Genomic DNA, 57,228 nt, shown 5'->3' with positions numbered 1-57,228 from the left:
GCAGCAGGACCGCTACCACGAGGCGCGCCTGAACCAGACCGCCTGCGCCCTGCATCCGCATTGCTGGGGCGTGCGCAAGCTGGCGGTCGATCTCGACGCGCTGCGCAACGACATCCTGCGCATCGACGAGCTGTCGCTGCTGTTCCCCGACGGCGAAGTGGTGCGCGCGCCGGGCGACGACGTGCTGCCGCCGCAGGTGCGCCTGGGCGAGCTGCCGCCGGCGCAGCAGACGGTCACCTACCACGCCGCCCTGCCGGCGCTGCGCACGCACGGCGACAACTGCGCGAGCGGCCTGGACGCGCTGGAGACCGTCGAGGTGCGCTTCGGGCGCATCGATCGCGAGACCCAGGACCTGTACACCCAGGCCGCCGACGCGCCCGTGACCTACCTGCGCAAGGCGTTGCGCCTGGTGGCCGACAGCGAGCCGCTGGAAGCCTACGAGAGCTTTGCGCTGCTGCGCCTGCGGCGCGTGGCCACCGGCGGCTTCGAGATCGATCCCGGCTTCGTTCCGCCCAGCCTGTCGATCGACGCGGTGACGATGCCCGGCGCCGGTCTCTATGGCGGCCTGGCGCGGCTGATGGAAAAGCTGCTGGCCAAGGTCAATGCGCTGTATGGCGACCTGCGCGAGCCGAGCCGCAACGTGGTCGAGATCCGCGGCGGCGACGTGTCCTCGTTCTGGCTGCTGCACACGGCCAGCGCCGGTTATGCCGCGCTGGCCCACTACCTGCACCACCGCGAGCTGCATCCCGAGCGCCTGTACGGCGCCATGCTGGAACTGGCCGGCGGCCTGATGACCTATTCGCGCAGCTACCGGCTCGAGGACCTGCCCTCCTACGTCCACGCCGATCCTGGCCCCCAGTTCGCGCGCCTGGACGGCATCATCCGCGACCTGCTCGACACCGTGATCTCGTCGCGCTACTTCACCATCGCCCTGCACAAGGACCGCCCGTCGTACTACCTCGGCGCGCTCGACTCGGGCCGCATCAACGCCCAGACCACCCTGTACCTGGCGGTGGCGGCCGACATGCCGGCGCTGCGCCTGGTCGAGGCGGTGCCGCTGCAGTTCAAGGTCGGCTCGCCCGAAGACGTCGACAAGTTCGTGCTGTCGGCGCTGCCCGGCGTGAAGCTGGTGCACGCGCCCCAGGTGCCGAGCGCGATTCCGGTGCGGCCCGACACCTATTACTTCGTGCTCGAAGGCCGCGGCGTGCTGTACGAGGCGATGCTCAAGGCCCAGGCGATCTCGGTGTACGTGCCGAACGGCGTGCGCGAGCTGCGCCTCGAACTGATCGCGGTGTCGGCATGAACGCCTTCGTCGAGCGCCGCGCGGCGCGCCAGGGTGACGCCGGCAACCGCCGCCAGCGGCTGGTGGACATCATGTACGAGGGCTTTCACGCGCTGTTCCTGCTCAAGAACGGCTGCGGACCGCAGGACAAGGGCGCCTTCGCCGACAATATGACCGCCTTCCTGGCCGACGTCGACCGCAGCGCCAAGGCGCTCGGCATCGCGGCCGAGGACGTGACGGCGGCCAAGTACGCCTACTGCTCGGCGGTGGACGAGATCATCCTGCGCTCGACCTACGAGGTGCGCGAGGCCTGGGAGACCCGTCCGCTGCAGCTGCGGGTGTTCGGCGACCAGCTGGCCGGCGAGCACTTCTTCCATCGGCTGGAAGACTTGCGCGCCAGGGGCGCGCAGCAGGTCGAGGCCCTGGAGGTGTTCCATATGTGCCTGCTGCTGGGCTTCCAGGGCCGCTATGCGCTGGACGGCAAGGACAAGCTGGACTACCTGGTGGCGCGCCTGGGCGACGAAATCGCCCGCATGCGCGGCCGCACCCGCGGATTCGCGCCGCACGCCGAGCGCCCGGACCAGGTGGTCAACCGGCTGCGCAGCGACCTGTCGCTATGGGTGCTGGCGGCGGTGTTCACGCTGGCCGGGATGGGGGCCTACCTGGGGTTCCGGACGGCGCTCGGCAACGAGTCCGAGCTGGCGCTGGCGCATTACAACGACCTGGTCAAGCTGCCGCCCAAGGCGGCGCACGTGACCATCACCCTGCCGTGAAAGCAGGACGGCCCCGGGATCCTGGATCCCGGGGCCGTCTGTTCCCTGTCTGTTCCCTGTCTGTTCCCTGTCTGTTCCCCGTCTGTTCCCCGTCTGTTCCCCGCTGTTCCCCGCTGTTCCCCGTCTGTTCCCCGTCTGTACCACCAGCGTTCTACTGGATGACCTTGAACTCGATGCGCCGGTTGCGCGCCTTGCCTTCCGGCGTGCGGTTGTCGGCCACCGGCCGGTCCGGACCTTCGCCCGACACCGCGATCGACTCTGCCGCGATCCCCTGGCTCACCACATAGGCCTTGACCGCCTCGGCGCGCGCCTGGCTCAGCGACAGGTTGCCGGCGCGCGAGCCGGCGTTGTCGGTGTGACCGATGATCTCGACCTTCACGCCGTTCAGCTTCTTCAGGGCCGCCGTCATCCCGTCCAGCACCTCGGTGCCGGCCGGGGTCAGGGTGGCCTTGCCCGACTCGAATTCGATGATGCGGTCGGCCAGCGCCGCATCCAGCACGCTCTGCTGCGACGCGGCCACCCGCAGGCCGTTATTGACCGTATAGGTCGGATTGAGGCGGGCCGCGATCTCGGCGGCGATCTGCTGGCGCTGCGCTTCGCTGGCCACGTCACCGCGCAGGCTGACGCTGTTGCCCTCGACTTTCAGCTGGCCGCCCTTCACCAGGCGCAGGTTCGGCCCGATCAGGCTGCCCACGTAATTGTTCCAGTTGGCCGGCGTCGAGACCGCGCCGACCGCCAGCTGGTCGACCACGCGCTGCGCGCCGTACACGCCGCGCAGCCGCTCGAGCAGCGCGGCCTTGGCGGCTTCGTCGGCGACCATGCCGCTGACCACGACCGGGGCCTCGGCCGCGCCGGATGGCGTCTGCGCGGCCAGCGGCATGGCGCCGGCCAATCCAAGCAACAGGGTCAGGGTGCGAAGTGTCACGTCAGGCTCCGATGAAGGTCTTCATGAACAGGTCGCGCGCCAGCGCCAGCGGCAGGTCGGGCTGGGCCAGCTGGCTCGAGAGCTGGCGCACGTCGGCGTCGAACTGCAGCTGCTCGTCGATCCAGTCCGTCTCCAGCAGCCGCACCTGCAGCTCGGCGCCGACCAGGGGATCGATCACGGCGCGCAGGGTTTCGGCCAGCGCCGCGCAAAAGCCCACCACCAGCACCGGCCGCTCTTCCTGGCGCGTGATGAACAGCGCCAGGTCGAACTGCGCGCGGCGCAGGAAAGGCGCGATCAGCTCGAGCCAGAAGGCCGCCACCGGATAGCGCGCCGACGCATCGTGCGGCAGCGGCAGCACCAGGCTTTTATGCAGCTCGGCCGGCTGGCTGTGCATGACCGGCTGCAGCAGCAATCCCAGCGCCAGCACCAGCCGCGCCGCGCTGGCGCTGGCGCTGGAAGGCGCGCGCTGCAGCAAGCCGTCGAGCGAGGCGATCGTGGCGTGCTCCATCCAGCGCGCCAGCGCCGCTTCGTCGCCGAGCCCGATCGCGCTGTCGGCGATCGCCTGCAGGTAGGCGGCGGGGTCGCCCTCGCCCAGCACCTTGGGGCAGATCTCTTCCAGGAACACCCACAGCGGCGCGAACGCCAGCGGACAACGGGCGACGAAGGCGGCCGGATCGCTCACCGCCAGCGTGCGGGTGGCGAGGAAGGGAAAGCGCCGTCCCGACCGGTCGTGGCTGGCCAGCAGGTGGCCGGCCACCGCGTGGTGACGCGCCGGGCCGACCAGGGCGAAGCTCACCGGCGCCATCGCGTCGTAGTGAAAGCGCCAGCGCGCGTCCGACGGCAGCAAGGTCATCACCTGCGCCAGCCAGGCGTCGAGCATGCCGATCGCGGCCGGATCGTGGGCCAGCTTGACGAAGTCGGCGCGCGCCGGGACCTTGCCGAAGTAACCGATGCGGTCGGTGCGCATCATTGGACTCCCGCGCTGGCCAGCGCCGGCGCCGCTTGTTGGACGTCATGGCGGCCGACGATCGCCGGCGGCAGGTGCAGGCCGCGGAAGCCCTGGGCCTGGCCCTGGCCGCCCCCGTTGGACTGCGGGCTGCTGACGATCTTCAGGTCGACCGCCACCGAGATGTTCTGCGCCGTCCAGCGCAACTCGAACACGCCGCCGTCCTTGCGCTTGCGCTGGGCCGCCTCGAACAGGCGCTGCAGCCCGAACTGGCCCGGCTGGTTGAACAGCTCCACCGTGCGGCCATCGAACGTCACGGCCGAGACCCGGGCGCCGGAGACGCCCTGCGGGCCCGGGTGGACCATATTGTTCCAGCTGGGCGGCGTGTTCCGGTAGCGCAGTTGCTGGCCGTCGATCTCGAGCGTGTATTCGAGCGTGCCGGGCGCGCTCAGGGGCAGCACCTGGAACACGGTCTGCGCCGCCCCGCCGGCCGCCACGCCGTTGTTCGACAGCGGCGCCACCCAGCCCGGGAAGGCGGCCACCGCCTGCGGCGCCAGCGAGATGCCGATGTCGGCCCAGGTGCGCGCCGCCAGCATGTCGCCGCGCCGCACCACCAGCGGCCCCATCGCCGTGCCCACGAACCTGGCCACCGCGCCTTCGGGGCCGAACACCTGGCCGATCTCGCCGGGAGTCGCCTCGAGGCTGGAATCCTGGGCGAACGGGTACTTGCCCGCGAGCGTGCGGGTGAAGGGTTCGACCACCTGCGCCTGCCAGGTCTTGTTGATCTCGGCCTCGGACGGCAGCACGATCATCGCGAAAGTCTGGGTCAACGGGCGCACCAGCAGCGGGCGCAGCGCCTGTTTCTGGCTGTCGCTCATCCCGGTCAGCATCTGTTCGTCGACGTAGCGCAGCGCGTCGGCCAGCTCCGAGCCGTTGCCCTCCAGCGTCTGCTGCATGAACTGCTTGGCGCCGGGGCCCGGATCGCCCTGGTTCTTCAATGTGTTCAGCCGCGAGCGCAGGCGCGACAGCGCATCGAGGTAGCCGCTCATCAGGGACGCTTCCTTCTCCTTGGCGCCGACCAGGCGCGCCACGCCCGCGAACTCGCGGCCGATCGGCCCTGCTCCCTGCTGTTGCTGGGCCAGCAGCTGGGCCGGATCGATGCTGTCGGCCAGGGTGCGCGCGTCGGACGGCGCGCGCCGCAAGACCACCTGCTTGAACCACTCGATCACCCCGCGCTCGGTCTTGCCGACCGGCGCGCGCAGGCCGCCCGGGTTGTCCCAGGCCGTCTCTTCATAGATGGTGCGCAGCAGCTTGGCCAGCGGCGAGGATTGCGGGTCGCCCAGGCGGTTCATGGCCTGCACGCTGGCGTCGAAGCCGCGCAGGTCGGCGATCGCCACGCCCTGCACGAACTTGAGCCATTCGCGCGCATAGTCGGCCTTGTACAGGTCGATCAGGGCCTTCTGGATCTGTTCGGGACTGCCTTCCAGGGTCAGGTCGTCGCGCGCGGTGGTCTTGAGCACCCAGTCGACCGTGTTCAGTTCCTTGTTGGAGGCATCGCGGATGGCGTCCAGCACGAACTTGTCCCACGCCGCGCGGGTAAAGGCGCCGCTGACCGCGTGGCTGCCGGCCACCAGCGCCGCATCCTGCTCGCCCACGATGCGCGCCACCGTCACCGCCGGGAAGCGGGTCGCGGCGCGGGTCTTGATGTCGGCATACACGCGCTCGCGCGCCGGCGTGCCGCGCACCACGCGGCGCAGGTGCTCGCGCGTGGTGTCGAGCAGGCCCAGTTTGGTCGAAATCTGCGGCCAGGCCGGGTCGTCGATGTGGGCCAGGTGGAAGGTCATCAGGCGTTCGGCGCTGCGGATCATCTGCTCGCGCGGCATGCTGCCGCGGTTCGATTCCAGCCAACCGCGCCAGTAGCGGGTGAGCTGGTCGTTCAGGTGGCCCGGCTCGGCGCACGATTTATCGCCCAGCATGAGATAGGTCTTGAGCGCGTTGTAGGCGTCGCCGACATCGGTGGGCGACGCGTCCTGGTAAGGCTGCCCGAGCCTGGGCGCGGGGGCCGAGGCGGCCGGGGTCGCGGGCGCGGCCACCTGGCGCGCCGGATCGAGGCTGGCGGCGTTGTTATTCACCTCCGTCAGCATCGTCTCGAGGGCGCCGGCGACCGGTTCGACCATCACCGCGCGCACCCCGGCGAAGTATTCGTCGCGCAGCTTGCGCGCCAGGACGTCGCCCTGGTACAGGCCGAAGCCCAGCGCCCACGGCTTGTCGTCGGCGTAGCGCTCGAGCTGTTCGATGCGGTCCTGCAGGATGTCGAGCGCTTCGAGCCGCGACTGCAGGTCGATGCGCCCCACCTGCAGCTTCTTCACCTTGTCGAGATCCGACTGGACGTTGGCGACCAGCTGGCGGTTGCCCATGTAGGACCACGACCAGCCGCCCATCGCGCACCCCAGCAGGACCGTGGCGGCGAAGAAGGCGCCCAGCTTCCAGCGCGCCGCGGCCGGATTCGTGTAGCGCTTGACCAGGTCGCGGTCGGCGAAGACCACCTTGCGGAACAGCTCGAGCAGGAAATAGCCCGACTGCGAGCCCGACTGCGAGCCCGACTGCGCACCCGACTGCTCGGCAGCGGCTTCGCCGCCTTTCCTTTCCTGCAGCGCCAGGTCGAAACGGCTGGCCACGCGCCGGCTCGACAGGTCTTGCACGCTGCCTTCCTGCAGCGCGCTGGTGAAGTAAAAGCCGCGGAACACCGGCTTGAACTGATAGGTGTTCTCTTCGAACAGCGTGGCCAGGAAGGCGCGCAGCGGCGTGCGCAGCGCGGCGAATTCCAGCGGAAAGGTGAACACGCCGGAACGCAGCGTCGCGCTGCGGTTGGCGCCCATGCCGGCCAGGCTCATTTCCTTCAGGCCGTCGACCAGTTCGTCGAAGTGTTCGTCGAAGAAGGCCAGCACGTCCTGCGGCGCGGCGCGCCGGTTGTAGCGCAGGGTCGCGCCCCAGATGCGCTCGCGCTCGGCCTGCTCGCTGTCATGGAAGAAGTCGAGGAAGCCGGCGATCAGGTCGGCCTTGGTGAAGACCACGTACACCGGCGCGTGCACGCCGAGGCGCTCGGTCAGCTCCTGCACCCGGGTGCGCAGGTTCTTGGCCAGCTCGTGCGAGGCGGTGGCCGGGCCGGCCATCAGCTCGGCCACGCTGACCGCGATCAGGATGCCGTTGATCGGCGCACGCTGGCGGTGACGCTTGAGCAGGTCCAGGAAGCCGAACCATTCGGCGCGGTCGGCGTCCTGCACCGAGTAGCGCCCTGCGGTGTCGAGCAGGATGCCGTCGGTGGTAAAGAACCAGTCGCAGTTGCGGGTGCCGCCCACGCCCTGCAGCGCCTTGTTGCCGGGGATCGGGAAGCTCAGCCCCGAGTGCACGATGGCGCTGCTCTTGCCGGCCGCCGGGTTCCCGATGATCATGTACCACGGCAGCTCGTACAGCGCCGCGGCGCCGCGGGTCAGGCCCAGCTTGGAGGTCTTGATGGTGCCGACCGCCTCCAGCAGGTTCTTGCGCAGCACCGCGACTTCGTCCTTGCCGCCGGCGTCGGCGGCGCCGGCGATGGCGCCGGCCAGTTTGCGCGCCTGGCGTGCACGCCAGGCGCGGCGCAGCATCCACCCGATGCCCCAGCAGGCCAGCAGCGCCAGGGCGACAATGGCGGCCCACACGATGCCGACGCCGAGCAGGCCGGCGCCGAGTACCAGGATGGCCGCCAGTGCGGCGACGCCGATCGCGACCAGCACGCGGCTGTCGGTCATGAACTTCCAGAGTCGTGGCATGGCGCTGTCTCTTGTTAAAAAGTCTCACAGGAAATGGTCGCATGGGCCAAGACGGGGCTGCTTGACTCTGCGCAATGGGCCCAAAATTCGAAAAATCACGCAACAGCCCAGGCGACGCTCAGCGCCCCATCACGCCGCGCATGCGCAGCTCGATGTGGCCGAGATCCATCATCTTCCAGCGCCCGCCCCAGGTCAGCCCCAGCGACTCGGCCACCTCGCCATACAGCTGGTAGCCGCGCATGGCCCATGGGTCTTTCTCCGAGATCACCAGCTTGCCGTCGCGCAGGAAGGCGCAATCGGCCGCCAGGCCGTACTGGTGCCAGCTCTGGAAGGCGCGCGCATTGGTGACGTGGCCGCCGCTTGCGGCCAGCTCATCCTGGCGCGCGGGACTGCGGTAGCCTTCGAGCAGCGCGATCTCGTAGCCGTGCTGTTCCTTCATGATCTTGAACGCCAGCAGCAGGCGCTGGCTGAAGTCGGGATGCAGCAAGCCCCAGTTACGGCTGGCGCCGACCAGCATCGGCCGCACCAGTTCGACCTCGGCCGTGGTGAACACGCTGGGCGGCAGCGCCACCGGCGGCACCAGCTGCTCGCCGGCCAGCAACGCCGCCACCTGTTCGTCGGGCAAGGCGGCGCTGCTCTCGTACATGGGCAGCATGGCCGGATTGCTCAGGGCCAGCGCCAGCAGCGAAGGGATCAGGATTGCCGGCGCGCCGATGGCCAGCACTACCTGGTGGCGGCGCAATCCCTGCACCACCCGCTCGCGCAGCGACAGGGCGACGCTGTCGCGCATGGCGCCGGCGGCGCGCGTGCCGGCATGGCCCCAGGCCCCGGCGCGACCGGCCAGGCCGCGCACGACATGCATGCCGCGCGACATCCATGCGCGTCCACCTGGAAAAAGAACAAGCCAAGCCAGGCCTGAAGCCAGACAAACGTACAGAAGGGCGATCAAGATCAGCATCGGACTCCCCAGGATTGTTTCTAATCAGAACAGGAGAATCCAATCTTAGGAGTAATGTCGTGCGTTCATCAGACGAAAATCAAGACAACCGCATACATGCCCAGATGCGTCCGAACCTGATGTCGGCGTCGCGCCGCGGCGGCCGTGAAGACAGCATACTTGCCAAGCTCGAGCGCGAGCCGGCGCGGCGCCCGGGTTCCAGCCATCGCGCGCGGCTGGGCTGGTATGGCGCCGCGGCGGCGGTCGCGCTCGGCCTGACGGCGACGCTGGCCTGGCTGGCGGCCGGGACGGGCCCGGCGCCGCACGAGGCGACGCGGCCCGATGCGGCGCCTCGCCCGATGTCGGTCGCGGCCCCGGTGCCGGCCGAGGCGGCCGCGGCGGCCGTGATCGTCGACGCGGCGCCGGACCCGGTGCTGGCGGCGGCGCCCGCGCCGGCCCCCATCCCCCCGCTGCGCCTGCTCGAGCCGGCCGCCGTGCCTCCGGCCACGGTCAAGGCCGCGCCGGCGCCCGCCAGGACGGCCCCGCCGCGCCGTCCGGAAGCGCGCGCCGCCGCTCCCCGTCCCCGCGCCCCGACCTTGCGCCAATCCACGCGCCCGGCCCGCACGGTCAATCCGGCGCGCCCCGGCGAATCCCATGACGACAGCGACGTCGCCCTGATTTCGGCCGTGATCTACCATGCCAACGGCCACGCCGCGCCTGCGGAAGATGACGCCGCGCCCCCACCGGGACGCTAGGGAAGTTCAGGGCCTCCCTGGCGCCCTGCCGGCGTGGTGAACAAGGCGCAAGCAAATCAGCCGCATGCAAACCGGCCGCACCCGCCAGCTGCGGCCACACTGCCGGGCAGTCTGCGCCAGAAAGCGCTATACTGTATATAAGTACAGGTGAGCGTTCGGTCATGATCAGGGTGTTGGAAAACGAGTTTTATTATCTGGATAACTTCCAGCGGGTTCTCGATTGGATCGGTGAACGCTATGGCGACCTGCTCGACGACGGCGAGCAGGCGTTCCTGGCGCTGTTCCCTACCCTGCCGCACAATGCGCGCGCCCTGTTCGTGCGCATGGTCATGCGCAAGGGAAATCTGTTCCGTGCCAGCAAACTGAGCTATGCCGAGATCGGCTGCCCGGTCGAGGCCGCCGGACACCTGCTCGGCACCGGCTGGATCGAGCGCGATCCCGAACTCACGCTCGACGAACTGTTCGACCTGCTGTCCAAGCCCGAGATCCTTGACGCCTTCGGCGCGCAGTTGCCGCGCAAGACGGCCCGCAAGGATGCGCAGCTGGACGCCCTGCGCCTCGTCTTCCCCGAAGCGCGCTGTTTCTCCGGCTGGCATCCGGCTTGTTCCGACGTCGCCTGGCGCATCCTGGTCAAGCCGCTGTGCGACCGCCTGCGCCTGGTCTTTTTCGGCAACCTGCACCAGGGCTGGACCGACTTCGTGCTGTCCGACCTTGGCCTGTTCCGCTACGAGCGCGTGGACATCTCGCCCGCCTCGCGCGGTTTTCGCCAGCGCGCCGACGTCGACCACTACCTGCAACTGCATGCCTGCCGCGAGCGCTTCGCCGCCGGCGAAGACGTGGACGCCGTGGTGCGCGACCTGCCCGTGCACGCCTTCGACAATGACTGGCTCGAGAGCCGGCGCGAAAAACTCACGTTCCAGATCGGCCAGCACTACGAAAAGCTGAAGGACTGGGACAGCGCCTACGCCGCCTATGCGCGCTGCCGCTTTCCCGGCGCGCGGGGGCGCGCGATCCGCGTGCTCGAAAAACACGAACGCTTCGAGCAGGCCCATGCCCTGCTGCTCGAAGCCCAGGCCAGGCCCGAGAACGACGCCGAGCGCCAGCACCTGGCCCGCATCGCGCCGCGCCTGGCGCGCCGCCTCGGCCACGCGCGATTGGCGCCGCGCGCCAGGACCCATGTCGAGCGCATCGAGCTGTGCCTGGCGCCGCCGAACGGCGAGCGCTGGGTCGAGGGCGCCGTGCGCGGCCACCTGCATAGCGCCGACGCGCCCGTGTTCTACGTCGAGAACGCGCTGGCCAACACCCTGTTCGGCCTGCTGTGCTGGCGCGCCGTGTTCGCCGCCATCCCCGGCGCCTTCTTCCACCCATTCCACCGCGGTCCGGCCGACCTGCACAGCGCCGACTTCCACCAGCGCCGGCAGGCGCAATTCGCCGCCTGCCTGGCGCAGCTCGAAGACGGCAGCTACCGCGACACGATCCGGCTCGCGTATCAGGAAAAGGCCGGGCTGCAGTCACCCTTCGTGCACTGGGACGGCGTCACGCCCGACCTCATCGAGCTGGCCCTGGCCTGCATTCCACCGGCCCACCTGCGCAAGTGGTGCGAACGGATCCTGGCCGACGTCAAGGAAAACCGCACGGGCTTCCCAGACCTGATCCAGTTCTGGCCCCAGGAGGGCCGCTACCTGATGATCGAAGTGAAGGGCCCGGGCGACCGCCTGCAGGACAACCAGCTGCGCTGGATCGACTACTGCGCGGCGCACGACATGCCGGTGGCGGTGTGCTACCTGCAGTGGCTCGAATCGGCCGGGATGGCGGCCTAGGATCACGTGAGCTACACCATCGCCGTGCGCGCCCTGTGCGAGTTCACCGCCAAGCAGGGTGACCTCGACCTGCGCTTCACCCCCTCGCCCAGCGCCCAGGAAGGCATTGCCGGCCACGCCGTCGTCGCCGGCCGCCGCGGCGACGGCTACCGCAGCGAGGTCGCGCTGTCCGGCCGCTGGAACGAACTGCTCGTGCGCGGCCGCGCCGACGGCTACGACGCCAATGAAAACCTGATCGAAGAAGTCAAGACCCACCGCGGCCGGGTGGACGCCATTCCCGAGAACCACCGCCACCTGCACTGGGCCCAGCTGCGCGTCTATGGCCACCTGCTGTGCCAGGAACAGGGCATGGAATCGGTCAACCTGGCGCTGGTCTACTACGACATCGGCAGCGGCGTCGAGACCGTGCTGCGCGAAACGCGCGACAGCGCCTGGCTGCGCGCGCACTTCGAGGCGCTGTGCGAGCGCTTCTCGGGTTGGGCCGCCAGCGAAGCGGCGCACCGCGCGGCGCGCGACGCCGCGCTGGGCGCCCTGTCGTTCCCGCACGCCGACTTCCGTCCCGGCCAGCGCCAGCTGGCCGAGAGCATCTACCGCGCCAATGCCGGCGGCCGCTGCCTGCTGGCGCAAGCCCCGACCGGCATCGGCAAGACCGTGGGCAGCCTGTTCCCGGTGCTCAAGGCCATGCCGCGCGAGAAGCTGGACAAGGTATTCTTCCTGGCCGCGAAGACGCCCGGCCGGCGCCTGGCGCTGGACGGCGCCGCGACCCTGTGCGGCGGTGAGCGCCAGGCCCCTCTGCGGGTGCTCGAACTCACCGCGCGCGACAAGGCCTGCGAGCATCCCGACAAGGAGTGCCATGGCCAATCCTGCCCGCTGGCGCGCGGCTTCTACGACCGCCTGCCGGCGGCGCGCGCGGCCGCGGCCGAGGTGAGCGTGCTGGACCGCGAGGCGCTGCGCGAGGTCGCACTGGCGCACGAGGTCTGTCCCTATTACCTCGGCAGCGAGATGGCGCGCTGGTCCGACCTGATCGTCGGCGACTACAACTATTATTTCGACGGCAGCGCCATGCTGTACGCGCTGGCGCTGAACAACGGCTGGAAAACCAGCCTGCTGGTCGACGAAGCGCACAACCTGGTCGGCCGTGCGCGCTCGATGTACAGCACCGAGCTCGATCGCGCGCAGCTGCGCCTGGCCCGCGCCGGCGCGCCGCCGACCGTCAGGAAAGCGCTCGAGCGCGTGGGCCGCGCCTGGACCGCGGTCGACAAGGCGGCGCCGGCGCCCTACCAGCTGCTCGAAAAAATTCCGCCGAAGCTGGTCGACGCCCTGCAGGAAGCGGGGAGCGCCGTCAACGAACACCTGGCGGCCTTCCCCGGCCCGCTCGACCCGGACCTGCAGCGTTTCCATTTCGACGCCATGGGGTTCGTGCGCCTTGCCGAATCGTTCGGGCCGCACTCGCTGTGCGACCTGAGCCGGGACGCCGAGCGTCCCACGCTGCGCGACTCGACGATCTGCATCCGCAACGTGGTGCCGGCGCCCTTCCTCGGCCCGCGCTTTTCCGCCACGCATTCGAGCACCCTGTTCTCGGCCACGCTCGGGCCCTGGCACTACTGCCTCGATACGCTCGGCATGCCGGAAGACACGGCCTGGGTCGAGGTCGACTCGCCGTTCAAGGCGAGCCAGCTCGAGGTCCACGTCGCGCGCGGCATCTCGACCCGCTACCAGGTGCGCGCCGCCTCGGTCCAGCCCATCGCCGAACTGATCGCACGCCAGTACCGCGAACGTCCCGGCAACTACCTGGCCTTCTTCAGCAGCTTCGACTATCTCGACAAGGTGGCGCACGCGCTGGAGCGGCTGGATCCGTCGATCCCGGCCTGGCGCCAGGAGCGCCGCATGAGCGAGCAAGAACGCCAGCGGTTCATCGACCGCTTCGACGTCAACGGCTCGGGGATCGGCTTTGCGGTGCTGGGCGGCGCCTTCGGCGAAGGGGTCGACCTGCCGGGCGAGCGCCTGATCGGCGCTTTCGTCGCCACCCTCGGCCTGCCCCAGGTCAATCCCGTCAACGAGCAGCTGCGCGAACGGATGCAGGAATTGTTCGGCGCCGGCTACGATTACACCTATCTGTATCCCGGCATCCAGAAGGTGGTGCAGGCGGCCGGCCGCGTGATCCGCACCGAGCAGGACCGCGGCGTGGTGTGGCTGATCGACGACCGCTTTTCCCGGCCGGGCATCCGGGCGTTGATGCCGGCATGGTGGGAGCTCGATTCACGCTAGCAGCGTGCGCATCTTCTGGTAGCCGCTGCGGCTGATCGGCAGCTTGACGCCGCCCTTGAGCACCGCGCAATGGTTGTCCTTGCTGACCGGCTCGATGCGTTCGACCGCGCCGACATTGACGATGAACGAGCGGTGGATGCGCACGAACATGGCGCCATCGAGCTGCGCTTCGAGTTCGGACAGGCGCTGGTGCTTCAGGTACGCCTTGCCGCCGGCGCAGATCCGCACATAGTCGTCCTGCGCCTCGATGTAGTCGATGCCGTTGGCGGCGACCACGTGCACGCGGGCGCCGTCGCGGATCAGGACCCGCTCGAGCGGCTGCCGGCGCGCCTGCGCGTCCTTCACCACCGCCGCGATCCCGTCCGGCTGCGGCGCGCGCAGGCGCACCTGCGCCAGCGCCTGTGCCAGGCGCTCGCGCGAAAACGGCTTGAGCAGGTAGTCGACCGCGTGCACCTCGAACGCGCGCAACGCGAACTGGTCGTAGGCGGTGGCGAAGACATAATGCGGCTTGCTGCCGGCGAGCTCCACCACCTCGAAGCCGTCCAGCCTGGGCATCTGGATGTCCAGGAACACCAGGTCGGGAGCGTGCTCGGCGATCGCCTTCACCGCCTCGAAACCGTTGGCGCACTCGCCCACGATCTCGACGTCGGGATGCGCCGTCAGGTATTCGCGCAGCAGCGCACGCGCCAGGTGTTCGTCGTCCACGATCAGGGTACGCATTCGTCATTCTCCTGTGTCGGCGGGCAGCACCAGGTCCACCCGGAAGCGATTGTCGACGCGCGCCGCATGCACGCTGGCCTCGACGCCGTAGGCCGCCAGCAGGCGCTCGCGCACATTGGCCAGGCCAATGCCGCCGCCGGCCCGGGTCCCCGCATCCGGATCGACGTCGTTCTCGACCCGCAGCCTGAGCCGCGAGCCGGCCCGCTCGGCCCGGACCCGCACCACCCCGCCCTCGAGCAGTTGGCCGACGCCATGCTTGACCGCGTTCTCGACCAGCGGCTGCAGGATCATCGGCGGCAGCAGGCAGGCCCCGGCATCCGCGCTCACCTGGCGCTCGAAACCGAGGCGCGGGCCGAAGCGCACCCGCTCGATCGCCAGGAAGCGCTCGACCAGTTCCAGTTCGGCGCCCACCGTGACCTTGCGCTGCGCTTCGAGCCCCACCGTATGGCGAAAGAAGCCCGCCAGCTGCAGGGTCATGTCGCGCGCCGCGGCGGCGTCGATCGTGGTCAGCGCGCTGATCGAATTGAGGCTGTTGAACAGGAAGTGTGGATCGACCTGGGTGCGCAGCATGCGCAGCTCGGCGTCCCGGGCCAGGAGCTTGGCCTCGAGCTCGCGCCGCTCCAGGCCGCGCGCGCGCTCGAATGCGAGCGCCAGGTAGTGACCGCAGGCGGTCATCCCGTACAGCAGCACGCCGAGGCCGAAGATCACCGCCGCCAGCGGCCGCGACATCGTCACGCCGTCGTCGCCCGGCGCCAGCCACTGCCACCATGCGGCCCAGCCGGTCGCCACGGCGCACCACAGCAGCGCCGCGCACACGGCAGTGACGAAGAACACGCCCAGCACCGCCGGCGTCGACTTGCGCGCCAGCGGATAGGCGCGGCACAGGTAATAGGCCGAGAAGCCGCACACGGCGCCGTAGACCAGCACCAGCGGCAGCGCGAACAGCAGGCTGGCCGCCGGGCCGGCGCCGCCGGTGGCCGACAGCAGCCCGGCCAGCATCAGCCCCAGCATCAGCCAGGCCGCCAGGTACAGCGCGGCGCCGCGCCGCGCCCAGAATCCGCCGCCCATCAGTTGCGGATTTCCACGCCACCCATGATCGCGTAACCGCGGATGACCAGCCGCTTGGTGTCGTCCGGCGGCGCGATGGTCTTTTCCTCGAAGCCGCCCAGGATCGGCGTGCCATGCAACACGATCGTCCAGTCGGGCGGGCACTTGATGGTCACGCCGCCCCAGAACGCGAACACATTGATCACCGCCTCGCCCTGGATCGAGGCGCCGCGCATATCGAGTTCGCAGCCGCCCATCACCGCCGTGATCTCGCCGCCGCGAAAGTTCTGGGTCGTGACGCGGCGCTCGTAGCCGCCCAGGATGGCGGTGATGTCCAGCACTTCGCCCGCGCCCACATCCGCCGGCGCGCCGTCGACCACCGCCACGCCGTGTTCCAGCGCGCGCTTGCCGCGCACCGCCTTCGCCACCAGGACGCCGCCAAGGCCGATCAGGACCAGCGGCCAGACGGCGCCCCAGCTGAAGTCGATGATGTGCATCCGGTCCAGCATCAGGAGGATGCCGACGCCGACCAGGGCGGCCCCGAGCAGCGTGCCGCCCTGGGTGCGGGTGTCGCACAGCTTGACGATGCCGACGATGACGAACAACATCGGCCAGAACGACAAGGCGCGGTGCATGTCCAGGAAGCCCAGGTTATCGAGCAGGAACAACAGACCCATCCCGATCACGAGCAGGCCGAGCACGACCTGGCCCGTCACGCCTTTTGCATGCGGATCATTTTTCATGGCGGCTCCGACGATTGTTGGCGAAGCGGCGCGCGATGAATGGATCGAGCACCAGCTTGACGCCCCACATCAGGATGAACAGCGGCCAGCTGTTGCGGAAGGTCAGGCCGAAGGCATTTTCCAACACGGCGAACAGCCACAGGCCGGTGAATACGGTCCACAAGCCATTGCTGAACTCCTTCGGGCTCGGGTAACCGATGGTCTGGCCGATGCCGACCACGACCAGCAGCAGCGGGGCGTAGTGCCAATAATCCTCGGCATCGATATAGTGCAGGCGGTCGAGCAGCACCACCGCGCCCACCACGATCAGCAGCAGGCCCCACAGCACCTGCTTGCGCCAGCGATAGCCATCATCGGACTCCATTGCGTCACTCCTCTCGTTATCGAACTGGAGACACGATAGCAAACCGGAGGGCAATCGCGAAAGCGCTATTCGGCCAATGGCGGATGAAAGGCGGCCAATGGCGAGCGATCGCGGCGGGCCGCGCCGGACGGACAGAATGGGACGGACGTAAAAAAGCCCGCCTCGCAGGCGGGCCGTGTACGGCGCATGGGGTGGATCAGGCGGCCGTCTGCGCCTGTTCGCGCTGGGCCTGGCCTTTTGGCTGGTTGCGGTACTTGGCGCGGGCCTCGGCCTGGCGCACCGCTTCGCGCGCCACGTTGGTGCGCTTGATCTCGAGGCGTTCCTTCTTGCCGCGGTGCTGTGCAATGTGTTTGCTGCCGATCTTGCTGGTCATGGATGTCTCCTGTGGTGGGGCTGGGCGCCATGTCCCTGCTGGAACGCTGGACGCGAAAGAATCATGAAGCTCAGGAACGGTTGGTGGCCAACTTGAGGTCGGCCGGCATCAGCATGTCCCATCCAAGCTGGCGCCGGATTTCTTCCGGGGCCGGTGGCGGTTTCGGGTCGCGCGAGCGACGTTCGAGATAGGCGCGCACCAGGTGCTTGGGTGGATGCTTGACATCGTACATGGCAACCTCCGCTTCCGTTACGGGCCGCGCCGGCGTGCCGGCGGGGCCCTGAAATTGGTGCCGATCCTCGAGGCGACCGGCTAACCTGTTGAGGTTTCGGATGGCAGCGAAGCGAATCGCGCGTTCCTCACTCAGACAGGTGCATCTTATCGAAACCTGCGCCATTGCACCGTTAGGTGACGCACACTGCGCGCGTCAATACGGCCGGACAGGCCAGGAAGCGGGTTCGTGGCGGCGCGCCATCGGGCGCGGGCGCGGGACTGCCACGCACGAAAAAAAAGGGAAGCCGAAGCTTCCCTTTTCATGCGCCCTGTCCGGTCAGAACTTGTAGCGCAGGTTCAGGTAGTACTGGCGGCCGCTGACGTCCAGCTTCTGCTGCTCCTGTTCGCTGTAGCGGTACTGCGCGCGCTTGGCGTTGGTCAGGTTGGTCGCGCTGAACGCGAGTTCCAGGTTATCGGTGAAATAGTAGTTGGCGGAAAACGCCAGCGTGGTCACCGCGTCGGCATAGGTCGGGGCGGTCGGCATCGCGACACCGTTGATCACCGAGAGACCCTGGCTGTTGGCGGTCGGCGACGGCGCCGTGGTGCTGTTCACGTACTCGCCGCGGTAGTTCGCCACCAGGCGCGTCGACAGCTTGTCGTCCTCGTAGTACAGGCCGACGTTGCCGGTCCACTCGGACGCGCCCACCATCGGGCGGCCGTCGTCCACACGGGTCTTGGCGCGGCTGACGTTGGAGGTGAAGCCGAAGTTGGTCTTGCCGAACGGCTGCTCGTACTGCAGCTCGATGCCGTTGATCTTCGCGCCCTGCTGCGAGGCCGTATTGATGAAGAAGGTCTTCACGGTCTGGTCGCGCGGGTCGAGCAGGTCGACGGTGGCGCTGCCGACCGCGCCGGTCTTCGGATAGCCGTCGATCGACGAGTGGAACACGCTCACCGCCACGATCGAACGCGGCGCGAAATACCACGACCACGACAGGTCGATGTTGTCCGAGGTTTGCGGTTCCATGTCCGGGTTCGGACCGGTCACGCGGCAGCCGTTGGCGTCGCAGCCCGGCGTGCCGAAGCCGCTGCCCAGCAGGTTGTAGTTCTGGCGGCCGATGGTGCGGCTGACGCCGAAGCGCGCCAGCATGTCGTTGCCCATGTCGTAGCGCAGGTTCATGCTGGGCAGCCAGTTGTCGAAGGTGCGCCTGGTCGGCGTCTTGTAGTACAGGATGCCGGCATTGGGATTGAACGGCATGCCGTCGAAGTAGGCGGTGGCGTCGCCGGCATCGGTGATCGCGCCCGGATACGCGGCGCAGGTGACCGGCGCCTGGCCCGGCGCGACGCGCTGGCAGGCGCCGGACGGAATCGGGGTCGAGATGTTCGCCTTGACCTCGGTGCGGGTGAAGCGCACGCCGACGTCGCCCGACCAGCGCTCGGCTTCCAGGTTGGCCATCACGTAGGCCGCGCTCTGGCGTTCCTGCATGTCGATCTCGGAGTTCACGCGGCGCTCCCAGGCGTCGCTGGTGACTTTGGTATTGCTGGCGATGTAGTCCTTGATGCCTTCCGGGGTGTAGGTGAAGCCGGTGTTGTCCCAGCCCGCCGGGCCGTCGAGGTCCTTGCCGAAGTCGCCCGGGAATGCCTGCCAGCCGGTGAGCGGCGTCGGCGTGTTGGAGACCACGCGGCCGGTGACCGGGTCGAGCGTGATGCCGTTGCGGAAGGCGGGGCCGCGGCGGCCGCTGGTGCGCTTGTGGTCGGCGAAGCGCACGCCGCTTGCCAGCGACTGCAGGAAGCCGCGATCGACGCGGTATTCGGCGTCGAACTGCGCGCTCCACTCCTTGTCGACGGTCTTGACGCCCGACGCCGCGCGGTCGACGATGGTGTAGCCGCTGCCGTCCGGGTTCAGGCCGGGCTGGTTGATGCCGGCGTTGCGGTACTGGACGAAGGGCGCGTCGTGCAGGTCGCCCAGCGCGTACGAGATGCCGGTGCCGTAGCGCGCCAGGGTCAGGCCCTGGTCGAGCCGGGTCTGGCCGACGCCGCGGGTGGTCGACAGCAGGGTCTTGACGGTCAGGTCGTCGTTGACGCGGTACTTCGCATCCAGGTCAAGGAAAGAACTCTCGGCCTTGGCGCCGTCGCGGTAGAAGCCTTCCGAGTTGCCGACATACTGGGGGCTGACGCCGTCGGCGAAGACGATGTCGGCGGCCTTCAGCACCTTCAGCGGGTGGCCGTAGACCGTGGTTTCGTCGACGATGACCGGGTTGCGGATCTGGGCGAACACCTGCTGGCCGTTGTGGCTGGTGTTGACCGCGGCGGCGGTGGTGCCGCCCAGTGGCGCGTTCTTACCGAGCAGCATGGAGTAGATGGCGCTCGAGGTCAGGCGGCCGTGGTTGTTGGCTTCCATCGCGGAGTGGAAACCGGTCATGGTGACGTCCAGGTCGCGGTTCGGCTTGAACTGCAGCGACAGCATGCCGCCCTTGCGGTCGCGCACGCCCTCGACGAATTCCGAGCTCATCGAACCGGGCAGTCGCACGCCGTTCAGGTCGGCCGCGGTATAGCCGCTGCCGGCCAGCGACTGGTCGGTGATGCCCTTCATGGTGCTGGTGTTGATCACGTCCCAGCCGCTGTTGGTGCCGTAGGCGAAGCGCGACACCGAGTCGCGCCGCACGTGGCGTTTTTCCGCGAACAGCGCGGCCAGCACGCCGAAGGTGCCCGCCTCGTTTTTCCAGGTGACCGACCCGTTCATGTCCGGCGCGTAGCGGCCCGGCAGGTCGGCGTAGCTGGCGCCGACGCTGACCACGCCCGAGAAGCGCTCCTTCTGCGCCAGGGGCTTCCTGGTAGAGACGTTGATGGTGCCGGCCAGGCCGCCGTCGACGATGTTCGCCTGCGAGGTCTTGTACACGACCGCCTGTTGCAGCACGTGCGAGGGCATCAGCGACAGGCTGGTCGAACGCGAGCTCGAGGCCTGGTCGGCCACGTACCAGTCGGCGCTGCTGACGGCATGGCCGTTGAAGATGATCAGCGACATGTCCGGATTGGTGCCGCGCATCGACACTTTTTCCGCTTCGTCGTAGTCGGTGCGCACCGCCACGCCGGCCAGCCGCTGCAGGGAGTCGGCCAGGTTCTTGTCCGGCATCTTGCCCACGTCTTCGGCCGTGATCACCTCGACGTTGGCCGCGGCGTCGCGCTTGACCGACAGGGATTTGGCCAGCGACGCGCGGATGCCCGTCACCTCCACGGTCTGCATCGACACGTCCGGGGTGGCTTCCTGCGCCATGGCCGGCAGGGCTGCGAGGCTCCAGACTGCCATCGATACGGCCGCTGCGAGCGGCTTCTGCTTGAACATGCTCTCTCTCCTGGGAATAGTGCTATCGTTATTGCTCAAGGCAGGCTGAAGGCTGCCATGCTCGGAGTATTCATGTTCATTTCAGCGGTGAATAATCACTTGTGTTTGCTTCTATATAACTTAATGGAATGTACACAATCGACTCCCTCCGCGCGGTTATGGATGGACGAAGAAATTTCATTACCCAAGCCGGGCGCACCAGATTAGCTTGACGTTTTTCCCCCACATTGATGAACGCCATGCGCCTTGCCTGCCTGCTGCTTGCCAGCGCCGTCCTGACCGGATGCGCGACCGCGCCCGCCACCAAACCCGTCCCCGGCGCGCCCCCGCCGCCGACCCCGCTGTCGGCCCTGCTGCAAAAGCAGATCTACCAGATGACGCCGTTCGAGGCCGGCCAGTACATCGCCCACATGCAGGGCGCCGAGCCGGACCTGAAGAGGCGCATCGCCGCGATCGGCCGCCAGAACATCGGCCAGCCCTACTCGCTGCACCTGCTGGGCGAGTTCCCCTACGAGCTCCACGACAGCCTGCCTCTGTACAGCCTGGCGCAGAGCGATTGCGTGGTGTTCGCCGAGCACACCTACGCGATGGCTTTGTCCGGCTCGTGGGAAGAGTTCTTCTGGATGCTGCAGCGGATCCGCTACCGCGACGGCGTGATCGGCGTGGCCACGCGCAATCACTACACCGAGATGGACTGGAACGTGGCCAACCGCTGGCTGGTCACCGACGTCAGCGTTGATCTGGCCGGACCGGGCGGCCCGTCCTACGACATGCGGGTCGACCGCGCGCGCTTCCTGCGCACCCGCCACAACACGGTGCGCGACCTGCCGGTCGAGACCAGCCGCCAGGCCTACGTGCCGAAGGAACAGGTGGCGGCCATCGCCAGCCAGTTGCAGGAAGGGGATTTCGTGAACGTGATCTCGACCCGCGACGGCGAGTACTGGGCCTCGCACGTGGGCCTGGTGGTGCTGGGACCGAACGGCGAGCGCCGCTTCCTGCATTCGGCCGAACCGCAGGTGCGCGAAGAGACGTTCGCATCGTATATCGGGCGCACGCTCGAGCGCCAGGAACGCAATGCGCGCGCGGGCAAGCCCGGCCAGGCGCTGGCCGGCTTCAAGTTCCTGCGCCTGAACGAACGGATCACGGTGCCGCCGATGGCGCCGCAGCCGCGTCCGGGCCGCCCCCCGGCCTGACGCCCGACCTCGTCGACAGCGTTCCGGCCTGCCGGGCCGGAACGCATCTATTTGTTTCCGCCATTCCCGCCGGCATTCGCCGCTGCCGCCTTCCCCGCTGAATTAAATAAATAGCCGCCGGAAATTATTATCCAAGGCTATTTCTTAAATTCACTTCTTTATCTCAACCTCCCTGCTCGCGCTTTATATCCCTGATCGCTGTTGAGTGACCTCAAACCTGTTATTCAATCGCAGGCAGATAATGATCTTATAGACACCAACTCAATCGGCAAAACCGGCCTATTCATCGCGGAATGTTTATTGCGGCATGTTATCGTAGCGATTTTATCGCAGCATTTTATCGCAGTGTTTTATGTGATTACCTGGTCGTGCAGTAACCCATTATTGTGAATGCAGCCGCACGTCGTTCTCTTTCAGCGAGAAGCCGACTGCCATGTCAATTCAACGTCCCACGCTGTCTCATCAGCTTTGCGCAAGAGTCGTCTCGATGCATCGCACTACGAAGGCCGCCCTGGCCGTCGCGGTCGACCTGGTTGCGCTTCCGCTGTGTTTTTTAATCGCAATGATATTGCGTGGTGGCGATTTACATCTTGCAAAACAATTTGGTCCCGGCTCTTATTTACTGGTCGCCGTGCTGACGATAGCGGCTTTCTGGCTATCCGATTTATACCGCGCCGTCATCCGCTTTATCGACCATCGTCTGCTGACCCTTACCGGCCTCTCATTGGCCATTGCCGTATTATGTGCCTATCTTACTTTGGTATTCCTCAATGAGGCGCGATTCCCGCGCAGCGCGCTGGCGATATATTGGTTCATCGCCTTTTCTTATGTCGTCATATCACGCATCGGCGTGCGCAAGCTGCTGCGCAGCAAGCGCGGCCCCTGCGCCGACAATGCGCTGGCGGTCGCCATCTACGGCGCCGGCGAGGCCGGCGCCCGCCTGGCCCAGACCATGCGCGACGGTGACGAATACCGCCCGCTGTGCTTCTTCGACGACAAGCGCGCGCTCAACGAGCGCACGGTGGCCGGCCTGCGCGTGTTCCACACCTCGCGCCTGGTCGAGCTCGGCGCGGCGCTCGGCATCCGCACCATCGTCATCGCCCTGCCCTCCGCCGCGCCCGAACGCCTGCGCGAGTTGATGCAGCGCCTGGGCCAGGCCGGGGTGCCCACCAGGATTCTCACCCGGCTGGTCGACCTGGCCGACGACAAGGCCAGCGACAAGTCGGTCCTGCGCGACGCCATCCGCGAAATCAAGTTCGAAGACCTGCTCGGCCGCCCGCCAGTGCCGCCGCGGCTCGACCTGTTCGCACGCTGCGTGCGTGGAAAAGGGGTGCTGGTGACGGGCGCCGGCGGTTCCATCGGCAGCGAGCTGTGCCGCCAGATCGTCACCCTGAGCCCGGCGCGCCTGCACCTGATCGACCATTCCGAGTATGCCCTGTACACCATCCGGCAAGAGCTGGCGGCGCGTTTTCCCGACCTGCCCATCCACGCCCACCTGGGCTCGGTCTGCAATGCCGACCTGGTCGAGCGCGTGCTGGCCGCCGGCGGCATCGACACGATCTACCATGCCGCCGCCTACAAGCACGTGCCCCTGGTCGAGACCAATATCGTCGAAGGCCTGCGCAACAATGTGCTGGGGGCCCAGATCATCGCCGCCGGCGCGGCGCGCCACGGCGTCCAGACCTGCGTGCTGATCTCCAGCGACAAGGCGGTGCGGCCGACCAATATCATGGGCGCCAGCAAGCGCATCGCCGAGCTGATCTTCCAGGCCGCCGCCGCCCGCGCGGCCGGTGGCGGCGCAGCGGGCGACGGCGCCCGCCCTGGCCCGGCCCAGGGCGCGGGCAGGACGGGCACGACGTTCTGCATGGTCCGCTTCGGCAATGTGCTGGGCTCCTCGGGGTCCGTGATTCCCCTGTTCCAGCGCCAGATCACGCGCGGCGGACCGGTGACGATCACCCATCCCGAAGTGTCGCGCTACTTCATGCTCATCCCCGAGGCGGCCCAGCTGGTGATCCAGGCCGGCGCCATGGCCAAGGGCGGCGACGTGTTCGTGCTCGACATGGGCGAGCCGGTGCGCATCGTCGATCTGGCGCGCACCATGATCGCCATGCACGGCCTCACCGAGCGCACGCCCCAGCAGCCGCGCGGCGACATCGAGATCCAGTTCATCGGCCTGTTCCCGGGCGAAAAACTGCACGAAGAACTGCTCACCGACGGCACCGTCTTCCCGAGCGAGCACCCGCGCATCATGCGCATGAAGGAAAACGCGCTGCAGCCCAATGTGCTCGAGACCTGCATCACCTGTCTCATGATGGCCTGCGAAACCCACGAACGCGGCCCGATCGAGTCGATGGTCAAGGCCATCGTGTCCGAATACCTGCCCTCGACGCCGGCGCCGGCGCCACAGGCGCCGGTCGAGGAGCCCGCGCCTGCCGGCCTGATTCGCAGGTTCGTGCCGTTCCGGATCTAGGGGCTGCCAGCGCCGCCGCTCCGCGCCGCCGCCGTCAGATCGTTGCTGTCAGAGCCGCCGTCATAGCTTCTGTCATATCCGCTGTCATACCCGCTGTCATACCGTTACTGTCGAGGAAACCCATGCGAGACGAGAACCAATCAGTTCACCTGGAGCAGCTGCTGGCCCGGCTGCGCGACCGTCATGCCGTGATCGGCATCATCGGGCTCGGCTACGTCGGCCTGCCGCTGGCGCTGCGCTACGCCGCCGAGGGCTTCCGCGTCCTCGGGATCGACGTCGACGCCGACAAGGTCGCGCAGCTCAATCGCGGCGGCAGCTATATCGCGCACATCGGCGCCCCCGCGATCGAGGCGGCGCGCGCCGCCGGCTTCGCGGCCAGCACCGACTTCGCGCGCGCGAGCGAGGCCGACGCCCTGGTGATCTGCGTTCCCACCCCGCTCACCGCCTACCGCGAACCCGACCTGTCGTTCGTGATCGGGACCGTCGAATCCCTGCTGCCGCACATGCGGCCCGGCCAGCTGCTGTCGCTCGAGAGCACCACCTATCCCGGCACCACCGAGGAAGAGCTGCGCCCGCGCCTGGAGTCGCGCGGCCTGCGCGTCGGCCACGACGTATTCCTCGTATTCTCGCCCGAACGCGAAGACCCGGGCAATCCCGACTTCCATACCCGCACCATCCCCAAGGTATGCGGCGGCTCCACCAATGCCTGCCTGGAAGCCGGCCTGGCCCTGTACCGCGCCGCCATCGACACGGTGGTGCCGGTCAGCTCGACCCGCGCGGCCGAATTGACCAAGCTGCTCGAGAACATCCACCGCGCGGTCAACATCGGCCTGGTCAACGAGATGAAGATCATCGCCGACCGCATGGGCATCGACATCCACGAGGTGATCCGCGCGGCCGCCACCAAGCCGTTCGGCTTCACCCCGTATTACCCCGGCCCCGGCCTGGGCGGGCATTGCATTCCGATCGATCCCTTCTATCTCACCTGGAAGGCGCGCCAGTATGGCCTGCACACCCGCTTCATCGAACTGGCCGGCGAGATCAACAGCGACATGCCGGGCTGGGTGGTCGGCAAGGTCGCCGACGCCCTCAACGAGCGCGGCCGCGCGGTGATGGGCAGCCGCATCCTGGTGCTGGGCATCTCCTACAAGAAAGACGTCGACGACATGCGCGAGTCGCCCTCGGTGGTGCTGATGGAGCTGTTGCGCGCGCGCGGCGCCACGGTCGACTATTCCGACCCGCACGTCCCGGTCTTTCCGCGCATGCGCGAGCACCACTTCGAACTGTCGAGCGTGCCCCTGAACCCTTCTTCGCTCGCGTCCTATGACGTGGTGCTACTGGCCACCAGCCACAGCGCTTTCGACTACGACCTGGTGCGCCAATACGCCAACCTGATCGTGGACACCCGCGGCGTATACCCGAACCGGTTGCCGAACGTGGTACAGGCCTGAGCGAGTCGGCCCGCCTGTCGATCCGACCCGTCCATCCCACCCATCGAAGCCCACCGTCACGCCCGGAGCCTGCATGCGCCACTACCCTCCTCCCATCCTCGACCGCAAGATCCGCTTTGCCCTGGTCGGCTGCGGCCGCATCGCCCGCAACCACATGGCCGCCATGCGCGAGCACGCCGACCGCTGCGAGCTGGCCGGCGTATGCGACATCGACCCGCTCGTGCGCGAAGAAGCCGCCGGCATCACCGGCGCCCTCCCATATGCCAGCCTCGAGCGCATGCTGGCCGAGCTCGACGCCGACGCCTTCGTGCTCGCCACCCCGTCCGGCCTGCACCCGGCCCAGGCGATCCGCATCGCCGCGGCCGGCCGCCACGTGATCACCGAAAAGCCGATGGCCACGCGCTGGGAAGACGGCAAGCGCATGGTCGCCGCCGCCGACGAGGCCGGGGTGCGGCTGTTCGTGGTCAAGCAGAACCGCCGCAACGCCACCCTGCAACTGCTCAAGCGCGCGGTCGAGAAAAAGCGCTTCGGCCGCATCTACATGGTCAACCTTAATGTCTTCTGGACCCGCCCCGACGAGTACTACCGCAGCGCCGGCTGGCGCGGCACCTGGGAATTCGACGGCGGCGCCTTCATGAACCAGGCCAGCCACTACGTCGACCTGCTCGAATGGATCGTCGGCCCGATCGAAAGCCTGCAAGCCTATACCGCCACCCTGGCGCGCGACATCGAGGTCGAGGATACCGGCGTGATGAGCCTGCGCTGGCGCAACGGCGCGCTGGGCTCGATGAACGTCACCATGCTGACCTGGCCGCGCAATCTCGAAGGCTCGATCACCATCCTCGGCGAACATGGCACCGTGCGCATCGGCGGCGTCGCCGTCAACGAAGTCCAGCAATGGGAATTCGCGCAAGCCGATCCCGACGACGCCCTGGTGGCCGAGGCCAGCTACCAGACCACCTCGGTGTATGGCTTCGGCCATCCGCTCTACTACGACAACGTGATCCGCGTGCTGCGCGGCGAAGCCGAGCCCGAGACCGACGGTCGCGAGGGCCTGAAGTCGCTCGAGGTGCTGGTCGCCGCCTACCGCTCGGCGCGCGACGGCCGCCGCGTCGCCCTGCCGCTGGAGTACTGACCATGGCCGTCATCATCCATTCCAGCGCGATCGTCGACCGCGGCGCCCGGCTCGGCGACGATACCCATGTCTGGCACTTCGCCCACGTCTGCGCCGGCGCACGCATCGGCGCCGCCTGCTCGCTGGGCCAGAACGTCTTCGTCGGCAACGACGTCCGGATCGGCAACGGCGTCAAGATCCAGAACAACGTCTCGATCTACGATGCCGTAACCCTCGAGGACGACGTCTTCTGCGGTCCCAGCATGGTGTTTACCAACGTCTACAACCCGCGCGCAGCGGTGCCGCGCAAGCACGCGTACCGGCGCACCCTGGTGCGGCGCGGGGCCACCATCGGCGCCAATGCCACCATCGTGTGCGGCGTGACGATCGGCCAGTACGCCTTCGTTGCCGCCGGCGCCGTGGTCAATCGCGACGTCGCGCCGCATGCGCTGGTGGCGGGCGTGCCGGCGCGCCAGATCGGCTGGATCAGCCGCACCGGCGAGCGCCTGGCCCTGCCGCTGACCGGCAATGGCGAAGCCCGCTGCCCGCATACCGGCGAGCCCTATGTGCTGCAGGACGGCGCCTGCCGCCCGGCCGACAGCCCGTTCGGCGCGGACGACGGGCGGGGCCCGGCCGAGACCGAAGGCGATTGCGGCGCCGAAGCAGGCGACGGCATCGCACACGCCGCGACCGCCGCAATCGGCAGCGCCCCGAACCCAGGCACCGCACGAGGATAAACCATGGACTTCATCGACCTGAAATCCCAATACCTCGCCTCGCGCGAGCTGATCAACGGCCGCATCCAGGCCGTCCTCGACCACGGACAATACATCCTCGGCCCCGAGGTGGCCGAGCTCGAGGCGCGCCTGGCGCAGCGCACCGGCGCGCGCCACTGCATCACCGTGGCGTCGGGCACCGAGGCGCTCATCATCGCCATGATGGCGCTCGGCATCAAGGCCGGCGACGAAGTGATCACCACCCCATTCTCCTTCATCGCCACCGCCGAAGCCGTGATGCTGGTGGGCGCCACCCCGGTGTTCGTCGACGTCGATGCCGCCACCGGCAACATCGACGCGCGCCTGATCGCCGAGCGCATCACGCCGCGCACGCGCGCCATCATCCCGGTCTCGCTGTACGGCCAGCCGGCCGACATGGACGCCATCAATGCCATCGCCGAACCCTATGGCATCGCCGTCGTCGAGGACGCCGCCCAGAGCTTCGGCGCCACCTACCGCGGCCGCCAGAGCTGCCACTTGTCCACGATCGGCTGCACCAGTTTCTTCCCCAGCAAGCCGCTGGGCTGCTATGGCGACGGCGGCGCCCTGTTCACCGATGACGACGCCCTGGCCCAGGCGATGCGCGAAATCCGCGTCCACGGCCAGTCGCACCGCTACGTGCACACCCGGCTGGGCGTGGGCGGACGCATGGACACCCTGCAGTGCGCCGTGGTGCTGGCCAAGCTCGAACGCTTCGACTGGGAAATCGGGCAGCGCCAGCGCGCCGCGGCCGAGTACGACGCGCTGTTGCGCCACCATGTTCCCATCCTCGCCGTGCGCAACGACCGCAGCAGCGTCCATGCCCAGTACACGGTGCTGGTCGACGATCGCGAGCGGGTGCGCGCGGAGCTTGCCGCCGCCGGCATCCCGACCGCCGTCCACTACCCGGTGCCGATCCACCGCCAGGCCGCCTACGCCCACCTGGCGCCGGACGCCTATCCGGTGGCCGAAGGCCTGGCCCGGCGCGTCCTGAGCCTGCCGATGGGGCCGTTCCTCGACAATGCCGGCGTGCAGCGGGTGGCAGGGGCCTTGCTCGACGCCTGCCGCCAGACGCGCAGCGCCATGCCGGCCGTGGCAACGGACGCGGCGGCGCCCGCCTCGGCTGCGCCCGCCTCGACTGTGCCCGTCTCTGCTGCGGCCGCCTCCCCGGAATCGACCAGCGCAGCGAGCGCCACGCCGGCCACCGCTTCATGAGGCAACTGCCGCCATTCTGGCGCCACGTCGCCACCGTCCTCGGTGGCGCCCTCGGCGCTCAAGCCCTGCCGCTGCTGGCGGCGCCGCTGCTGACGCGCATGTGCACGCCGCAAGAGCTGGGCGCCTACAGCGTCTGGCTCGGCGTGATCACGCTGTCGGCGATCGGCGCCACCCTGCGCATGGAGGCGGCGATGATCCTCGACCACGAAGAGCGACACCAGCGCACCTGCTTCCGGGTCGTGTTCTACAGCGCCACCATCGCCGCATTGCTGCTGACCCTGATTGCCATCACGGCGCGACTGGCCGGCTTCGCGCCGACCCTGCAACTGCCATGGGCGGCCCTGCTCACCATCGGCGCCGGAGCCTGGCTCATCGCCTGCATGCAAACGACGCTCGCCTATGCCACCTCACACAATGCCTTCGGCAAGGCGGCGCGCGCCAAGGTGGTGGCGGCCGCCGTCATCGTCCTGACCCAGCTCGCGCTGCTGTACGCCGGCATGAAAGGGACCGGCCTGATCGCAGGCCACCTGTGCGGCCTGCTGGCCGGCTACCTGTATGCGCGCCGCCTGCTGCGTCCGCCGCGTGCGCCCATCGCCTGCCTGCCCGACCCCGAGCAACGCGCCTACCTGCGGCGCCACCAGGCCTTCTGGCGCTACTCGCTGCCGTCGAACCTGCTCAATGGCGCCGTCAGCCAGTTGCCGCTGTTCCTGATCGGCATGCGCCACGGCGCGCTGGCCGCCGGCCTGTACGCGCTGACCCAGCGCGTGCTGTCGGCGCCGATATCGCTGCTGGCGGCCTCGGTGCTCGAAGTCTTCAAGCGCGAATCGGTGCTCGAATTCCGCGAGCACGGCCATTGCAGCCGCAGCTACCGCCACACCTTCAAGGCGCTGCTGGTGATGGGCATCGGGCCGGCGCTGCTGCTGATAGCCTTCGCCCCGACCCTGTTCGCCACCGTGTTCGGTCCCTCCTGGCGCGAGGCCGGCGAGCTGGCCCAGTTGATGGCGCCGCTGTTCCTGCTGAACTTCGTCGCCAGTCCGCTGAGCTATGTGTTCTTCGTGGCGGGCCGCCAGAAGGCCGACCTGCTGTGGCAGGTAACGCTGTTCGCCACCACCCTCGGCGCCTTTCTGCTGCCGGGCAGCATGCACGAGAACGTGCTGTGGTACGTGATCGGCTATTCCTGCCTCTATCTGGTCTACCTGCACATGTCATGGAACTGCTCGCGCAACGGGCTGGCCACCGCATGAATCCCTTGCCCACGCCGCATCAAGCTGCCCCCACGGCCCTGGATGCCGACAGCGCGCCCGATGCCTGGCAGCGGGCGCTGCAGGGCGGGCCTACCCGGCCCGGCGGCGCGGCGCGCGCCCAGCGCGAGCAGTGGCTGATGATCGCCTGCTTCTTCATGTTGTTCCCGGGCTTCTTCTTCTACCACACCCTGGTCGGCACCGGCGCCACCGGCGCCTTCCTGGGCGGTTACTTCGGCCCGGTGGCGCTGGCCTTTGCCGGCCCGATGTGCCTGGTCTACCTTGGCCGCATGCGGCGCGATGCCCAGCGCCTGACCCTGGTCGACATCCATTACGGCGTCTTCTTCGCGTATTTCGTCGGCGTGGTGGTCGTCAACGCGGCGGCCGGCGCCAACCGCGCCATCGTGACCTACCACATGCTCGCCATCCTGTTCATGGTGCTGGTCTACTTCCAGTTCAGCTTCATCGACTTCGACAGCCGGAGGTTCCGCGTCGTCGGCCTGCTCAGCCTGGCCGGGATGTCGACCATCGTGTTCTCGTATTCGGTCGACGGCGTGTTCTACCTCGGCGCGCTCGGCATCGCCAAGGATACCGATTCTCTCGCCACCTACCAGGGTTTCTCGCGCTCCTATCTGTTTACCTACCTCGCGGTGGCCACGTTCACGCGCAACCTGCCGCTGCGCCTGGCCTTGCATGCCGTGGGCGCGGCCACCCTGTTCGTCAACACCGCGCGCAGCGAATTCGTGGCCCTGCTGTTCGCGATTCCCCTGATCGAATTCTATTATTCGCGCCACAAGCTGTACTTCGTGCTGGCCAGCGTGTGCATCGCCGCCGCCATCGGTCTCTACCTCGACCAGATCCTGGCTTCCCTGCCCTCGAACCGCATCCTCGAACTGTTCGATCTCTCGCACTCGACCTCGGCCAACAAGCGCCAGCAGCTGACCGTGCATGCGGTGCAATCGATCGCCGCGCATCCGATCCTGGGCGACTATGGCAGCTACGCGCCCGGCCATTACTCGCACAACGTGCTGTCGGCCTGGGTCGACCTCGGCCTGTTCGGCATGCTCTACCTGGCGGCGCTTGCCATCGTCCCGATCACGCCGATGTTCTTCCATGAGTACTTCGCCGCGCGCCGGCGCCCGCTGTTCCTGCTGGCCTTCGCTTTCGCCTGCGTGACCATCCTGTTGCTGCTGTCGTCCCATTACTTCACCGACATGCTGCTCAGCGCCACCCTCGGCGCCTGCAGCCGCTATGCCTACGAGAGGAAACATGCCGCGCATCGTCCACATGACCTCGGCGCATCCGCGCTACGACACCCGGATCTTCGTCAAGCAATGCCGCACGCTGGCCAGCCACGGTCATGAAGTGATCCTGGTGGTGGCCGACGGCCTCGGCGACGAGCTGCGCGACGGCGTTCGGATCGTCGACGCCGGGAAACGCGCGCACGCCCCGCAAGGGCGCCGTCCAGGCGCCCTTGCGGGGCGCCGTCCAAGCGCCCTCGTGGAGCGCTTGGACCGCATGCTGTGGACCACGCGCCGGGTCGCCGCGCGCGCACTGGCGTTCGATGCCGATGCCTACCAGTTGCACGACCCGGAACTGCTCCCGGCCGGCCTGCGCCTGCGGCGCGCCGGCATGCGCGTCGTGTTCGACGCCCACGAAGACGTGCCGACCCAGCTGCTCGACAAGCCCTATCTGGCGCCGGGCGTCGCCCGCGTGATCGCGGGCCTGTACGCGCGCTATGAGCGCTACGCCTGCACCCGCCTCGACGGCCTGCTGGCCGCCACGCCCCACATCCGCGAGCGGCTGGCGCGCTGCAATCCACGGACGGTCGACGTTGCCAATTTTCCGCTGCCCGAGGAATTTCCTCCCGAGCGCAGCTGGGACGCGCGCACCGAGATCTGCTACGTCGGCAGCATCTCGGCGATCCGCGGCATCCGCGAGATGGTGCAGGCCTGCGCCCTGCTGCGCACCCCGGTACGGCTGGCCCTGGCCGGCAGCTTCGCCGACCCGGCGCTCGCGCGCGACATGGCGCTGCTGCCGGGCTGGACCCGGATCCGCGCGCTCGGCCACCTCGACCGCGCCGGCGTGGCCCGGGTCATGGAGAGCGCGTTCGCCGGCCTGGTCACCCTGCTGCCGACCGCGAGCTACCGCGATGCGCTGCCGGTCAAGATGTTCGAATACATGGCGGCCGGAATTCCCGTGATCGCGTCGGATTTTCCCCGCTGGCGCGCGATCGTAGAGGCCAGCGATTGCGGCCTGTGCGTCGACCCGCGGGATCCGGCCGCGATTGCCGCCGCCATCGACCGCCTGGCGCAGGATCCGCAGCTGGCCCGGCGCATGGGCGCGAATGGCCGGCGTGCTGTCGAGCAGACGTACAACTGGAAAAACGAGGCGCAGAAGCTGGTGCGGTTTTATGCCGACCTGACCCGGAATCCATTGGCGCACCGCCTGGCGCTGACCTAGCTGGCAGAAATCAACATAGAGAAATAAATGAAATCGCAGAAATAAATTCATGCCGCCCAGCGCCCATTATTTAAGCGGCTTCAAGGAATCGCGCGGCAATCAACCTTATCGTGTAATGCAGACAGACAGGTGAGAATATGTTCTTGCAACACTACAATACATTTATTCAAGCCATTAATTTGCCGGTAGCGAAACTCTGCTTTCACGAGTATATCGATCCGGCGGATATCCGCACGACCTACCGCGCCTTTACCCGGCCGCATCCGCGTTTTCGCATCATTCGCGCCAAGACCGTCGGCGCGGCGCTGATCGACCTGTCGCGCTTTGCCGACCGCCATGCCTACCACGAGCAGATCAAGGCGAAAAACCATGGCGGCTATCACGCGAAACGGGCGCGCAACCGCGGCTACCGTTTCGTCGACATCGACCGCAACGACTATATCGACGACATCCATGCCATCAATACCTCGCTCGATACGCGGCAAGGCCGGCCGATGGACGCTAAATATACCGAAAAATGCGAGGCATTCGACACGCTGCCGCATTTCCGTCATCACGGCATTCTCGATCCGCAAGGGAAACTGGTCGCCTATGCGAGCCTGGGCATTTACGGCAATTTCGCCGCCTTTTCGCAAATGCTGGGCTATCGCAATAACGACGGCATCATGCACCTGCTGCTGGTGGAAGCCATCAGCCGCCTGATCGACGAACGGCAGGTGCGCTACGTCATGTACGACACCTTCTTCGGCGCCCAGCCCGGGCTCAAGACGTTCAAGACCATCCTGGGCTTCCAGCCCTACCGTGCGCAGTATTCACTGCAATGAAGACTTTCTTCAACCGGGTATATGCCGACTACCTGATGCCCAGCCGGCTCGGCGAATACGCAGCGCTGCTGCAGGCGGCGAACGACGCCGGTTACGCACAGATATCGGTGCGCAGCTTCTTCCGCAACCTGAACCACCAGGAGGCGCCGCGCAAGACGCTGGTGCATCGCCACGACATCGACAGCGACCTGCGCACGGCAAAGAAGATGTTCGCGCTGGAGGCGCGGCACGGGGTCCGCGCCAGCTATTACTTCCGCCTGTGCACCCTCGACTACGGCTTCATGCGCGAGATCGAAGCGGCCGGCAGCGAAGCCAGCTACCACTACGAGGAAGTCGCCGATTTCGCCAAGCGCCACCGCATCCGCAAGGGCGACGAGCTGCGCCTGCGCTTTCCCGAGATCCGCGAGCTGTTTGCACGCAATATTGCCCAGATCGCTGCGCGCCTGGGCGCGCCGCTGGCCACCGTGGCCAGCCATGGCGACTTCGCCAACCGCCGCCTGAACGTGATCAACCACGAGCTGCTGCGTGACCGCGCGCTGCGCACCCGCTGCGGCATCGAGTGCGAATCCTACGACGCCGAATTGCTGCGCGGCTTCGACCTGTACATCAGCGACCGCAAGCATCCCGTCTACTACACGCCGATGTCGCCCTTCGCCGCCCTCGGCCATTACGACCGCATCTGCATGCTCACCCACCCGGTGCAATGGGAAACCAACTGGATCGAGAATACCCGCTGCAACTGGCGGCGGCTGGTCGAGGAAATGGCTTGGCGCATCTGAAGCAGATGACGCCCATGACGACTATGAACATCCTGCTCATCAACCACTACGCCGGCTCGGTCCATCACGGGATGGAGTACCGCCCCTATTACCTGGCGCGCGAATGGGTCCGCGCCGGGCACCGGGTGCAGATCGTGGCCGCCTCGCATTCGCACCTGCGCCGCCAGGGCCCCGCCATGGCCGGCCGCAGCCGCCTCAACGAGGACATCGACGGCATCCACTACACCTGGCTGCGCACCCCTGACTACGCCGGCAATGGCGCCGGCCGCGTGCGCAATATGCTGGCCTTCGTGGCGCGCCTGTGGCGCGAGGCGCCGCGCCTGGCGCGGACCGTCGCGCCGCAAGCCGTGATCGCCTCCAGCACCTATCCGCTCGACATCTGGCCGGCGCACCGGATCGCCCGCCTGGCGGGAGCGCGCCTGCTGCATGAGGTGCACGACCTGTGGCCGCTGTCGCCGATGGAACTTGGCGGACATTCGCGCCACCATCCCTTCATCATGTTGCTCCAGGCGGCCGAGAACCATGCCTGCCGCCACGCCGACGCCATCGTCTCGATCCTGCCCCGGGTGCGCCAGCACCTGGAGGCGCGCGGCATGGCGCCGCACAAGCTGCACCTGATCCCGAACGGCATCGATCCGGACGAATGGCCGGCCACCAGCTCCCTGCCGCCACAAGCGGACGCGCCATGCCACGGATCGGACACGTTGCCGCCCGCCGCGGTCCCCGTCCTTGCTCTCCTCGACCGCCTGCGCGCCGCGGGACGATTGATCGTCGGCTATGCCGGCAGCCACGGCCTGGCCAATGCGCTCGACACCTTGCTCGACGCCGCCCACCTGCTGCGCCAGCGGCCGCTTTCCTTCGTTCTGGTCGGCGCCGGGCCCGAGAAGGACCGGCTGCGGCGCCAGGCGCGCGCGCTCGGGCTCGATCACGTCCACTTCGCCGATCCGGTCCCGAAGCGCGCCATCCCGGCCCTGCTGGCGCGCTTCGACATCGCCTTCCTCGGGTGGCGGCGCCAGCCTCTGTACCGCTTCGGCATCGCGCCCAACAAGCTTCTCGACTACATGATGGCAGGCTGCCCGGTCCTGCATGCGGTCGAGGCCGGCAACGATCCGGTGGCCGAAACCGGCTGCGGCATCAGCGTGGCGCCCGACGATCCGTCCGCCCTGGCCGAGGGACTGGCGCGCCTGATGGCGCTCGATCCACACACCCGCCGGGCGCTGGGCGAGCGCGGCCGCCGCCACGTGCTGGACCACCTGAGCTATCCGGTCCTGGCCCGCCGCTTCCTCGCCGTACTCGCACAGGAGACCCACCATGCCTGACCGGACCGCATCCGATTCCGCTCCTCCCCCTGCCGCCGCTGCCTCTGCCGAGTCCTTCCTGCCCTTCGCCCTGCCCGACATCGGCGAAGAAGAGATCCGCGCGGTCGAAGCCTGCCTGCGCTCGGGCTGGGTCACCACCGGCCCCGTCACGCGGCGCTTCGAAACGGCCTTTCGCGACTACCTCGGCGGCGAGGTCGAGGCGATCGCCGTCAATTCCGCCACCGCCGGCCTGCATCTGGCGCTGGAGGCGGCCGGCGTCAAGCCGGACGACGAAGTCATCGTGCCGACCCTGACCTTCACCGCGAGCGCCGAAGTCGTGCGCTACCTCGGCGCCCGGCCGGTGTTCGTCGATGCCGACCCGTACACCCTCAACCTGGACCCGGCCGCGGTGGCCGCCGCGATCACGCCGCGCACGCGCGCCATCGTCCCCGTGCACTTCGCCGGGATGGCCGCCGACATGGACGCCATCGGCCATCTCGCGCGCCGCCACGGCCTGCGCGTCATCGAGGATGCGGCCCATGCCTTTCCCACGCGCCACCGCAGCCGGCTGGTGGGCACGCTCGACAGCGACGTGACGGTGTTCAGCTTCTATGCCAACAAGACCATGACCACCGGCGAGGGCGGCATGGTCGTCACGCGCGACCCGCGCCTGGCCGAACGGATCCGCTGCATGCGCCTGCATGGCATCAGCCGCGACGCCTTCGACCGCTATACCGCGCGCACCCCATCGTGGTATTACGAGGTGGTCGCCGCCGGCTTCAAGTACAACCTGACCGATATCGCGTCCGCGATCGGCATCGAGCAGCTGCGCAAGATCGACCGCTTCCAGCAGCGCCGCACCGCACTGGCCGAGCGCTACGACGCGGCGCTGGCCGGGCTGCCCCTGATCCTGCCGGCGCGCCCGGCGCCGGGTTCCGGCTCCACCCACGCCTGGCACCTGTACGTGGTGCGCCTGGACCGCGCGGCGCAGGATGGCGCGCTCGGCCAAAGCACGGCGCACGGTGCACGCGATGCGCTGATCGCCAGGCTGGCCGAGCGCGGCATCGGCACCAGCGTTCACTTCATCCCGCTGCACCGCCAGCCCTACTGGCGCGACAGCTGCGGCCTGCGCCCCGCCGACTTCCCGGTCGCCGAGGCAGCCTTCGGGGCGATGCTGTCCCTGCCGCTATATACCCGCATGAGCGACGCCGACCAGGAGCGGGTAATCGCGGCGCTGCACGGACTGCTGTCATGAGCAAGCGCCTGTTCGACCTGGCGGCGTCGCTGGCGGGATTGCTGTTGCTGTCGCCGTTGCTGCTTGCGATCGCCTTGTGGATCAAATGGGATTCGCCGGGCCCGGTGCTGTACCGCCAGCAGCGCGTCGGGCGCGGCGGCGCGCTGTTTACGATCTACAAATTCCGTACCATGCACCAGCGACTCGACGGCGGCTTGGCGCTCACGGTCGGCGCCGACCCGCGCATCACCCACGCCGGCGCCGTGCTGCGCCGCTACAAGCTGGACGAGCTGCCGCAGCTGTTCAACGTCGTCAATGGAAGCATGAGCCTGGTCGGACCGCGGCCCGAAGTGCCGTGCTACGTGGCCCACTATCCCGAGCCGCTGCGCCGCATCGTGCTGTCGGTCGCGCCTGGCATCACCGACTGGGCCTCGATCCTGTACAAGGACGAGAACGCGGTGCTGGCGCGCGCGGGCGACCCGGAGCGCGCCTATATCGACACCGTGCTGCCGGCCAAGCTGCACTACTACGTGCGTTATGTGCGCGAACGCACGTTCTGGATCGACGTGAAGATCATCCTGCGCACCCTGGCCGCGATCGTTCGCTGAGCACCACATGGATGGTCGAGCGATGCTGCGCGTCCTGCACCTGGGCGACCTCGATGTCGCGCTGCCGCTGGGAGCGGCGCTGGCGGCCTGGCTGCTGGCCGCCGGGGCCTGGCGCACGGCGCTGCGCTGGGGGGCGTGTTTCGGCGCGGCGGTGGCGCTGGTCGGCGGCACCAAGATCGCGCACCTGGGCTGGGGCACCGATTTCTCCATGCTCGAGTTCAAGGCGATCAGCGGCCACGCCACGCTGGTCGGGGCGCTGTATCCATTTGCGGCCTGGGTGCTGCTGTTGCACCGGGGCCAGCTGGCGGCGCGGCTGGGCCTGGCGCTCGGCCTGCTGCTGGGCATGGCCTTCGCAGGCATGCTGGTGGCGACCGGCGAGCATACGGCCGCCGAGGCGTTCAGCGGCTGGGTGCTGGGCGCCGCCGTCAGCCTGCTTGGCGCAGCCTGGTCGGGCGACCTGGAGCGGGCTCGGCTGCTGCCGGCGATCTGGTGGTCGCTGCCGGTATTCGCGGTCGGCGCCTGGCTGATGGAATTCGCGCACGTCGGTTACTGGATGATCCTGGTGGCCCTGGCGCTGTCGGGCAATAGCCATCCCTATCCCTGGGATGCCTGCTAACTCACGCAGAAAGGAGCTTCACCATGCCGTCCCTCTCGCTTCCCACGATCCGCTGTCGGAACCAATCCAACCTGCACGACCATCCCATGCAATCGCTGGCGCTCTCGCTGCTGCGCGGCATCGCAGCGCTCGAGGTCGCCGCTGGCCACCTGCGCTCCGAAATCTATCCCGGCCTGCGCTCACTGCAAGACCCGACGTTCGCTTACCAGGTATTCGCCTTCGTGACCGGCTTCGCCCACCAGGCGGTGGTGGTGTTCTTCCTGATCAGCGGCTGGCTCGTCGGCGGCAGCCTGTTGAACCGCCTGCACCAGCCGCGCGCCCTCGCCAACTACGCGATCGACCGCGTCACCCGGCTGTGGACCGTCCTGCTGCCGACCCTGTTGCTGATTCTCCTGGTCGGCCTGGCCATCGGCGTGGCGCAGCCCGGGGCGATCGATCTGTCGCCGTCCAATGACTACTCGGCCTCGAGCTTCGTCGGCAACCTGCTCGGCCTGCAGACGTTCCTCGTCCCGAATTTTGGCGGCAACTACGCCTTGTGGAGCCTGACCTACGAGACCTGGTACTACGTGCAGTTCCCGCTGCTGGCCCTGGTGCTGTTCGGCCATGGTCGCTTCAAGCGCCTTGCCTGCGCAGCCGCCTTCGTGGTGCTGGTGATCGTGCTGCCGAAGATGATCTCGATGTACTTCATGCTGTGGCTGCTCGGGGCGGCATTCTCGCGCATCGAACTGGATTGCGGAAACGGCCTGCGCGTGGTGCTGGGCCTGCTGACGATCGGCTTGTTCAGCTATTACCGGCTGACCGGCAGCACCAATGAACTGGTGCCGGAATCCTTCGTGCAAGACATGATCTGCAGCGTTCCCCTGCTGCTGTTGCTGTCCTCGCTGCATCAGCGGGTCGACCCTTCCGCCCCGCGCTTCCTGCGTATCAACCGCATCGCCACCTTCTTTTCGGAGTTCTCGTTCACCCTGTACGTCACCCACCTGCCGCTGATCTTCCTGGCCATCCACATCGGCGGCAAGACGTTCGGACGTGACCAGCTCAATCCCTTCGTGACGCTGGATTACCTCTGGTATGGCGCGCTGTTCCTGGGCCTGGTCGGCTTCGCCTATGTGTTCTACCTGGCGTTCGAGCGCAATACCTTCCGCATCCGCCGGGCAGTGAAGGACTGGCTGCTCGCGCCACGCACCAACCGCACCCCCGTGTCGGTCCTGTCGCCGGATTGAGTACGCCTGGGCCAGTCGGTGAGTGCGCTGGCTGGCGCGCTCGCTGGCCGGCCTGTTCGCTGACCAGCCTGTTCGCTGACCAGCCTGTTCGCTCGCCGGCCTGTTCACTCGCCGGCTATTCATTGGCCTGAATTTACAGGCCGGCATTCACTGACCGGAATATTCCCCGAGCGGCGCAGTCGCCATCCGAAGTACTCGCTGGCCGGCACGCCATATGATGGAATCACTGCCGTGCGCCGTAGGATGGAATAGCTGCCGTGCGCCGAATGGTGGAATCACTGCCGTGTGCCGTAGGCTGGAATAGCTGCCGTGCATTGCGCGCAGGCCCCCAGGCGCACTGCGTGAGGTCGGAGTTTCCCCTGCACGCTGCCCATTGCGGTGCTCCCGATGCAGCGCGGTCGCTGCAACGTGCCGGAACGCAGTCGATGCGACACGCGAGGCGCCAGCATGGACCCGGCGCCGCCATCACCGGGAACGGCCGCATGGCGTCGTCCAGGCAAGCGCTCCCAGCTTGCCCTGCGGCGCGGCCGCTGTCAGGCAACAGCACGCGCAGCAACGCAGGCACGATGGCGGCCGGCGCGCCGGCCGCCCTCCCCTCAGGCCGCGTACCCCAGTTGCGCCGTCCCGTATTGCGAGCGGTCTTCGCCCAGACGTAGCGCCATGTCGTTGAACAGCACCCCGCGCGGCGAGATGCCGGCGTGGTTGAGGCGCTTGATCGACTCGTTGATGTGGTTCTCGGTCGTCACGCCCGAGCGGGCCACGATGAACACGGCGCCGGCATGGGCGCCGATGATGAGCGCATCGGCCACCGCCAGCAATGGCGGCGGGTCGAGCAGCACCAGGTCGTAGCGTTCACTGACCAGCTCGAGCAGATTACCGAGGTTCAGTTGCAGCAGGAACTCCGAACGGTTGGTCGGCAACTCTCCGGTCGGGATGAAATCCAGGTTATCCAGTACGCTTCGGTGGATGACCTCGTCGACCGGCATGGCGCCCACGATTGCCCGCGACAGGCCCGGCGAGCGATCGACGCCGAAGTAGCGGTGCAGGTGCCCGTTGCGCAGGTCGGCGTCGATCAGCAGTACGCGCATGCCGGTGGCCGCCATCACCGCCGCGAAATTGGCGGTCACGAAGGATTTCCCCAGCCCGCGCGTGGGGCCGGCGATCATGACCACATTGTTCTTGAAGTGGGGCATGGAAAAGCGCAAGGCGGCGCGGAAGCTGCGCAGGCTCTCGACGGCGGGATCCTCGGGCAGCACCTGGGCCAGCAGCGGCAATCCGCCGTCCGGCTTCACCTTGCGCATGAGCTTGTCCTCATTGCCGCTGTGCGGAATGGTGGCATACACCACCCGCGCCCGCAGCATCCGCTCGATCTTGGCGGGATCGTCGATCCCGCCGCGCATGGCCTTGCGGGTGAAAGCGATCAGGGTGCCGAGGAACAGGCCGGTGACCACCGCCAGCGCCACGATCAGCGGCCGGTTCGGCTTGATCGGCCGCTCGGGCTCGATCGGCGCATCGACCAGCCGCACATTGCTGACCCGGCCGACCGAGATCAGGCGCAGCTGCTGGGCCGTGTTCGACAGCGCCGTGTAGAGGTCAGTATTGACCTTGATGTCGCGCGTCAGGCGCGCCTCGTCCTGCTCCATCACCGGCAAGGTGCGGATGCGGGCCGCGATCGCCTCGATCTCGGCGTCGACCTCGCGCCGCTGGCGATTGACGGCGGCGACCACCGGGTGGTCTTCGGTAAAGCGGGCCAGCAATTCGGTTTTTTTCTGCGTCAGTTCCATGCGGCGCGCACGCGCAGAAGCCGCCTGCGCCAGGCTCATGCGCGCTTCTTCGCGCAGGTCGACCGTGCCGTGGGCATTGCGGAACTGGTTATAGCGGTCTTCGGACTGCTCCAGCTGGCGCTTCAGGATCGGCAATTGCTGGTTCAGGAAAGCCAGCGACTTTTCGGCTTCCTCGGTCTTGCGCGCCAGGTTCTGGCGCATGTATTCACGGCCAATCTCGCTCAGCAAACTGTTGATGCGGTCGGCGTCCTGGCCCTGCATCTTGACCTCGATCACGCCCGACTGCTTGCCCTGCTCCGTGATGACCATGGAGCGCTGGATGCCCTGGATCGTGCCCAGGCGCGACTTGCGCTTGATCTTGAAACGGGCGCCGGGATTGGCGACCAGGCGGTCGACCTTGATCTCGACCAGCCCGTCCGGCGTCTGCACCCGGTAGCGCTGGCCGACGCTGGCATCGAAGGCGATACGCTGGCCGCCTCCGGAAAAGCGGTAGCGGTTGTTGGCGCGCGCGGTGATCACGAATTCACGATTGAGCCAGTTGTCGGGCACCTCGAACACCGATACCGCTGCGCGCTCGCCACCCCATACGAAGCCGCCGTAGCCGAACAGCCCGGGCTTCGACAGCGCGCCGCCGTTCTGGTTCGCGAACCACGAGCCGAGCACCGGGAAGTACTTCGGGTGCACCTCGACGTACAGCTGCAGGTTGTCGACCGCGCGCGAGACCACCATGCGCGAGCGCAGCAACTCCATCTCGGCGATCGCCGCCTTCTTGGTCTCGAACAGCGACGAGGCCTCGCTCAGGATGTTCTTCGAGGCGTTCGGACTTTCTTCCTCGACGTGGATCATCAGGTTCGCTTCGTAGACCGGATTGGCCACCAGCGCATACAGCACCGCGACGATCGTGATGATCGCCGTGATGCTGCCGATCAGCCAGCGGCTGTCGTAGAGGGTGTTGAGATAGCCTTTCAGGTCGACCGTCGGCTCTTCGGGCAAGGGCTCGGGCGGGAGTGGGTCGAACGGCACCGACAGCACTGGCGGGCTGTGCGAGACCTGTTTCAGCGAATGCGCCTCGTGCGGGCTGGTCATGGCGAGACTCCTCGGGACGGCTCAGGCAGCGGCGCTGCTCAGGGACGATTCGTGACACCGACGGCATTCGTCAATGCGCCGGGGAACAGCAGGCTCAGATGGCGGTTCCAGTTCGCCAGCGGCGAGGCGGCGACGTACACGACGTCCTTGGGCCGCAGTTCGAAGGACTCGGCCATCGCCAGCGCGCCGGAGTCGCGCGCATCGAGCCGGAACACGCGGGTACGGTCCGGCGCCTTGCGCACCACGTACACCTGGCGCGCGTCGCCGCTCAGGGGACTGATGCCGCCCGTCTCGCCGAGCGCCTCGTTGAGCGTGAGCCGGCCATTGTGCATGGTGAGCGCCTTCGGCGAGATCACCTCGCCCGACACGAACACCTTGCTCTCGTCGCGCGAATGCACGCGCACGACGTCGCCATGCGCCAGCAGGATGGCGCCCGGATTGACGCCCTTCTGCACCAGCTCGCGCAAATTGACCTGGTAGCGCGCGTCGCCACGCTCGATCACGATGCGGCTCTGGTCAGCGCCCGGCTGCATGCCGCCGGCGCGGTTCAGCGCCTCGACGAGGGTCATCGGGATGTCGTCGATCGCCTGCAGGCCGGGTGTGCGCACCTCGCCGTCGACGTAGACGCGGCGGCTGCGGTAAGCCTGCACGCGCAGGGTGACGTTCGGATTGGCGATATAGCGCGCGAGCTTGCCGGTGAGCAGAGCGCGCGCTTCTTCCTCCGTCTTGCCGTCGACAGCGAGCAGGCCGATCAGGGGGAACTGGATGCGGCCCTGGTGGTCGACCGCGAAGCCGGGCGGCGTCGCGTTCGGCTGGACGACGCCACTGTCGGCGGCCGAGGCGGCCATGGTCATGCCGCCGGCGGCCAGCTCCGGATGGTCCCAGACCACGATCGACAGGATGTCGCCGCGTCCGATGGTGTAAGGCGGCGGCTGGGACACGAACAGGGGTGTGAGGTCTTGCCGGGCAGCGCTGGCCTGCGCCGCGCGCTCTTTCTCGATCAGGGTTTCGGTGATCAGCTCGGTGGTGGGCGCCGGCGCATCGCCGGGACCGCCCGGGCGCGCCGCTTCGCGAAAGCCAATGCCGGTCGCACAGGCCGACAGGGCAAGACACAAGGCAAGCATCAGGGCAACCGGGAGCGCGCATGCAGGCGCACGCCCGCGCAGAGGTCGGCATGGCCGCACGATGGAAACGACGCTGAGCGCAGCGCCGGATGCAGCGCAAAGCGCAGCGCAAAACGCGGTGCTCGAGAAATCCCTTATTGCAACTGAACGAAGCCGAGCCATGATTGTTGCCTATCAAAAATAGACACAGCAGGTGAACGATTCAGTTCAGAGTACGGCGTCCATCGGGCGCGGCTTTGCAGCGGATCAAATGGCGAACGGCGGCGTCAGTTAGGTCGGATGCGATGGGCAACGGCGTGGCGCTCTTCGCACAGGACGACTCAGCGCATCTCTTCGATCAGCTTGAGTCCATCGGTCATGCGCCAGATGCGGCGGATCTCGATGATGTCGAATTGTGCGGCGACATTCGGCGGAAATGCGGAATAGCGGGCGTTCAGGCGCACGAAGCGGCGCACCGCGTCGTCCATGTCGGCGCGCCCGCTCGAGCGGATGATGGTGACGTCGTCGACGCTGCCGTCGCTGCGCAGCGACACGCTGACCAGGGGATCGATGCGCACGTCCCCCAGCGACAGGCGCGCGCCGCCCAGCACCGCGTTGCGCTCCAGCTTCTGGCGCACGCTGTCGACGTAAAGGCGCAGCGGCGCGTCGCGCTCGCCGCCATCGGCCAGCACCCGGCGCCCGCCCATGGCCCGATCGGCCGGCGTGGCGGGCGCAGTCACGTTGGGAATGGTCACGCCGCGCAGCAGCTCGCGCGCGCGGTTGCCGGGCAAGCCGGCCAGTGCGCCGGCGCCGGGCTGGCCGCCGCCGCTGCCGGCGCCCCGCCCCGCGCCCTGGCCCGGACCGATCGGCATGGAATCGACCGCCTCCGCCGCCGCGCCAGGACCGCTCGCCTGCGCCGGCTTCGGCTGTGCGGATGCCTGGCGCGCCGCTTCTTCCGCCTGCTCGCGGGCCAGGCGTTCAGCCTCGGCGCGCGCCCGCTGTTCCGCTTGCTGTTGCGCCCGCTGTTCCGCTTGTCGTTCCGCCTGCTGTTGCGCCAGCTGGCGTGCGCGCTCTTGCGCCAGTCGTTGTTGCGCGACGTCCTCGATGCGCTGGCGCTCGGCCTCGGCCTCGACCTCTGCCTGCACCTGCGCGAGACGCTGCGCTTCCAGACGTTGCCGTTCGGCGCGTTCGCGCTCCTGTTCCTGCATCTGCGCCTGGCGCAGCGCTTCGTTTTCGGCGCGCTGGCGCGCCAGCGCCTGTTCCCGCATCCGCTCTTGCAGCGCCTGCTCGGCGGCCTGCTGCGCAAGCCGTTGCTCGGCTTCGCGCCGTTGCGCGATCCGGGCCGCGTCCTCGGCCACACGGCGCTCCTGCTCACCCCGCTCCTGCTCACGCCGCTCCTGCTCGACGCGTTCCTGCGCCAGGCGCTCGGCGGCGTCACGCTCCGCCTGGGCCAGCCGCTCCAGCTCCCGCTGCGCCGCCAGCAGGCGCTGGCGCGCGTCCTCGCGCTCTTCTTCATTCTCCTGCGCGACCAGATCCGCGCCAGGATCGGCGCCATCGGCCGGGTCCGCCGGCGGTTCGTCCGCAGCCGCATCAGCCAGTGTTGGCGCATCGCTCGCCGGTTCAGGGACGACGTCCGGCAAGGGCAAGGGAACGGTGAACGCCGAATCGGGGTCGGGGGCGGCCACGATCACCGGGGGCGGCACCGCGCGCAGCCTGCGCTTCGGCGCAGGCTGCTTGACGCGCTTCGGCCGCCGGGCCTGGGCCGGCGGGCGCGCTTCGGCCTGGACGATCGGCGGCGGCGGCGGTGGCGGGTCGACCAGGCGCAAACCGCGCGCCGGGGCCGGCGGCGTGGGTGGCGCAAGCGGCGCCGGCGTTTCAGGCAAGGGAAGAATCGGCGCAGTTGCCGGCGCCGCCGCAGGGGATGGCGCCAGGGTGACCTCGATCGGTCCGCCGCCGCCGAGGTCGAGGCCGGGCACACCGAATTGCAGCGACAGCAACAGGCCGTGCAGCAAGACCGACACGGCAATGCCTGCGCCCAGGCGCCGGTTGCTGCGAGCCTGGTCGTCTGCGCGCCTGCCAGCGGTCGCTATGGTCATGTCGTCGCTTGAACGATATTATCAAGCTGGCATCTTAGCGTTTACTCAGCAGGAATGCGAGACGCGCGCTTCCCATGCACCCGCTGGCGCAACAGTGCGCGCTCGCGCTTCGCCCTGCTGAACGGTCGGGTCGCGCCGAGGACCAGGGGCGCCACGTCGTGTTCGAGTCCGGCGGTCTTTACCCTGGCATGAAGGCGCGGGAGGCGCCGTTCACTTGCTCGACGTACCCGGCATCGCGCCGACCAGCAAGCGCAATCCGGCCTGCGCCTGGGCCCAGGGCGTGCCGGCCAGCCGCTCCGTGCAGCTCGCGCAGGCTTGCATCGGATCGCAGTCGTGCGCCAGTTCGAGGTAGTTCAGGCCGACCACGGTCTTGCCCTGGTAGCTGTCGATCCGACCCGGCTTCGCGGACGGCGCCTCAGCGCCGGGGGCGCCGTCGAGCCCGCCGTCGAGCCACTTGGCAAACGGATCCGTGGCCACGCCGTCCGGCACGTACCAGCGTTTGCGGGTCGGGTTCCAACGGGCGCCGAGCGCCTTGGCGGCGTCCTTTTCGGCATAGGGGACGGTAAGGAAAACCATGGATAAAAAGTGCTCCGGAATGGATGTCGATGCGGTCCGCCATTCTACAGGGACCGTGCCCAAACGCCGGCTGTCGCGACTCGGTCACGTTGGCGGTGTCAAAGTTACCTGTTGATGGCATCGTGCGCTCGCGCTCGATGACGACCGGGGCTGGAGCGCGGGCCAGCCCGGCAATCGATGCTCATCCACGGACAACGCGGACGGCGCCCTCACTTTTCCTCGCGGCGCCTGGCCCACGCGGCGTCGCTTTCGCGCTGCTCGCGGCGGTCCTTGCGCCAGGTGTACACCAGGTTGACGAGCGCTCCCAACAGGCCCGTCAGGATGCCGACCAGGATGCCCAGGTCGGACAGCGTCAGCGGTGCGGCCAGGCCGGCGCCGACAAGGCGCAGATATGTGTCAATGATCATCGTGTCCCCCGTGCTTCGCGCTGAAACGGCACATGGGAAGCGTGATCGCCCCTGAGCCACGTCAATGCGGTGAATCAAAGTTTAGGAAAACTATACCACATCAGTAAATAAAAACTATACTCTTTCGTATAGTTTTCCTATACCATGGCGCTATGGATCTTCAAACGACGATTGCGAGTTGGGTCAGAGAAGCGCGCACCGCCGCCGGCCTGTCCGGCGCGGCGCTCGGCGCGCGGCTGGCGCTCGAACTCGGCACCGAGCGCGGCAATACCAAGGCCAATATCTCGCACTGGGAAAACGACAAGCACAGCCCGAACCTGAAGCAGCTGCTCGCCATCTCGCGGGTCACGGGCCGCAGCCTGCCGCCCGAAATCCTGGCGCCCATGTCGGGCGCGCCGGCGAACGCCGCGCCGCTTCCCGCCGGCGGTACGGCCGGCGTCACCAACGCCCTGCGGGTCGTGGCGGCCGAAGGCGACGGCGACGGCTTCGTGCAGATCCCGATGGTCAAGCTGCGGCTGTCGGCCGGCATCACCGGCTACCAGACCGAGCCCGAACGGCGCGACGGCGGCACGCTCGGCATGCGCCGCACCTGGATCGAGCGCAACCAGTTCAACCCGTCACACCTGATCGCCATCTACGTCAAGGGCGAGAGCATGGAGCCCTCGCTGTACGCGGGCGACATCGTGGTCATCAACACGCTCGACACCAAGCCGGTCGACGGCGCCGTCTACGCCTTCAACTACGAAGGCGAAGCCGTGGTCAAGCGCCTGACGCGCGACGCCGGCCAGTGGTGGCTCACCTCCGACAACGTCGACGGGCGCAAGTACCACCGCAAGCTGTGCCAGGGCGGCGAATGCATCGTCATTGGCCGCGTGGTGCGCAAGGAAAGCGACCGCATTTGAGCCTCACGGGCGGCATCGTCACCGTGCGCGGCGTCCGGATGGCGCTCGTCTTCGCCGATCCCGACTGCCTGCGGGCAGGCAGCGGCGACGCCCTGCTGGCGCGGCTCGGCCCCTTTTTCCCGCGCCTGCCGATCATGCTGGCGGCGCCGCGCGCGCACCCGACGCTCAGCTACGCGCAGTTCGATTCGCGCGCGCTGCTGCGGGAACTCGACCTTACCGGCATGGTCGAGCGAGAGATCGACATCGACGTCCCGCCACCCGACGACACCGCACCGCCGTTCTAGGTCGGCGTCTGTCCGAAAGCGCTCGGGGCCCGCTCCAGGATGCGCCGCAGCGCCGGATGGTGCACGCGGCGCTCGACCGTCACGGCATAGATCTGCTCGACGATCGACTCGATCACGCCCACCTGCTCCAGTCCATACTGCGCGCACAGCGTGTCCGCCAGCACGGTCGGCGCCGCCATGAAGCCGGCGCCCGCGCCGGCGAACGAACCGAGCAAGGCGCCGTCGTCGAATTCGCCCACCACGATGGGACGCAGTCCGTGCGCTTCGAGCCAGGCCTTGAGCCGGCTGTGCAGGGCGGCATCCTCGCCCGGCATCAGGAACGGCGCGCCCTTCAGCCGTTGCGGGAATGGCCCGGCCCAGCGCCGGCAGACCGCGGGATGGGCGATCACGGTCACCGTGCTCGACCCCAGCAGGTGGCTGTGGCCACGCACCGCGCCTCCGGGCGGCAGGCCCTGGTCCGAGATCAACAGGTCGAGCCGGTGCGCGCTCAGGTCTTCCATCAGGTCGGCGAAGCGCCCTTCCCTGCACACCAGGTGCATCGCGAGGCCTGCATCGCGCGCCGGCTGCAGCAGGCGAAACGCCATCGTCTTGGCGATCACGTCGCACAGGCCGACGCGCAGGGTTTCCGTCTCCGTGAACACGCCGCGCCGCACCGCCTGCTCCAGCTCGTTGCCAAGGCTGAAGATTTGATCGGCATAGCGCAGCACCGTCTTGCCGGCCTCGGTCAGCGCCAGCCCCCGCCCCTGCTTGCGCAGCAATTCCTCGCCAAGCTGGTCTTCCAGCACCTGCAACTGGGTGCTGATCGCCTGCGGCGACACGTGCAGTTGTTCCGCGGCGCGCGCCACGCTACCGACCGTCGCGACGGCATGAAAGTACTGCAAGTGCTTGTAGTTGATCATGCAACACCACCAAAAAATGGAATGATTTTGAAAGATTATTCGATTTTACTTTCGATTTGCAGCGCCGTATATTGGTGGCTCCCAGTTCTTTTGAAGCGAGGAATGCAATGAGAAGTTACCCCACCAACAGCCCGAAAGCCATGTGTCGCCTGCTGGCGCTGGCCATGATCGTCGACGGCCGCATCGCGCCGCAGGAGCTCAAGAGCCTGCACCGCAGCGGCGTGCTCGGGGCGTTGCGGGTGAGCGAGGACACCTTCGACGAGACGGCGGGCGAGCTGACCCGTGACTTGCTGGCGTCGAGCGCCGACTGCGAAGGCGCCATGGTCGAGATCGCACCCGCGACGATCGACCGCCTGCTGGACGAGGTGCAGGACGAAACCCTGCGCGGCACGGTCCTCAGGGGAATGCTCGAGATCGTGCGCGCCGACAGCGTGATCGACCACCGCGAGCGCAGGCTGCTGCGCCGCGCGATGCATGCCTGGGCCGAGTCGGACGTCGAGGCCGGCAGCGTGGCCTGACGCCAGGGAGCGGCTTGCCGCCGCTTCGGGCCTTCCTGGGCGGCGGCAGGCTGCTGCGCGCCTTCCCGGGCGACGCCCTCGCATGCAGATCGCGAACGACGTGCGTGCAATTGACGCGCCGCCGTTACAAAGCGACACCATTTCAACACATTGCCTGACCGGCCCAGCCATACAATGAAGACCTCACAGTGCGCGAGGCTCATCATGTCGACCTACTCCCAGGATCACCGGTACACCCTGACGCCGTCCGAGATGGACTGGGCATGGCGGCTCGACCTGCGGCCGGTGCACGACCCGGAACTTGGCCAGCATTACGGCCGCATCGGGCACTTCGGCACCCATGACCCCTACGCCAGCCAGGACGACGTGTTCGTCTTCCACGCCACCAGGGGCATGGCCTACACGGTCCAGAGCGGTAGTGTCGTCGATCCCACCGTGCTGCGCGTGTTCGACGACCTGGGCCGGCAGATCGCCAGCGACGACGGCAGCGGCGCCTACGGCTATGACTACGCCTCGTTCGTCGCCCCCTATACCGGCTGGTACTACATCGACGCCGCCTGGAGCCAGGGCTATCACGACACCTATGCCAGCCTCAACGTCTACGAGGGCCGGGCGCCGGTCCATCCAGCCACCCATGTCATCGTCGGCGGCGCGGGCCACGACATGCTGGCCGGCACCCGTTCGGACGACATCGTCGACGGCGGCGCCGGCGTCGACACCTTCGTGCTGGAAGGCTATCGCGACGAATACGCGGTCGGCGTGAAGGACGGCGCGATCACGGTCACCGACCTGCTGGGCCTGGACGGCGTCGATACCCTGCGCAACGTCGAACGCCTGTCCTTCGAGGGCGGCGCTACCATCTCCTACGAGACCACGGGCTTTCCGGCCGAAGCCTATCGCCTGTACCAGGCGGCCTTCGACCGCGCGCCGGACAAGGCTGGGCTGGGTTACTGGATCGGCCAGATGGGTGGCGGCGCGAGCCTGCACGCGGTGGCCGATGCGTTCGTCCACTCGCCCGAATTCGGCAAGCTTGCCGGCGCCGGGGCCGCCCATGCCGACATCATCACCATGTTCTATGCGAACGTGCTCGACCGCGCGCCGGATGCCGCGGGATTCGCCTATTGGAAAGCGGCGCTGGACACCAGGGCGATCACCGTGACCGACCTGCTGATAGGGTTCAGCGAAAGCCCGGAAAACCAGGCCAAGGTCATCGGTTCGCTGCAGGCCGGCTACGAATTCATCATCACCTGACGGCCTCGGCCAGCCCCGCGCGCAACGCATGGGCGTCGACGACGGCTTGCGCGCGCAGGATCACGGGCCGGTCGATCATCTTGCCGTCCACTGCCACCGCGGCGCCGTCGGCGCGCGCGGCCGCCTCCAGCACCCGCCCGGCCCACGCCAGCTCGTCCGCTCCGGGCGTGAAGCAGCAGTTCACGGCGTCCACCTGCTTCGGATGGATGCACAGCTTGGCGCCGAATCCCATCTGCCGCGCATGCCGGGCGTCGCCCGCCAGCCGCTCGGCATCGTCGAGCGCCGTGCTGACGCCGTCGACCGGCGCCGCGAGCCCGGCCAGGCGCGAGGCCAGCACCAGTTGCGAACGGAAGAACAGCAGCTCTTCGCGCTCGCCCGGAATGCCCAGGTCGAGCTGGAAGTCGATCGAGCCGAACATCAGGCGCTGCACGCCGCGCGCCGACGCGATCGCGCGCAGATGGTCGATCCCCGCCGCACTTTCGATCAGCGGCAGCACCACCGCGGCCCCGGCCGCGCACACGCGCGCGACGTCGTCCGCCTGCTCGGCCTTGGGCAACACCACGCCGGCCACGCCGGGCATGCGGCACAGGGCCAGGTCGTCGGCGAACCAGGCAGTGTCGGCACCGTTGATCCGCACCAGGACCGGCTTGTCGGCCGAGAGCCAGGCGGCGACGGCGTCGCGCGCGGCCGCCTTGTCGGCGAACGGCACCGCGTCCTCGAGGTCGACGATCACGGCGTCGGCCCCGGCCGCGCACGCCTTGTCGAAGCGCTCCGGCCGGTTGCCGGGCACGAACAGGTAAGAACGCGGCATCGGGATTGGCGGGTTCATCGCGGCTCCCGGGGCGCCAGGAAGTGGCCGACGTCGCTCGCGCGGCCGATGTGCCAGATGCGCTCGAACACGGCGCGCATCTCGTCGTCGCTGGCGGCCGCGCCGAAGCGCGCCAGCCGCAACGCCTTGTCTTCCAGCTCGCGCCGGCTCAGGGTATTGCCCGGGTCGCCCTTCGGTTCGTCGACCCGGCCCTCGAGGACCCGGCCGTCGGTGGTGGTCACCGTCACCTTGCCGATCCAGCGCGCCGGGTAGGCGCCGTCCACCTCGTCGTCGAGCACCATCGTCACCTTGTCGCGCAGGGCCGCGATGCGCGGGTCGTCGTAGGCGTCGTCGAATTCGTTCAGGCCCGCGCTCTTGAACTGCGCGATCAGGCCCAGCACCGTCCCCATCGAAAACTTGGCCTGGTGGACGGTGCGCGGATCGACCACCGGGCCGAGCACGTCGATCGCGCCCTGGTGCACGTGGGCCGTCACGGCGGCGATCTGTTCGGGGGCCAGGCCCTCGGCCAGGATGACCTGCAGCAGCGCATCGGCCGCCGGATGCGTGTGGCGGCACGAGGCGTGGAACTTGAACGAGGTCTCGGCCGTCGCCCAGCGCGTGCCCAGGCCGTCGGTGAGCCGGGTCGGATCGGCGTCGCGCGACATGCCGGCCGCCATGCCCTGCTTGCCTTCCAGGATCTGGCGCGCGCCGGTGAAGCCCTCGGCCGCCAGATAGGCGGCCATCAGGCCGTCGCTCGCGGCCTTGGCGGTGTGCAGCTGCTTGGAGTCGGCGGCGTCGCGCAGGAATTCCCACAGTCCGGCCGCTTGCGTGCCGGCCGAACCGAAGGCATGCAGCATGCGCTCGGGCGTCAGTCCCAGCAGGCGGCCGACGGCGGCCGCCGCGGCGACGGTGCCGGCGGTGCCGGTGGTATGGAAGGTCCGGTAGTGCGAGCGGCCGAGGAACTCGCCGACGCGGATGCCGACTTCGTAGCCGGCCACCGCCGCCGTCATCAGCTCGCGTCCGCTGGCGCCGTTCGCCTGGGCCACGGCCAGCACCGCCGGGAACACCACGGTGGCCGGGTGGAATACCGACCCGTTGTGCACGTCGTCCTGCTCGGCGTAGTGCGAGGAGGCGGCATTGACCATCGCGGCGAACTGCGGCGTCGTGGTGCGGCGCGAGATCAAGACTTCGGCGCTGCCGCTGCCCGGGCCCATCTTGCGCGCGAACGATTCGATGCACTGGACCGGCCGGCCGTTCCTGCCGGCCAGCGCCGATCCGAACCAGTCGAGCATCAGGTCTTCGGCGCGCGCCATGACGGCTGGCGGGATGTCCTCGTAGCGCAGCTGCGCGGCGAAGGCGGCAAGCGCCTGGCTTGGGTGGTCGCTCATGTTCTTCCTTTGTCGTGGCTGTCGTTCAGATGGCGTTCTCGGCGCGCAGGGCGGCGATGTCGGCGCTGCCGTAGCCGAGTCCGGACAGGATCGCCTCGGTATGCTCGCCCAGCGCCGGCACCGGGTCCATGCGCGCCTGCCAGGTGTTCGGGACCGCCGGCGGCAGCAGCGCCGGGATCGTTCCGTCCGGGATGCCGACGTCGACCCAGCGCGCGCGCGCCGCCAGTTGCGGATGGCGCCACAGGTCGTGCATGTCGTTCATGTGGGCGTTCGCGATCTGCGACTCGTCCAGGCGCGCAAGCACCTGCTCGGCCGTCAGCTGCGCGAACACGTCGACGATGATGGCGCGCAGTTCCTGGCGCGCCTTGACGCGCGCCGAATTCGACGCGAAACGCGCATCCGTCGCCAGCGCGGGCTGGCGCAGCACGGTGGCGCAGAACTGGTCCCACTCGCGCTCGTTCTGCAGCCCCAGCATGATGGTCTTGCCGTCACCGGCCGGGAACGGCCCGTAGGGATAGATGGTGGCATGGGCGGCGCCGGCGCGCGGCGGCGGCGCGGCGTCGTCCATTGCGTAGTACAGCGGGTAGTTCATCCACTCGGCCATGCTCTCGAGCATGGAGACGTCGATGTGGGCGCCCTCGCCGGTGCGCCCGCGCTGGATCAGCGCGGCCAGGATATTCGTGTAGGCGTACATGCCGGCCGCGATGTCCGCGATCGAGCAGCCGGCCTTGGCCGGCTCGTCGGGCGAGCCGGTGATCGACAGGAAGCCCGATTCGCTCTGGATCAGCAAGTCGTAGGCCTTCTTGTCGCGGTAGGGGCCGTCGGCGCCATAACCCGAGATGTCGCACACGATCAGGCGCGGAAAGCGCGACTTCAAGGCCTCCCAGGACAGGCCCAGGCGGGCCGCCGCGCCCGGCGCCAGGTTCTGCACCAGCACGTCGGCCCCGGCCAGCAGCTGCTCGAGGATCGGCGCGGCCTGGCGGTGCTTGACGTCCAGCGTCAGGCTCTCCTTGGAACGGTTGGTCCAGACGAAATGCGAGGCCATGCCGCGCGCGCGGGTGTCGTAGGCGCGCGCGAAGTCGCCCACGCCGGGCCGCTCGACCTTGATGACGCGCGCGCCCAGGTCGGCCAGCTGGCGGGTGCAGAACGGCGCGGCGATCGCGTGTTCGAGGGTGACGACGGTGATGCCATCCAGAGGTCGCATGGTCAATCTCCTAGTACGAGCGCGGCAGGCCGAGCACGTGTTCGGCCACGTACGACAGGATCATGTTGGTCGAGATCGGCGCGACCTGGTACAGCCGGGTCTCGCGGAACTTGCGCTCGACGTCGTATTCGGCGGCAAAACCAAAGCCGCCGTGGAACTGCAGACAGGCGTTGGCCGCCTCCCACGAGGCGTCGGCGGCCAGCATCTTGGCCATGTTGGCCTGGGCGCCGCAAGGCTGGCCCGCATCGAACAGCGCGCAGGCCTGGTAGCGCATCAGGTTGGCCGCCTCGATGTTCACGAAGGCCTTGGCGATCGGGAACTGCACGCCCTGGTTCTGGCCGATCGGCCGCCCGAACACGACGCGCTCGTTCACATACCTGGTGACCTTGTCGATGAACCAGTAGCCGTCGCCGATGCATTCGGCGGCGATCAGGGTGCGCTCCGCGTTCAGGCCGTCGAGGATGTACTTGAAGCCCTTGCCCTCTTCGCCGATCAGGTTCTCGACCGGGATCTCGAGGTTCTCGAAGAACAGCTCGTTGGTTTCGTGGTTGACCATGTTGAGGATCGGCTGCACCGCCAGGCCCTTGCCGATCGCTTCGCGCAGGTCGACGATGAAGATCGACATGCCCTCGGATTTCCTGGTCACCTCGGCCAGCGGCGTGGTGCGCGCCAGCAGGATCATCAGGTCGGAGTGCTGCACCCGCGAGATCCAGACCTTCTGGCCGTTGACGACATAGCGGTCGCCCTTGCGCACCGCCGTGGTCTTGATCTTGGTGGTGTCGGTGCCGGTGGTCGGCTCGGTCACCGCCATCGACTGCAGGCGCAAGGCGCCGCTGGCGATCTGCGGCAGGTAGCGTTCCTTCTGGGCCGCCGAACCGTGGCGCAGCAGGGTGCCCATATTGTACATCTGGCCATGACAGGCGCCCGAGTTGCCGCCCGCGCGGTTGATCTCTTCCATGATGACGGACGCCTCGGTCAGGCCGAGGCCGGAGCCGCCGTATTCCTGCGGGATCAGGGCGGCCATCCAGCCGGCCTGGGTCAGCGCGTCGACGAACTGCGCGGGATAGCCGCGCTCTTCGTCGATCTTGCGAAAGTACTCCGACGGGAATTCTTCGCACAGCGAACGGACCGCGTCGCGGATGTCCTGGTACGCCTGCTCCGGTTGGATCATGTGGGTCTCCTGGATATGATGGGAATGATGCGCTCAGCGCAGGGTCGCCTCGGCCTGCATGGCCAGTTCGCCCCGCTCGTTCTGCGCCCACAGGTCGATGGTCTTGCCATCGGCGCCGGGCTTTCCGCAGACGGCGAACGACGCCGTGTCGAACAGCGGCGCGACGGCGCGGAAGCTGAAGCGCGCGATGTCCGCGTCCGGCAGCGCGCGCCGCACCAGGTCGATGAGCAGCGTGGCGATGAGCGGGCCGTGCACGATCAGGCCGGGATAGCCTTCGACCCCGGTGACGTAGCTGCGGTCGTAGTGGATGCGATGGCCGTTGAAGGTCAGCGCCGAATAGCGAAACAGCAGCACCGGATCGGGATGGATGGTGCGCGACCAGTGCGCGTCGGTCGGGGCGGTCCTCGCCGCCGGCGCCGCGGCGTCGGGCGCCGGCAGGTCGCGGTAGACGATGTCGTGCTCTTCGGTGATCACCGGCGCCCCGCCCTGCGCGATGTCATGCTGAACGGTGACGAACACCAGGCGGCCGCTCGCGCCTTCCTTGTCCTGCACGCTGCGGATGGTCGAGGTGCGCGCCACGGCCTCGCCGATGCGCGCCGGGGCATGGAAGGTGAAGCGCCCGCCCGCCCACATCCGCCGCGGCAGCGGCACCGGCGGGAGGAAGCCCCCGCGTTTCGGGTGCCCGTCTTCGCCCAGTTGCGACTGCTGAGCGACGGCGTGGAAGAAGATCCAGTGCCACAGGGGCGGCAGCGCCTCGCCCTGGGCCGGCGCATCCGGATAATCCAGCGTGGCGGCCAGGGCCGCCACCGCGTCCGGCCGCACCACGTCGTGCAGCACCTCGGTCTTGCCCACCCACTGCTGGAGCAGGCTTCTATCGAAATAGTTGGAGGTCATCGTTGGCCATGGGAGTGGTATCTGATGACACATCATAGATTTGAATGGATGTCTCTTAGAAATAGAAAAATGTGATTCCTCCATCACGCGCCGCGATAGCTGCGGCCATCACGAATCGCAATTGCCAAGCCACTAGAAAGCGAATATGTTGATGGCTCATCCATCACCGGAAACGCTCATGGACATCAAGCAAATCCGCACCCTGATCGCGATCGCCGAGACCGGCAGCGCCACTCGAGCAGGCGAACTGCTCCACCTCGTCCAACCGGCCGTCTCGCGCCATATCCGGCTGCTCGAGGAAGAATGCGGCGTGCCGCTGTTCGAGCGCGAACGCCACGGCATGGTGCTCACGGACGCCGGTCGCACGCTGGCCGAGTACGGCCGTCGCGCGCTGCGCGAGCTGGACAAGGCGCGCGCGGAAATCGGGCCGGCGACCACGAGCGTCTCGGGACGGCTGACGATCGGCCTGCTGGCCAGCACCAGCCGGCTGCTGGCGGGCGAGCTGGTCGCGCGGGTGCGCGCCCGCTACCCGGCGGTGACGGTCAGCATCACCGTGGGCTATGCCGGCAATGTGTTGCAGTGGCTGGAAGCGGGCGACATCGAACTGGCCCTGCTGTATGACATGCGCTCGTCCACCGGCCTGCAGGCCGAGGCGCTGGTCGACGAGCGCCTGTACGTGCTCGGCCCGCCGGGCGAATTCACGGAAAGCGACCCTTTTCCCCTGAAGGGACTCAAGGACCGTCCGATGGTGTTGCCGAACGCGGCGCACGGGCTGCGCAGCATCATCGACCACGCGCTGGCGGTGGCCGGCATCCGTGTCGACGTCGTGGCCGAGACCAATGCACTTGACCTGCAGAAATCGCTGGTCGCCAAGGGCTTCGGCTACACGATCCTGCCCACCTCGGCCGTGCTGGAAGAGTTACAGGGAGGAACGCTCTCCGGCGCCCCGGTCTGCACGCCGGACCTGTCGCGCCGCATCGTGCTGGCGCGCGCCGCCGCGCGCCGGCCGTCCCCGGCCAGCGCCGCCGCGGCCCCCGTCTTGACCGCGCTGATGAAGGAGATGGTGGACCAGCAGGCCTGGCCGGGAGCGGCCTGGATCGGACGCTGAGACGAGCTATGCCGTTCCCTGATGCTGACATCACAAAAAGGTATTTCGTGCGCCCTCCCATAAGCTCTTAGGATGGTTCAAAACAACGGGACCACCCGTCACAACAAGCACAGGAGACGACAATGCTGAAAAAACTGATGTTTGCCGGATTGACGCTGGCCGCCGCCGGCGCCGCCCACGCAAGCGATTACCCGGCCCGGGCAATCACGATGCTCATTCCCTTCTCGGCCGGCGGCCCGACCGACGTCATCGGCCGCATCCTCGGCCAGACCATGTCGAAGTCGCTCGGCCAGTCGGTCGTGGTCGAGAACGCCACCGGCGCCGGCGGCACGCTCGCCGCGGGCAAGCTGGCGCGGGCCGCAGCGGACGGCTATACCGTCTTGCTGCACCACAATGGCATGAGCACCAGCCCGGCGCTGTACCGCAAGCTGGCCTTCAATCCGATGACGGACTTCGAATACGTGGGCCAGGTGGCCGACGTACCGATGGTGCTGCTGGCGCGCAAGGACCTGGCGCCCAACACCCTGCCCGAACTGCTCACCTACATCAAGGCCAACAAGGACAAACTGACGATGGGCAATGCCGGGCTCGGCGCCGTCTCGCACCAGTGCGGCATGCTGTTCCTGAGCGCCATCGGCACGCAGCTGACCACCGTGCCCTACAAGGGCACGGCGCCGGCGATGAACGACCTGCTCGGCGGCCAGATCGACCTGCTGTGCGACCAGACCACCTCGACCACCTCCTATATCAAGACCGGCAAGGTCAAGGTGTATGGCGCGACCACCAAAACGCGCGTCGCCTCGCTGCCCCAATTGCCGACCCTGGCCGAGCAAGGCATCGCCGGCTTCGAGATGTAGGCCACCTCTAAAAACCTCGGCCGAGACGCCTGCGGCTGGGTAAAATCCTGACATCGAACCAAGCCAGCGAGTGCCGTCATGATGAAACCCCGT

48 protein-coding genes and 1 pseudogene (1 of these 49 only partly in view) are annotated in these 57,228 nt (G+C 68.0%); 27 read left to right on the top strand and 22 right to left on the bottom strand.

The genetic code is table 11. From position 1 onward, the window contains the following. Positions 1-1,303, top strand: partial view of a type VI secretion system baseplate subunit TssK gene (gene tssK, locus ACZ9AQ_RS21200; RefSeq protein ID WP_429205115.1) — the 3' portion only. Its footprint begins 56 nt before the window's first position; 1,303 of the gene's 1,359 nt are visible here — the last part of the coding sequence; its start codon lies beyond the left edge, outside the window; the stop codon is at positions 1,301-1,303. Then, positions 1,300-2,055, top strand: a complete 756-nt coding sequence (gene icmH / locus ACZ9AQ_RS21195; RefSeq protein ID WP_429205042.1) for a type IVB secretion system protein IcmH/DotU — start codon at positions 1,300-1,302, stop codon at positions 2,053-2,055. The genes tssK and icmH overlap by 4 nt, the downstream gene beginning before the upstream one ends. 151 nt (positions 2,056-2,206) lie before the next feature. On the opposite strand, the gene ACZ9AQ_RS21190 is transcribed toward icmH, so the two are convergent. From ACZ9AQ_RS21190 to ACZ9AQ_RS21175, 4 genes are all read right to left on the bottom strand, one after another. Next, the gene (locus ACZ9AQ_RS21190) at positions 2,207-2,980 is read right to left on the bottom strand and encodes an OmpA family protein (RefSeq protein ID WP_429205044.1); all 774 of its coding nucleotides are present in this window, start codon (positions 2,978-2,980) and stop codon (positions 2,207-2,209) included. 1 nt (position 2,981) lies between these two features. Then, positions 2,982-3,950: a type VI secretion system-associated protein TagF gene (tagF, locus tag ACZ9AQ_RS21185; RefSeq protein ID WP_429205045.1), complete on the bottom strand. Its 969-nt coding sequence runs from the start codon at positions 3,948-3,950 to the stop codon at positions 2,982-2,984. Continuing rightward, positions 3,947-7,735, bottom strand: a complete 3,789-nt coding sequence (gene tssM / locus ACZ9AQ_RS21180; RefSeq protein ID WP_429205047.1) for a type VI secretion system membrane subunit TssM — start codon at positions 7,733-7,735, stop codon at positions 3,947-3,949. Before tssM ends, tagF begins: the two co-directional genes overlap by 4 nt. A gap of 118 nt (positions 7,736-7,853) precedes the next feature. Further along, positions 7,854-8,693 carry a M15 family metallopeptidase gene (locus ACZ9AQ_RS21175; protein ID WP_429205048.1) on the bottom strand — a complete coding sequence of 280 codons (840 nt, stop codon included), beginning with the start codon at positions 8,691-8,693 and terminating at the stop codon, positions 7,854-7,856. Positions 8,694-8,752: 59 nt separating this feature from the next. Between ACZ9AQ_RS21175 and ACZ9AQ_RS21170 the strand changes: the two genes are divergently transcribed. The 3 genes from ACZ9AQ_RS21170 (at position 8,753) to ACZ9AQ_RS21160 (ending at position 13,515) form a co-directional block, all read left to right on the top strand. Then, positions 8,753-9,427 carry a hypothetical protein gene (locus ACZ9AQ_RS21170; RefSeq protein ID WP_429205050.1) on the top strand — a complete coding sequence of 225 codons (675 nt, stop codon included), beginning with the start codon at positions 8,753-8,755 and terminating at the stop codon, positions 9,425-9,427. A 161-nt stretch (positions 9,428-9,588) separates the two neighbouring features. Beyond that, positions 9,589-11,247, top strand: coding sequence for a VRR-NUC domain-containing protein (locus ACZ9AQ_RS21165; RefSeq protein WP_429205051.1), 1,659 nt, complete (start codon positions 9,589-9,591; stop codon positions 11,245-11,247). Between the two features lie 6 nt (positions 11,248-11,253). Then, positions 11,254-13,515, top strand: a complete 2,262-nt coding sequence (locus tag ACZ9AQ_RS21160) for an ATP-dependent DNA helicase (protein ID WP_429205053.1) — start codon at positions 11,254-11,256, stop codon at positions 13,513-13,515. Here ACZ9AQ_RS21160 and ACZ9AQ_RS21155 read toward each other — a convergent pair. From ACZ9AQ_RS21155 to ACZ9AQ_RS21125, 7 genes are all read right to left on the bottom strand, one after another. Further along, entirely contained in the window at positions 13,507-14,235 is a 729-nt protein-coding gene (locus ACZ9AQ_RS21155) for a LytR/AlgR family response regulator transcription factor (RefSeq protein ID WP_429205055.1), read from the bottom strand. The two genes, ACZ9AQ_RS21160 and ACZ9AQ_RS21155, sit on opposite strands and share 9 nt — an antisense overlap. 3 nt (positions 14,236-14,238) lie before the next feature. Then, positions 14,239-15,303: a sensor histidine kinase gene (locus ACZ9AQ_RS21150; protein WP_429205057.1), complete on the bottom strand. Its 1,065-nt coding sequence runs from the start codon at positions 15,301-15,303 to the stop codon at positions 14,239-14,241. Next, entirely contained in the window at positions 15,303-16,025 is a 723-nt protein-coding gene (locus ACZ9AQ_RS21145; RefSeq protein ID WP_429205059.1) for a LiaI-LiaF-like domain-containing protein, read from the bottom strand. The genes ACZ9AQ_RS21150 and ACZ9AQ_RS21145 overlap by 1 nt, the downstream gene beginning before the upstream one ends. After that, the gene (locus tag ACZ9AQ_RS21140) at positions 16,015-16,389 is read right to left on the bottom strand and encodes a LiaI-LiaF-like domain-containing protein (RefSeq protein WP_429205061.1); all 375 of its coding nucleotides are present in this window, start codon (positions 16,387-16,389) and stop codon (positions 16,015-16,017) included. The genes ACZ9AQ_RS21145 and ACZ9AQ_RS21140 overlap by 11 nt, the downstream gene beginning before the upstream one ends. Before the next feature lie 196 nt (positions 16,390-16,585). Continuing rightward, complete coding sequence (locus tag ACZ9AQ_RS21135; RefSeq protein WP_320476063.1) at positions 16,586-16,762, bottom strand: hypothetical protein; 177 nt, start codon at positions 16,760-16,762, stop codon at positions 16,586-16,588. Positions 16,763-16,832: 70 nt separating this feature from the next. Further along, positions 16,833-16,994 carry a hypothetical protein gene (locus ACZ9AQ_RS21130; RefSeq protein ID WP_429205063.1) on the bottom strand — a complete coding sequence of 54 codons (162 nt, stop codon included), beginning with the start codon at positions 16,992-16,994 and terminating at the stop codon, positions 16,833-16,835. 318 nt (positions 16,995-17,312) lie between these two features. Beyond that, complete coding sequence (locus ACZ9AQ_RS21125) at positions 17,313-20,315, bottom strand: TonB-dependent receptor (protein ID WP_429205065.1); 3,003 nt, start codon at positions 20,313-20,315, stop codon at positions 17,313-17,315. 230 nt (positions 20,316-20,545) lie between these two features. Here ACZ9AQ_RS21125 and ACZ9AQ_RS21120 point away from each other — a divergent pair, with 230 nt between their 5' ends. The 16 genes from ACZ9AQ_RS21120 to ACZ9AQ_RS21045 all read left to right on the top strand — a co-directional run bounded on the left by ACZ9AQ_RS21120 (position 20,546) and on the right by ACZ9AQ_RS21045 (position 38,799). After that, a complete protein-coding gene (locus ACZ9AQ_RS21120) occupies positions 20,546-21,508 on the top strand; it encodes an N-acetylmuramoyl-L-alanine amidase-like domain-containing protein (RefSeq protein ID WP_476108363.1) in 963 nt (320 codons plus the stop codon). A gap of 487 nt (positions 21,509-21,995) precedes the next feature. Continuing rightward, a complete protein-coding gene (locus tag ACZ9AQ_RS21115) occupies positions 21,996-23,978 on the top strand; it encodes a polysaccharide biosynthesis protein (RefSeq protein ID WP_429205068.1) in 1,983 nt (660 codons plus the stop codon). A 122-nt stretch (positions 23,979-24,100) separates the two neighbouring features. Continuing rightward, positions 24,101-25,429, top strand: coding sequence for a nucleotide sugar dehydrogenase (locus tag ACZ9AQ_RS21110; protein ID WP_429205069.1), 1,329 nt, complete (start codon positions 24,101-24,103; stop codon positions 25,427-25,429). A 73-nt stretch (positions 25,430-25,502) separates the two neighbouring features. Beyond that, a complete protein-coding gene (locus ACZ9AQ_RS21105) occupies positions 25,503-26,564 on the top strand; it encodes a Gfo/Idh/MocA family protein (protein WP_429205070.1) in 1,062 nt (353 codons plus the stop codon). A 2-nt stretch (positions 26,565-26,566) separates the two neighbouring features. Beyond that, positions 26,567-27,280 carry an acyltransferase gene (locus ACZ9AQ_RS21100; RefSeq protein WP_429205071.1) on the top strand — a complete coding sequence of 238 codons (714 nt, stop codon included), beginning with the start codon at positions 26,567-26,569 and terminating at the stop codon, positions 27,278-27,280. Between the two features lie 3 nt (positions 27,281-27,283). Beyond that, entirely contained in the window at positions 27,284-28,513 is a 1,230-nt protein-coding gene (locus tag ACZ9AQ_RS21095) for a DegT/DnrJ/EryC1/StrS family aminotransferase (RefSeq protein ID WP_429205073.1), read from the top strand. Beyond that, entirely contained in the window at positions 28,510-29,757 is a 1,248-nt protein-coding gene (locus tag ACZ9AQ_RS21090; RefSeq protein ID WP_429205075.1) for a lipopolysaccharide biosynthesis protein, read from the top strand. Before ACZ9AQ_RS21095 ends, ACZ9AQ_RS21090 begins: the two co-directional genes overlap by 4 nt. Further along, positions 29,721-31,118 (top strand): O-antigen ligase family protein, encoded by a 1,398-nt coding sequence (locus ACZ9AQ_RS21085; protein WP_429205077.1) that lies wholly within the window; start codon positions 29,721-29,723, stop codon positions 31,116-31,118. The genes ACZ9AQ_RS21090 and ACZ9AQ_RS21085 overlap by 37 nt, the downstream gene beginning before the upstream one ends. Further along, the gene (locus ACZ9AQ_RS21080) at positions 31,024-32,217 is read left to right on the top strand and encodes a glycosyltransferase (RefSeq protein WP_429205079.1); all 1,194 of its coding nucleotides are present in this window, start codon (positions 31,024-31,026) and stop codon (positions 32,215-32,217) included. The genes ACZ9AQ_RS21085 and ACZ9AQ_RS21080 overlap by 95 nt, the downstream gene beginning before the upstream one ends. A 137-nt stretch (positions 32,218-32,354) precedes the next feature. Next, positions 32,355-33,041: a hypothetical protein gene (locus tag ACZ9AQ_RS21075; RefSeq protein WP_476108360.1), complete on the top strand. Its 687-nt coding sequence runs from the start codon at positions 32,355-32,357 to the stop codon at positions 33,039-33,041. Beyond that, positions 33,038-33,820, top strand: coding sequence for a polysaccharide deacetylase family protein (locus ACZ9AQ_RS21070; RefSeq protein WP_429205082.1), 783 nt, complete (start codon positions 33,038-33,040; stop codon positions 33,818-33,820). The genes ACZ9AQ_RS21075 and ACZ9AQ_RS21070 overlap by 4 nt, the downstream gene beginning before the upstream one ends. A 14-nt stretch (positions 33,821-33,834) precedes the next feature. Then, positions 33,835-35,139 carry a glycosyltransferase family 4 protein gene (locus ACZ9AQ_RS21065; RefSeq protein WP_429205083.1) on the top strand — a complete coding sequence of 435 codons (1,305 nt, stop codon included), beginning with the start codon at positions 33,835-33,837 and terminating at the stop codon, positions 35,137-35,139. Next, positions 35,132-36,373, top strand: coding sequence for a DegT/DnrJ/EryC1/StrS family aminotransferase (locus tag ACZ9AQ_RS21060; RefSeq protein WP_429205084.1), 1,242 nt, complete (start codon positions 35,132-35,134; stop codon positions 36,371-36,373). The genes ACZ9AQ_RS21065 and ACZ9AQ_RS21060 overlap by 8 nt, the downstream gene beginning before the upstream one ends. Beyond that, positions 36,370-36,960, top strand: coding sequence for a sugar transferase (locus tag ACZ9AQ_RS21055; protein ID WP_429205085.1), 591 nt, complete (start codon positions 36,370-36,372; stop codon positions 36,958-36,960). The genes ACZ9AQ_RS21060 and ACZ9AQ_RS21055 overlap by 4 nt, the downstream gene beginning before the upstream one ends. 7 nt (positions 36,961-36,967) lie before the next feature. Continuing rightward, a complete protein-coding gene (locus ACZ9AQ_RS21050; RefSeq protein ID WP_429205086.1) occupies positions 36,968-37,576 on the top strand; it encodes a hypothetical protein in 609 nt (202 codons plus the stop codon). Positions 37,577-37,662: 86 nt separating this feature from the next. Continuing rightward, a complete protein-coding gene (locus ACZ9AQ_RS21045; RefSeq protein WP_429205087.1) occupies positions 37,663-38,799 on the top strand; it encodes an acyltransferase family protein in 1,137 nt (378 codons plus the stop codon). Positions 38,800-39,395: 596 nt separating this feature from the next. On the opposite strand, the gene ACZ9AQ_RS21040 is transcribed toward ACZ9AQ_RS21045, so the two are convergent. From ACZ9AQ_RS21040 to ACZ9AQ_RS21020, 5 genes are all read right to left on the bottom strand, one after another. Next, on the bottom strand, positions 39,396-41,669 hold the full coding sequence (locus ACZ9AQ_RS21040; RefSeq protein ID WP_429205090.1) for a polysaccharide biosynthesis tyrosine autokinase: 2,274 nt from the start codon (positions 41,667-41,669) through the stop codon (positions 39,396-39,398). Between the two features lie 38 nt (positions 41,670-41,707). After that, complete coding sequence (locus ACZ9AQ_RS21035) at positions 41,708-42,793, bottom strand: polysaccharide biosynthesis/export family protein (RefSeq protein ID WP_429205091.1); 1,086 nt, start codon at positions 42,791-42,793, stop codon at positions 41,708-41,710. Between the two features lie 320 nt (positions 42,794-43,113). Then, the gene (locus ACZ9AQ_RS21030; protein WP_429205092.1) at positions 43,114-44,868 is read right to left on the bottom strand and encodes an energy transducer TonB; all 1,755 of its coding nucleotides are present in this window, start codon (positions 44,866-44,868) and stop codon (positions 43,114-43,116) included. A gap of 210 nt (positions 44,869-45,078) precedes the next feature. Then, the gene (locus tag ACZ9AQ_RS21025) at positions 45,079-45,444 is read right to left on the bottom strand and encodes a DUF5710 domain-containing protein (protein ID WP_429205093.1); all 366 of its coding nucleotides are present in this window, start codon (positions 45,442-45,444) and stop codon (positions 45,079-45,081) included. Positions 45,445-45,653: 209 nt separating this feature from the next. After that, on the bottom strand, positions 45,654-45,851 hold the full coding sequence (locus tag ACZ9AQ_RS21020; protein ID WP_429205095.1) for a phage holin family protein: 198 nt from the start codon (positions 45,849-45,851) through the stop codon (positions 45,654-45,656). Positions 45,852-46,003: 152 nt separating this feature from the next. Between ACZ9AQ_RS21020 and ACZ9AQ_RS21015 the strand changes: the two genes are divergently transcribed. Continuing rightward, positions 46,004-46,753, top strand: a complete 750-nt coding sequence (locus ACZ9AQ_RS21015; protein WP_429205097.1) for a S24 family peptidase — start codon at positions 46,004-46,006, stop codon at positions 46,751-46,753. Then, positions 46,750-47,037 carry a hypothetical protein gene (locus tag ACZ9AQ_RS21010; protein ID WP_429205098.1) on the top strand — a complete coding sequence of 96 codons (288 nt, stop codon included), beginning with the start codon at positions 46,750-46,752 and terminating at the stop codon, positions 47,035-47,037. Before ACZ9AQ_RS21015 ends, ACZ9AQ_RS21010 begins: the two co-directional genes overlap by 4 nt. On the opposite strand, the gene ACZ9AQ_RS21005 is transcribed toward ACZ9AQ_RS21010, so the two are convergent. Next, complete coding sequence (locus tag ACZ9AQ_RS21005) at positions 47,034-47,936, bottom strand: LysR family transcriptional regulator (protein WP_429205100.1); 903 nt, start codon at positions 47,934-47,936, stop codon at positions 47,034-47,036. The genes ACZ9AQ_RS21010 and ACZ9AQ_RS21005 overlap by 4 nt on opposite strands. A 107-nt stretch (positions 47,937-48,043) precedes the next feature. Between ACZ9AQ_RS21005 and ACZ9AQ_RS21000 the strand changes: the two genes are divergently transcribed. Next, the gene (locus ACZ9AQ_RS21000) at positions 48,044-48,454 is read left to right on the top strand and encodes a tellurite resistance TerB family protein (RefSeq protein ID WP_429205102.1); all 411 of its coding nucleotides are present in this window, start codon (positions 48,044-48,046) and stop codon (positions 48,452-48,454) included. Positions 48,455-48,658: 204 nt separating this feature from the next. Next, positions 48,659-49,705, top strand: a complete 1,047-nt coding sequence (locus tag ACZ9AQ_RS20995) for a DUF4214 domain-containing protein (protein ID WP_429205103.1) — start codon at positions 48,659-48,661, stop codon at positions 49,703-49,705. Here the strand turns inward: ACZ9AQ_RS20995 and ACZ9AQ_RS20990 are convergent. From ACZ9AQ_RS20990 to ACZ9AQ_RS20970, 5 genes are read right to left on the bottom strand one after another with little or no spacing between them, the layout of a single operon-like run. Continuing rightward, positions 49,698-50,534, bottom strand: a complete 837-nt coding sequence (locus ACZ9AQ_RS20990; RefSeq protein ID WP_429205104.1) for an HpcH/HpaI aldolase/citrate lyase family protein — start codon at positions 50,532-50,534, stop codon at positions 49,698-49,700. The two genes, ACZ9AQ_RS20995 and ACZ9AQ_RS20990, sit on opposite strands and share 8 nt — an antisense overlap. Next, positions 50,531-51,901 (bottom strand): MmgE/PrpD family protein, encoded by a 1,371-nt coding sequence (locus tag ACZ9AQ_RS20985; protein ID WP_429205106.1) that lies wholly within the window; start codon positions 51,899-51,901, stop codon positions 50,531-50,533. Before ACZ9AQ_RS20985 ends, ACZ9AQ_RS20990 begins: the two co-directional genes overlap by 4 nt. Positions 51,902-51,926: 25 nt before the next feature. Next, positions 51,927-53,105 (bottom strand): CaiB/BaiF CoA transferase family protein, encoded by a 1,179-nt coding sequence (locus tag ACZ9AQ_RS20980; RefSeq protein WP_429205108.1) that lies wholly within the window; start codon positions 53,103-53,105, stop codon positions 51,927-51,929. 10 nt (positions 53,106-53,115) lie between these two features. After that, positions 53,116-54,276 carry an acyl-CoA dehydrogenase family protein gene (locus tag ACZ9AQ_RS20975; protein WP_429205110.1) on the bottom strand — a complete coding sequence of 387 codons (1,161 nt, stop codon included), beginning with the start codon at positions 54,274-54,276 and terminating at the stop codon, positions 53,116-53,118. 33 nt (positions 54,277-54,309) lie between these two features. Continuing rightward, positions 54,310-55,170 (bottom strand): HTD2 family dehydratase, encoded by an 861-nt coding sequence (locus ACZ9AQ_RS20970; protein ID WP_429205112.1) that lies wholly within the window; start codon positions 55,168-55,170, stop codon positions 54,310-54,312. Between the two features lie 178 nt (positions 55,171-55,348). Between ACZ9AQ_RS20970 and ACZ9AQ_RS20965 the strand changes: the two genes are divergently transcribed. Together ACZ9AQ_RS20965 and ACZ9AQ_RS20960 are read left to right on the top strand one after the other, a co-directional pair. Beyond that, positions 55,349-56,278 carry a LysR family transcriptional regulator gene (locus ACZ9AQ_RS20965; RefSeq protein ID WP_429205113.1) on the top strand — a complete coding sequence of 310 codons (930 nt, stop codon included), beginning with the start codon at positions 55,349-55,351 and terminating at the stop codon, positions 56,276-56,278. Between the two features lie 122 nt (positions 56,279-56,400). Continuing rightward, a pseudogene (locus ACZ9AQ_RS20960) lies at positions 56,401-57,132 on the top strand (tripartite tricarboxylate transporter substrate-binding protein); the annotation flags it as partial. Between the last annotated feature and the right edge of the window lie 96 nt (positions 57,133-57,228).

Source organism: Massilia sp. UYP34, assembly GCF_056279385.1.
The sequence above is the reverse complement of the archived record's forward strand: the minus strand, read 5'-3'. Positions and strand labels throughout refer to the sequence as shown.

Coding starts and splice junctions, on each gene's coding strand:
- icmH (WP_429205042.1), top strand. CDS start 1,300: ATGAACGCCTTCGTCGAGCGCCGCGCGGCGCGCCAGGGTGACGCCGGC.
- tagF (WP_429205045.1), bottom strand. CDS start 3,950: ATGATGCGCACCGACCGCATCGGTTACTTCGGCAAGGTCCCGGCGCGC.
- tssM (WP_429205047.1), bottom strand. CDS start 7,735: ATGCCACGACTCTGGAAGTTCATGACCGACAGCCGCGTGCTGGTCGCG.
- ACZ9AQ_RS21175 (WP_429205048.1), bottom strand. CDS start 8,693: ATGCTGATCTTGATCGCCCTTCTGTACGTTTGTCTGGCTTCAGGCCTG.
- ACZ9AQ_RS21165 (WP_429205051.1), top strand. CDS start 9,589: ATGATCAGGGTGTTGGAAAACGAGTTTTATTATCTGGATAACTTCCAG.
- ACZ9AQ_RS21155 (WP_429205055.1), bottom strand. CDS start 14,235: ATGCGTACCCTGATCGTGGACGACGAACACCTGGCGCGTGCGCTGCTG.
- ACZ9AQ_RS21150 (WP_429205057.1), bottom strand. CDS start 15,303: ATGGGCGGCGGATTCTGGGCGCGGCGCGGCGCCGCGCTGTACCTGGCG.
- ACZ9AQ_RS21145 (WP_429205059.1), bottom strand. CDS start 16,025: ATGAAAAATGATCCGCATGCAAAAGGCGTGACGGGCCAGGTCGTGCTC.
- ACZ9AQ_RS21140 (WP_429205061.1), bottom strand. CDS start 16,389: ATGGAGTCCGATGATGGCTATCGCTGGCGCAAGCAGGTGCTGTGGGGC.
- ACZ9AQ_RS21135 (WP_320476063.1), bottom strand. CDS start 16,762: ATGACCAGCAAGATCGGCAGCAAACACATTGCACAGCACCGCGGCAAG.
- ACZ9AQ_RS21130 (WP_429205063.1), bottom strand. CDS start 16,994: ATGTACGATGTCAAGCATCCACCCAAGCACCTGGTGCGCGCCTATCTC.
- ACZ9AQ_RS21125 (WP_429205065.1), bottom strand. CDS start 20,315: ATGTTCAAGCAGAAGCCGCTCGCAGCGGCCGTATCGATGGCAGTCTGG.
- ACZ9AQ_RS21120 (WP_476108363.1), top strand. CDS start 20,546: ATGAACGCCATGCGCCTTGCCTGCCTGCTGCTTGCCAGCGCCGTCCTG.
- ACZ9AQ_RS21115 (WP_429205068.1), top strand. CDS start 21,996: ATGCATCGCACTACGAAGGCCGCCCTGGCCGTCGCGGTCGACCTGGTT.
- ACZ9AQ_RS21110 (WP_429205069.1), top strand. CDS start 24,101: ATGCGAGACGAGAACCAATCAGTTCACCTGGAGCAGCTGCTGGCCCGG.
- ACZ9AQ_RS21105 (WP_429205070.1), top strand. CDS start 25,503: ATGCGCCACTACCCTCCTCCCATCCTCGACCGCAAGATCCGCTTTGCC.
- ACZ9AQ_RS21100 (WP_429205071.1), top strand. CDS start 26,567: ATGGCCGTCATCATCCATTCCAGCGCGATCGTCGACCGCGGCGCCCGG.
- ACZ9AQ_RS21095 (WP_429205073.1), top strand. CDS start 27,284: ATGGACTTCATCGACCTGAAATCCCAATACCTCGCCTCGCGCGAGCTG.
- ACZ9AQ_RS21090 (WP_429205075.1), top strand. CDS start 28,510: ATGAGGCAACTGCCGCCATTCTGGCGCCACGTCGCCACCGTCCTCGGT.
- ACZ9AQ_RS21085 (WP_429205077.1), top strand. CDS start 29,721: ATGGAACTGCTCGCGCAACGGGCTGGCCACCGCATGAATCCCTTGCCC.
- ACZ9AQ_RS21080 (WP_429205079.1), top strand. CDS start 31,024: ATGCCGCGCATCGTCCACATGACCTCGGCGCATCCGCGCTACGACACC.
- ACZ9AQ_RS21075 (WP_476108360.1), top strand. CDS start 32,355: ATGTTCTTGCAACACTACAATACATTTATTCAAGCCATTAATTTGCCG.
- ACZ9AQ_RS21070 (WP_429205082.1), top strand. CDS start 33,038: ATGAAGACTTTCTTCAACCGGGTATATGCCGACTACCTGATGCCCAGC.
- ACZ9AQ_RS21065 (WP_429205083.1), top strand. CDS start 33,835: ATGACGACTATGAACATCCTGCTCATCAACCACTACGCCGGCTCGGTC.
- ACZ9AQ_RS21060 (WP_429205084.1), top strand. CDS start 35,132: ATGCCTGACCGGACCGCATCCGATTCCGCTCCTCCCCCTGCCGCCGCT.
- ACZ9AQ_RS21055 (WP_429205085.1), top strand. CDS start 36,370: ATGAGCAAGCGCCTGTTCGACCTGGCGGCGTCGCTGGCGGGATTGCTG.
- ACZ9AQ_RS21050 (WP_429205086.1), top strand. CDS start 36,968: ATGGATGGTCGAGCGATGCTGCGCGTCCTGCACCTGGGCGACCTCGAT.
- ACZ9AQ_RS21045 (WP_429205087.1), top strand. CDS start 37,663: ATGCAATCGCTGGCGCTCTCGCTGCTGCGCGGCATCGCAGCGCTCGAG.
- ACZ9AQ_RS21040 (WP_429205090.1), bottom strand. CDS start 41,669: ATGACCAGCCCGCACGAGGCGCATTCGCTGAAACAGGTCTCGCACAGC.
- ACZ9AQ_RS21035 (WP_429205091.1), bottom strand. CDS start 42,793: ATGCTTGCCTTGTGTCTTGCCCTGTCGGCCTGTGCGACCGGCATTGGC.
- ACZ9AQ_RS21030 (WP_429205092.1), bottom strand. CDS start 44,868: ATGACCATAGCGACCGCTGGCAGGCGCGCAGACGACCAGGCTCGCAGC.
- ACZ9AQ_RS21025 (WP_429205093.1), bottom strand. CDS start 45,444: ATGGTTTTCCTTACCGTCCCCTATGCCGAAAAGGACGCCGCCAAGGCG.
- ACZ9AQ_RS21020 (WP_429205095.1), bottom strand. CDS start 45,851: ATGATCATTGACACATATCTGCGCCTTGTCGGCGCCGGCCTGGCCGCA.
- ACZ9AQ_RS21015 (WP_429205097.1), top strand. CDS start 46,004: ATGGATCTTCAAACGACGATTGCGAGTTGGGTCAGAGAAGCGCGCACC.
- ACZ9AQ_RS21005 (WP_429205100.1), bottom strand. CDS start 47,936: ATGATCAACTACAAGCACTTGCAGTACTTTCATGCCGTCGCGACGGTC.
- ACZ9AQ_RS21000 (WP_429205102.1), top strand. CDS start 48,044: ATGAGAAGTTACCCCACCAACAGCCCGAAAGCCATGTGTCGCCTGCTG.
- ACZ9AQ_RS20995 (WP_429205103.1), top strand. CDS start 48,659: ATGTCGACCTACTCCCAGGATCACCGGTACACCCTGACGCCGTCCGAG.
- ACZ9AQ_RS20990 (WP_429205104.1), bottom strand. CDS start 50,534: ATGAACCCGCCAATCCCGATGCCGCGTTCTTACCTGTTCGTGCCCGGC.
- ACZ9AQ_RS20985 (WP_429205106.1), bottom strand. CDS start 51,901: ATGAGCGACCACCCAAGCCAGGCGCTTGCCGCCTTCGCCGCGCAGCTG.
- ACZ9AQ_RS20980 (WP_429205108.1), bottom strand. CDS start 53,105: ATGCGACCTCTGGATGGCATCACCGTCGTCACCCTCGAACACGCGATC.
- ACZ9AQ_RS20975 (WP_429205110.1), bottom strand. CDS start 54,276: ATGATCCAACCGGAGCAGGCGTACCAGGACATCCGCGACGCGGTCCGT.
- ACZ9AQ_RS20970 (WP_429205112.1), bottom strand. CDS start 55,170: ATGACCTCCAACTATTTCGATAGAAGCCTGCTCCAGCAGTGGGTGGGC.
- ACZ9AQ_RS20965 (WP_429205113.1), top strand. CDS start 55,349: ATGGACATCAAGCAAATCCGCACCCTGATCGCGATCGCCGAGACCGGC.